We start from the raw sequence: 56,548 nt of genomic DNA, 5'->3' as shown, positions 1-56,548 counted from the left end.
GCGACCCGCCGACCGCCGAGACACTCGCCTTCGTCGCCCGGCGGCTGCGTCGGCTGCCGGTCGCCGTCCTGCTCACCGCGGCGACCGCGTCGCCCGGCGGGCTGCCCACCCACCGGCTTCCCCCGCTGGACGAGCGGGACAGCGCGGCCCTGCTCGCCGACCGGCTGCCGGAACCGCCCGCCCCTGCGGTGGCCTCGGCGCTCGCGACCGCGGCCGGGGGAAACCCGCAGGCCCTGGTCGACCTCGCCGGCACGCTCAGCCACGACCAGTGCCGGGGTGACGCGCCGCCGCCCGCCGCGCCACCGGCCGACGGCGCGCTGGGCCGCGCCTACCGGGCCCGGCTGGACCAACTACCCGGCGACACCCGCCGGGTGCTGCTGCTCGCCGCGCTGGACCCCGACGCAGACCCCGACACCCTGCTGCGGGCCGCCCGCGCCGGCGGGGCGGCGATCGCCGCGCTCGCGCCGGCCGAGGTGGCCGGCCTGGTGCGGGTCGAGGCGCACCGGATCACCTTCCCGCAGCCGGTCGTACGGGTCGTGGTCGCGGCCACCGCCCCGCTCGCCGAGCGACGGGCGGCACACCTGCTGCTGGCCGGTGTGCTGGACGACCCCGCGGACCGGCTGCGCCGGGCCCTGCACCACGCCGCCGCCGCGACCGGTCCCGACCCGGCGCTCGCCACCGAGCTGGAAGCCGCCGCGCTCGCCGACGGAAGCGACCCGGCCGACGCGTCCGGCGCCCTCGAACGGGCCGCCGAACTCACCGACGAGCCGGCCCGCGCCGCCGAGCGTCGGGTCGCCGCCGCCCGCCACGCCTGGCAGGCCGGATCCCCGCAGCGGGCCCGGCTGCTCCTGGCGGGCCTCGGCGTCGGCCCGCTGTCGCCGTCCGTCGCCGGCCGGGCCGAGCTGCTGCGCGGCGAGATGGCGCTGCGGTGCGGCCCGGTCCCGGCCGCGGCACCCGCGCTGCTGGTCGCGGCGGAGACGCTGGCCGACACCGACCGGACGCTGGCCCTCGTCGCGCTGGCACGGGCCGGCGAGCTCGCCTCCTACTCCGGCCAGCAGTACCGCTACGCCGATCTCGCCCGCCGCTCCCGCGCGCTGCTCCGCCCGGGCGACCCGCCGGTCACCGAGCTGACCAGCGCCTACCTGAACGGGGTGGGCGCGACGCTACGCGGCGACCACGAACACGGTGGCCCCGCGCTGCGCCGGGCCGTCGTGCTCGGCGGCCAGCTCTCCGGGCCGGCAGTCACCCCGGCCGCGCTGACCTGGGCCGCGGCGGCCGGGCTCCTGGTGGCGGTGGACGGCCCGGCGCACCGGCTCGCCGACCACGCCGTCGAGCTGGCCCGGAGCCGGGGTGAGCTGTCCGCGCTGCCCCGGGCCCTGGAGCTGCGGGCCGTCGCCGAGTACTGGCTGGGCCGCCACGAGGCGGCGGCCGAGACCTCCCGGGAGGGTCTGCGGCTGTCCCGCGCGACCGGGCAGATCGCCACGGCCGGCGTCCACCTGGGCATGCTCGCCGTGCTCGCCGCCGTCCGCGCCGATCGGCAGACGTGCCTGCGCCGGCTCCGGGAGATCGGCGAGGCACCCGGGCCGCACAGCCGCCCCCGGGCACTGGCCCAGTGGGCCGTCGCGGTACTCGACCTGACCGAGGGCCGGCACGCCGCCGCCGCGGCGCGACTGACCGGGCTGGCCCGCCCCGGCACCGGCCACGGGCAGGTGCTCGTCCAGGTGATGGCCACTCCGCACCTGGTGGAGGCCGCCGCTGCCGACCCGGCGCACCGGCCCGCGGCGAACGCCGCGCTGGCCGTCTTCGACCGCTGGGCGAGCAGCACGGCGAGCCCGTCCCGGCGGGCGCTGTCGGCCCGGTGTCACGCCCTGCTGGCCCGCAAGGGCAGCGGGCAGGCCGAGGAACACTTCCACGCCGCGCTGCGGCTGCACCCGGCGGACGCGGGCGCCTTCGAGCGGGCCCGTACCGCGCTGCTCTTCGGCCGGGAACTGCGCCGTGCCCGTCGCCCCCGCGACGCCCGGTCGCACCTGCACGACGCCTGGGCCGCGTTCACCGTGCTCGGCGCGGACGCGTGGGCCGAACAGGCCACCGCCGAGTTGCGGGCCGCCGGCGAGTCCGTCGGCGCCCCCGACCCGGCCGCCGCCCGGCTGCTGACCGGCCAGCAGCTGCGGATCGCCCAACTGGTCGCCGAGGGCGCCACCAACCGGGAGATCGCCGCCCGGATGTTCCTCTCGACGCGGACGGTCGACCACCACCTGCGCAACATCTTCCACCGGCTCGGCATCCGGTCCCGGACCGAACTCGCCCGGGCCCTCGGCTAGCCCGCGCGGCCCGCTCGTTCCTGGAGATCGCGCACCGACGTACGGGCCGTCGGGCTGCCTCGGCCGCGCCCGCTCAGGGCAGCACGAGGGTACGCGCGCCCTCGCCCCGGGCCATCCGGTCGAACGCCTCGGCGGCACCGTCCAGGGTGGTGCGGTCGGTGATCAGCGGGGCGAGGTCGAGGGTGCCGTCGAGCACCGCCCGGGCCAGCTCGGGCAGGTCCCGATCCGGGTCGGACGAGCCGTAGACGGAGGAGCGCAGCGTCCGGGCCGAGTGGAAGATCTCCAGCGCGCTGAGCGGGACGAGGTCGTCCTTGGCCCCCATGCCCACCACCGTCACCTGCCCGCCCCGCCGGACGGACCGCCAGGCGGTGCGGATCGTGCTGCCCCGCCCCACGCACTCGAACGCGTGATCCACGCCCCGGCCGTCGGTCCGCTCCCGCACCGCGCGGCTGAGCTTGTCGTCGGCGAGCAGGAAGTCGGTGGCACCGGCCGCGATCGCCAGGCCGGCCTTGGCCGGCGAGACGTCGACGGCCAGCACCGGGTCCGCGCCGGCCGCCCGGGCGGCACCGACCACCGACAGCCCCACCCCGCCGAGCCCGATCACGGCGACCGACTCGCCGGGCGCCACCGCCGCAGTGCGGCGGACCGCGCCGACCCCGGTGAGCACGGCGCAGCCGAGCAGCGCCGCCGCCTCGAACGGCAGCGCGGCGGGGACCGGGATCACCGCGTTCTCGGGCACCACCACCTCCTCGGCGAGGGCGCCGAGGCCGAGCGTGACGTGCAGCTGCTCGCCGGCAGCCGTCCGGCCTCGGGGCGTGGCGGGCGACCCGAGACCCGCGCACAGCCACGGCTCGCCGTGCCCGCAGTACCAGCAGTTCCGGCAGGGAGGCGCCCAGTTCAGCACCACATGCGCGCCGGCCGTCACCCGGGAGACGTCCGCGCCGACCTCGGTGACCACACCGGCCGCCTCGTGGCCGAGCGCCAGCGGATACGACGGCGCGAGCGTGCCGTTCACCATGGACAGATCGGAGTGGCAGACCCCGGCGGCCCGGATGCCGACCCGCACCTCACCCGGCCCGGGCGCGGGCAGCTCGATCTCCTCCACCCGCAGCGGCCCCCCGACCTCGCGGACGACCAGCGCCCTCATCGCTGGATGGCCTTGGTCTGGAGGAACTCGTCCAGCCCGTGCCGGCCCAGCTCGCGGCCGATGCCGGACTGCTTGTAGCCGCCGAACGGGGCGAACGGGTTGAAGGGCGCGCCGTTGATGTCCACCGCACCGGTGCGCATCCGCCGGGCCACCCGCACCGCGCGTTCCTCGTCGCCGGACCAGACCGCGCCGGCCAGCCCGTACCGCGAGTTGTTGGCGACCGCGACGGCGTGTTCGTCGTCGTCGACGGGGATCACCGCCAGCACCGGGCCGAAGACCTCCTCCTGGGCCAGCGCGCTTGCCGGGTCGACGTCGGCGATCACGGTGGGCGCGACGAAGAATCCCCGGTCGGGGACCGGGGCGTCCGGGCCGCCGGCGACCAGCCGGCCGCCGTCGGCCAGCCCGCGGGTCACGTGGCCCTGGACCCGCTCCCGCTGGGCGGCGGAGACGAGCGGACCCAGCCGGGTGGCCGGGTCGAACGGATCACCGAGCCGGTACCCCTCGGTGGCCTTGGCGGCCAGCGCCAGCGCCTCGTCGTAACGGGACCGGTGTACCAGCATCCGGGTCCACGCCGTGCAGGTCTGCCCGGAGTTGAGGAAGGCGTTGCCCACCCCGACCTTGACCGCGGTGACCAGGTCGGCGTCGTCGAGGATGACGTTCGCCGACTTGCCGCCGAGCTCCAGTGCGACCCGGGCGATCCGCTCCGCCGCCAGGTGGGCGATCCGGCGGCCGGTCGCGGTGGAGCCGGTGAAGGAGACCATGTCGACGTCCGGGTGCCCGGCGATGGCCTCGCCGACCACCGGGCCGGTGCCGGTGACCAGATTGACCACGCCCGGCGGGAAGCCGGCCTCGTGGATCGCGTCGAAGAGCAGGTACGACACCAGCGGGGTCAGCTCGCTCGGCTTGAGCACCACCGTGCAGCCGGCGGCGAGCGCGGGGGCCAGCTTCGCCACCACCTGGTGCAGCGGATAGTTCCACGGGGTGATCGCGCCGACCACGCCGACCGGCTCGCGGACCACCGTCGAGTTGCCCACCGTCTCGTCCGCCGGCGGGTGGGCGGCCAGCTCCACGTAGCTGTGCAGCACGGTGAGCGGCAGACCGGCCTGGACCCGGGTGGCCAGCTTCAGGGGGGTGCCCAGCTCCAGGGCGATGGTGCGGCCGATGTCGTCGGCGCGGGCGGAGAGGGCGGCGTGCAGCCGGTCCAGGTGCGCGGCCCGCTCGGACGGCGCGGTCGCGGCCCAGCCGTCGAAGGCGGCCCGGGCGGCGGCCACGGCGCGGTCGACGTCGGCCGCCGTGCCGGCCGGTACGGTCGCGACGACCTCCTCGGTCGCCGGATTCTCCACCGGCAGGGTCGCCTCGTCCGGCGCGGTGACCCAGTGGCCGTCGAGGTAGAGATTGGTCCGTGCGAGATCCATCGCGCCCCTCACGTAGGTCGCCCGAAACTAGCAGTGCAAGTTTGGACCCTAGTACGCCCCGGCGGACGGCGGGAGGGGCGGCAACGGGCCGACGTGCTGTTCGTAGGTGCGGGACAGCCCGTCGATGAGCGCGTCGAGGCCGAGCACGAACGCCCCCTCGTCGACCTGCTGCTGGTGCTCGGCGAGTCGGTGCGCGTGGGTCAGGTGCGGGTACTGCTCGGCGTAGAGCCCGGGATCCTCGACGAAGCCGCGTGCGAACGAGCCCAGCGCCGACCCGGCCACGAAGTAGCGCATCAGCGCTCCGATGTGGGTGGCCCGGGCGGGCGGCCAACCGGCGTCGACCAACCCGCCGTAGACCGCGTCCGCCATGGCCAGCGCGGCCGGCCGCCGTCCGGGGCCGCGGGCCAGGTACGGCACGATGTTCGGGTGCGCCGCGAGCGCCGCCCGGTAGGAGTGCCCCCACCGGCGCAGCGCCTCCCGCCAGTCGACCTGGCCGAAGAAGGACACGTCGACCTGCCCGGTGATGCTGTCCGCGACGGCGTCGAGGATGTCGTCCTTGGTGGCGAAGTGGTTGTACAGCGACGGCCCGCGCACCCCGAGCTCGGCGGCGAGCCGGCGGGTGGAGAAGCCCTCCAGTCCCTCGGCGTCGATCAGCGCCGCGGCGGCCTCGACGATCCGCTGCCGGCTGAGCAGCGCCTGTCGCGGCCGGGGCATCGCGTCCTCCTCTGCTCGTGCTCCGCCGGAGGTGTGCCGCTCCGCGGAAGTGCTGGCTCGCCGGAGGTCTCCGGGTCCGCGGGAAACTCTGCCACAGCCGGGTCTGGACGGACTTAAACTTGCACCGCTAGTTTAAGGGTCATGGATCTGCAGCTCTCCGCCGAGCAGGCCGCGGTCCGCCGGCTCGCCGCCGAGTTCGTCGACCGCGAGGTGCGGCCGCATGCGGCGGAGTGGGATCGGCGCGAGGCGGTCGACCCGGCCGTCGTCGGCGCGCTCGGCGAGCTGGGCTTTCTCGGCCTGACCATTCCCGAGGCCGACGGCGGCTCCGGCGGCGACCACCTCGCCTACTGCCTGGTCCTGGAGGAGCTGGGCCGCGGGGATTCCGCCATCCGTGGCATCGTCTCGGTCTCGCTCGGCCTGGTCGCCAAGGCGATCGCCGGCCACGGGTCCGCGGCGCAGCGGGCCGAGTGGCTGCCCCGGCTCTGCTCCGGTGCCGCTCTCGGCTGCTTCGCGCTCACCGAGCCGGACAGTGGCTCGGACGCCGCCGCGCTGCGCACCCGCGCCGAACGCGACGGCGACGACTGGCTGCTCACCGGGACGAAGACCTTCATCACCAACGGCACGACCGCCGACGTGGCGCTGGTCTTCGCCCGCACCGGCGGCCCCGGTCACCGCGGGATCACCGCCTTCCTGGTGCCGACCGGCAGCGCCGGGCTGACCCGGCGGGAGATCCACGGCAAGCTCGGCCTGCGCGCCCAGGCCACCGCCGAACTGCGGTTCGACGGCGTACGGGTGCCCGACGCGGCCCGCCTCGGCGACGAGGGCGCCGGCTTCCGGCTGGCGCTCGGCACCCTCGCCAAGGGACGCATGTCCGTCGCCGCCGGCTGCGTGGGCATCGCCCAGGGCTGCCTGGACGCCGCCGTCGCCTACGCCGGGCAGCGCACCCAGTTCGGTGGGCCCATCGCCGGCCACCAGCTGGTGCAGCAGCTGCTCGCCGGCATCGCGGTGGACACCGCCGCCGCCCGGCTGCTGGTGTGGCAGGTGGCTGACCTGATCGACCGGAGCCAGCCGTTCGCCACCGAGGCGTCGATGGCCAAGCTCTTCGCCAGCGAGGCGGCCGTGCGGGCGGCCAACAACGCGGTGCAGGTCTTCGGCGGCTACGGCTACATCGACGAGTACCCGGTCGGCAAATACCTGCGCGACGCCCGCGTCACCACCCTCTACGAGGGCACCAGCCAGATCCAGCAGCTCCTCATCGGACGCGCGCTCACCGGCGTCAACGCCTTCTAGCAGCATCCCCACCACCCGGAGGAACCATGGACTTCGCGCTATCCGACGAGCAGCGGGCCATCCGCGACACGGCCCGCGACTTCATCGCCCGGGAGGTGATGCCGCTGGAGCAGGAGCTGCTGCGGCGGGAGCGGGCGCACCAGCCCGGGCTGGACCGCAGTGAACTGCGTGAGCTGCAACTGAAGGCGCGCAAGTTCGGCTTCTGGGGACTGGCAACCGCCGAGGAGTACGGCGGCATGGACCTGCCCGCGGTCACCCAGTCCCTGATCTGGACCGAGATCGGCCGCTCGTTCGTGCCGTTCCGGTTCGGCGGCGAGGCCGACAACATCCTGTTCCGGGCCAACGAGGAGCAGCAGCGCGAGTACCTGCTGCCGACCATCGAGGGGGAGCGGCTCAGCTGCTTCGCGATCACCGAACCGGGCGCCGGGTCGGACGCGGCCAACATCAAGCTCAGCGCCCGCCGGGACGGCGGCGACTGGGTGCTCAACGGCGAGAAGACCTTCATCACCGGCGGCCACGAGGCCGACTTCGCCATCGTCATCGCGGTCACCGACCCGGAGAAGGGCGCCCGCCGTGGTGGCGCCACCGCGTTCCTGGTGGACCGGGCGATGGGCTGGCGGTCGGAGTTCATCCAGACCATGGGGGAGGGCGGCCCCGCGTCGCTCGTCTTCGACGACGTCCGGGTGCCCGAGCGCAACATCCTCGGCGAGATCGGTCAGGGCTTCACCCTCGGCATGGAGTGGATCGGCAAGGGGCGCTACATCATCCCCTCGCACGCGATCGGCATCGCCGAGCGGGCGCTGCGAATGGCGATCGACCAGGCCAACACCCGGGAGACGTTCGGCCGGCCGATCGGCGAGAACCAGGCGATCCAGTGGATGATCGCCGACTCGGAGACCGAGCTGGAGGCGGCCCGGTGGCTGGTGCTGCGGGCCGCCTGGACGGTCGACCAGGGCATGGACCCGCGGCACGCCTCCTCGATGTGCAAGCTCTACGCCGCCGGCATGGTCAACCGGGTGGTGGACCGGGTGATGCAGATCCACGGCGGCATGGGCTACACCCGCGAGCTGCCCATCGAGCGGTGGTACCGCCAGGTCCGCCTCTACCGGATCTTCGAGGGCACCGACGAGATGCAGCGGCTGATCATCTCCCGTGACCTGCTGCGCGGCTACACCCGGCTGGGCGGGCACCTGGCATGAGGACCTTCGCCTCCATCGACGAGCTGGCCGCGGCGGTCGGCGAGACCGTCGGCCCCGGGCCCTGGCAGACCGTCGACCAGAGCCGGGTCGACCTCTTCGCCGACGCCACCGACGACCACCAGTGGATCCACGTCGACCCGCGCCGTGCCGCGGCCGGCCCGTTCGGCGGCACCATCGCCCACGGCTACCTGACCCTGTCCCTGCTGCCGGCGCTGGTCGGTCGGCTCTACCGGGTCGAGGGGGTGGGGATGGGGGTCAACTACGGCCTGAACCGGGTGCGCTTCCCGGCCCCGGTGCGGGTCGGCAGCGCGGTGCGGGCCAGCGCGACCATCGCCGAGGTGTCCTCGGTGGACGGTGGGGTGCAGGTGGTCACCGCGGTCACCGTGGAGAGCGACGCGGGCGGCAAGCCGGCCTGCGTCGCCGAGACGGTCAGCCGCCTCTACCGGGGCGCCGCCCGATGACCGCCCTGTCGCTGGCCATGGTGCTGGCCGAGTCGGCGCGCCGGCACGCCGACACCGTCGCCGTGGTGGACGGGGAGATCCGGGTGACCTACGCCGAGCTGTGGCTGGAGGCCCGCAGCTACGCCGCCGGGCTGCGGGAGCTGGGCGTCGGACCCGGCGACCCGGTCGCCCTGCTCGCCCCGAACGTGGTCGACTTCCCCCGGGTCTACTACGGCGCCCTCGCCGCCGGCGCGGTGCTGGTCCCGGTGCACCTGCTGCTCACCCCGGACGAGGCCGGGCACGTGCTGCGCGACAGCGGCGCGAAGCTGCTGGTCTGCCACACCTCCCAGCTCGCCCTGGGCGCGGCGGCCGCGGAGTCCGCCGGCGTCGCGCTGGTCACGGTCGGCCCCGCCGCGACCGGCGTCGCGGCCCGTCGACTGGAGGACGTGAGCGAACCGCTGGCGCCGCTGCCGTCGTACGTCACCCGGGCCGCCGAGGACACCGCGGTGGTGCTCTACACCAGCGGCACCACCGGGGTGCCCAAGGGCGCCCTGCTCACCCACCTCAACCTGGTCATGAACGCCACCGTCAACGTCTTCGACGCCAACGACGCCCGGGAGACCGACGTGGTGCTCGGCTGTCTGCCGCTGTTCCACAGCTTCGGCCAGACGGTGGCGATGAACGGCACCTTCCGGATCGGCGCGACCCTGGTGCTGCTGAGCCGGTTCACCGGCCCGGAGGCGATCGACCTGATGCTGCGCGAGCGGGTGGACGTCTTCCACGGCGTGCCGACCATGTACGTGGCGCTGCTCGAAGCCGCCCGGGGGCGCACCGCCCTGCCCCGACTGCGGCTCTGCGTCTCCGGCGGGGCGTCGCTGCCGGTCGCCGTCCTGGAACGCTTCCACGCCGCCTTCGACACCACCGTCTTCGAGGGGTACGGGCTCTCCGAGACCTCGCCCACGGCGACCACCAACCAGCCGCACTTCGGCACCCGGGCGGGCACCATCGGGCATCCGGTCTGGGGCGTCGAGGTGGAGATCGCCCGCGCCGACCTGGACGAGCGGGTCGAGTTGCTGCCGGCCGGGGAGCTCGGCGAGATCGTCATCCGCGGGCACAACGTGTTCGCCGGCTACCACGGCCGGCCGGAGGCCACCGCCGAGGCCGTGGTCGACGGCTGGTTCCGCAGCGGCGACCTGGGCCGCAAGGACGCCGACGGGTTCATCAGCATCGTCGACCGGAAGAAGGACCTGATCATTCGCGGGGGCTTCAACGTCTATCCACGGGAGGTCGAGGAGGCCCTCGCCCGGCACCCGGCGGTCGGCCAGGTGGCGGTGATCGGCGTGCCCGACCCGCGGCACGGCGAGGAGGTGTGCGCGGTAGTGGTGCCCGACCCGGCCGGGCCCGCGCCGAGCGAGCAGGAGCTGATCGACTGGGCGCGCGAGCACCTGGGCCGACACAAGTACCCGCGTCAGGTCCGCTACGTCGACGCGCTGCCGATCGGCCCGAGCCACAAGGTGCTCAAGCGGGAGCTGCGCCGCACCCTCTCCACCTCGCCGATCGAGTGACCGCGGCGCACGGCGAGGGGTGCGGGACGCCGGTGGGGCTGGGTGCCGGGGCGCTTCGCCGTCAGGGCCGGTGGTCCTCGTCGGCCGGGATGATCGACTCTCGCTGTTCGAGGGCGTCGGCCGGGTTGGCGTCCTCCGGCAGCAGCGTGAGCGAGTCCGTTTCGCCGGCCGGCGAAGCGCTCTGCTCGGCCACGTCCGCCTCGCTGGCCTCCACCGGGGTGCTGGTCGCGGTGACGTCCTGCTCCGCATCGTCCACCACGGGCTGACGCTGCTCGATCGCGTCGGCCTCCGGTGGTTCGCGCAGCGGATCATCCGGGTTGACGGTCATCTCGCATCCTCTCGGCGGGCGGGCCACGGCACTGGTCGCACCCCTTAGTTCCCCGATGGCGGGCCGGAAACCCGGGCACCGGCGGGTAAACCGGGTGTTTTCCCGCAATGGCGCCGGGTACCCGCCGGGCATGCCCGAGGGCCACCTGATCCACCGGTACGCGCGAGAGCAGCACTCCGCGCTGGCCGGCAGCGTTCCGGCGCTGTCAAGCCCGCAGGGCCGATTCGACCCGCGCCCGTACGCCGGGCGGACGCTGCGGGCCGTCGAGGCGTACGGCAAGCATCTGCTCTACCACTTCGACGACAGCCCGGCCCTGCACGTGCACCTCGGCATGCGCGGGCTCTTCCTGCGCCACGACGACCCCGCCGTGCCACCCCGCGGGGGAGTGCGCCTGCGGCTCGTCGGCGAGCGCGTCGCGTACGACCTGATCGCGCCGAGCCGGTGCGAGCCGCTTCCGGTCGACGGTGAGCGCGCGTTGCGGGCCTCCCTGGGCCCGGATCCGTTGCGGGCCGATGCCGATCCGACCGAGGCGGTGCGGCGGATGTCCGCGACCGGTGGTGCGATCGGCGCGGCGGTGCTCGACCAGGCGACCTGGGCGGGCATCGGCAACGCCTGGCGTGCCGAGCTGCTCTTCCTCGCCGGCCTCGACCCGGACGCGCGCGGGATCGGGCCGGCGCCGGCGCGGCGGCTCTGGGAGCTCGCGGTTCGCTACCTGGCGCTGGGCCGCGACGCCGGACAGGTGGTCAGTGACCCGACCGCCCCCGACGAGCGCTGGGTGTACAAGCGCGACGAGTGCCGCCGCTGCGGTGCCCCGGTCCGCCGCTGGCAACTGGCCGCCCGCACCGCCTACGCCTGTCCCGTCGACCAGCCCGCCGCAGCGGTGACGCACGGTGGGAGGGCCGACTAGCTTGTTGCGCTACCTAGGTGGCGGCGCTATCGTCCCCACGTGATCTTTCGAGCGGCCCGCACCACCCGGTCCCGGTAGGGCCGGGATGGACCAGGAACGGCGGGCGCAGTGGTTGCGCGGGGTGCTCGACCTCTGCGTTCTCGCGCTGCTCAGCCGGGGGGAGTCCTACGGCTACCAGCTGTCCCAGGCGCTGCGCGCCCACGGGCTCGGCGCCGTGCAGGGCGGCACCCTCTACCCGGTGCTGCTGCGCCTGCAGCGCTCCGGACTGGTCAGCGCGCACTGGCGCGAAGGGGAGACCGGCCCGGCCCGCAAGTACTACCGGATCAGCCCGGCCGGCAGCGAGGCGCTGCGCACGGCCGGCACCGACTGGACCGCCTTCGCGGCGAGCGTGGGCGCGATACTGAGCGAGGAGCAGATGCGGTGAACCACCACGCCTGGCTCGCCGCCCTCACCGGCGAGCTGCGCCGGCACGGGGTGGGGCCCGACCTGACCGGCCACGTCGTCGCCGAGGCCGCCACCCACCTGCGGGAGAGCGGGGAGCCGCCGCTACGGGTCTTCGGGCCACCGGAGGCGTACGCCCGGGCGGTCGCCGACAGCCTCGGCGGGCCCGACCTGCGCCCGCCCCGCCGACAGCCGGGCCCGGTGCGGCTCGCCGCGCAGGGCGTCACCAAGCGCTACCGCGGGCGAACCGTCCTCGACCGGGTCGACCTGACCGTCCGCGCGGGGGAGATCGCCGCGGTGGTCGGCGCCAACGGGGCGGGCAAGAGCACCTTCCTGCGGATCTGCGCCGGCATGCTCAGCCCGGACGCCGGCACCGTGCGGGTGCACGGCACCCTCGGCTACTGCCCGCAGGACGGCGGCACCGCCGAGTTCCTCGACCCGGACGAGCACTTCGTGCTCGTCGGGGCGGGCCGCGGGCTGGACCGGGGCGCGGCCCGGCGGTCCGGCCGCGCCGGGGCCGCCGCGCTGGACTGGGCCCCGCCGGCCGGCACGCAGACGCGACACCTCTCCGGCGGCACCCGGCAGAAGCTGAACCTGGTGCTGGCCGGGCTGGGCGAACCCGACGTGCTGCTGCTCGACGAGCCCTACCAGGGCTTCGACCGGGGCACCTATCTCGACTTCTGGCACGAGGTGTGGCGGTGGCGCGACGCCGGCAAGGCCATCGTCGTCGTCACCCACCTGCTCAACCAGCTCGACCGCGTCGACATCGTGCTCGACCTGACCACCCCCGGGGAGCGCCGCGCATGACCAAGATCCTCGTGGTGGCCGAGTCCGCGCTGCGGGAACTGCTGCGCCGGCGTTCGGTGCTGCTGATCCTGCTGCTGTTGCCGCTCGCCTTCTACCTCAGCCGCCGCGGCGACTACCTCGGCCAGTCGATCCGCTTCGTCTGCCTGGGGCTGGGCTGGGCGCTGAGCACCGCGGCGCTCTTCGCCGGCAGCGCGGCGCGCGGGATGGAGCCCCGGCTGCGGCTGTCCGGCTACGGCAGCCTGCACCTGGTGCTCGGGCGGCTGCTCGCCCTCTGGACGGTGGGTGTGCTGCTCTCCGCGCCGTACTTCGTGCTCATCCTCGTCGACCAGCACGACGTCCGGTACGGCGCCATCGCCCTCATCATGGCGCTGACCGTGGCGGTGGCCGCCCCGTTCGGGCTGCTGCTGAGCGCGGTGCTGCCCCGCGAGCTGGAGGGGACGCTGGTGCTGCTGACCGTGGTCGGCCTGCAGATGGTGATGAACCCGGCGAACAACATCACCCGGGCGTTGCCCTTCTGGTTCAGCCGGGAGATCGGCACGTACGCCATCGACCACACCGACGGCGGCTACCTGAGCCGTGGCCTGACCCAGGGGGTGGCGGTCGCGGTCACGCTCACCGTCCTGGTCGCCGTGGCCGGCGCCGTACGGCTGCGTCAGCGCCGCCACCTGCGGTTCGCCTAGCGGTCGAGGGCCAGCTCGTCGGCCCGGTCGGTGAGCGCTCGACGTTCGGCCGGCGCGTCGCTCATCGCCGCGGCGGCCCGGAACAGCCGCACGGCGCGAGCCCGGTCGCCCTGGCGGGCGGTCAGCTCGGCCTCGGCGGCGAGCGCCGGCGGGTAGCCGTCCAGCGTGCCGCCGGCGCGCGCCCCGGCGAGCAGGGCCAACCCGCTCGCCGGCCCGTACGCGAAGCCGTGCGCCACGGCCCGGTTCAACTCCACCACCGGCGAGGCGGAGCGTCGCGCCAGGCGGTCGTACCAGCCGGCGATGGCCGGCCAGTCGGTCTCGGCGCTGCTGCGGGCGGTGGCGTGACAGGCGGCGATCCGCGCCTGGAGCGCGTACGGGCCGTCCTCGCCGGCCCGGCGCAGCACGTCGAGCCCCTCGGCGACGGCGGCGTGATCCCACCGGGACCGGTCCTGCCGGTCGAGCGTGAGCAGGTTGCCCGCGGCGTCGCGCCGGGCCGACCGGCGGGAGTGCTGGAACAGGAAGAGCGCGAGCAGCCCGGCGACCTCCGGCTGACCGGGCAGCAGTCTGTCGACCAGCCGGGCCAGGCGGATCGCCTCGTCCGCGAACGCCGGCTCACCGTCGGCGTCGTAGCCCCGGGTGAAGAGCAGGTAGAGCACGGCCAGCACGCCGGGCAGCCGCTCCGCCAGCGCCGGGCCGCTCGGCACCCGGTAGGGGATGCCGGCCTGGGCGATCTTCGCCTTGGCCCGGGTCAGCCGCCGGGTCATCGTCGACTCGCTGACCAGCAGGGCGCGCGCGATGTCGACGGTGGCCACCCCGCAGACGGTCCGCAGGGTGAGCGCCACCCGGGCCTCCATCGCCAGGGCCGGATGGCAGCAGGTGAAGATGAGCCGCAACCGGTCGTCCACCACGTCCTCCTCCCCGGCCCTCGGCGGCGCCACCTCCTGCTCGGTGAGCAGCGCCAACTCGCGCAGCTTGCGCCGCTCGGTGTCGGCCCGGCGCAGCACGTCGACGGCCCGGTTCCGGGCGACCGTCATCAGCCAGCCGCCCGGATTGCCGGGTACGCCGTCGCGGGGCCAGCGCTCCAGGGCGAGCGTCAGCGCCTCCTGGGCGCAGTCCTCGGCGAGCGTCCAGTCGCCGGTCACCCGGATCAGCGCCGCCACGATCCGCGGAAACGACTCCCGACCCGCGGCGGCCACCGCCCTGGACGCCTCCGTCACCGGATCAGGCGTCCAGGTCCATGAAGGGCCGCAGCTCGATCCGGCCCGCGTAGGCCATCGGGTGGCTGCGGGCCACCTCGATCGCCTCGTCGAGGTCGGCGCACTCCAGCAGGTCGAAGCCCACGATCACCTCCTTGGTCTCGGCGAACGGGCCGTCGCTGACCAGCAGCTCACCGGCCCGGACCCGGACCGTGGTGGCCGCGGCCGGCGGGGCGAGCGCGTCGCCCTGCAGGCGCTGGCCCCGGGCGTCGCGCTCGGCCACCCACTGGTGGATGTCCGGCGCCGCGCTCGGGTCGGCGTCCGGCTCGGTGTCGGTGCAGACGAACATCATGTACTTCATGTCGTACTCCTCGGTGTGTGACTCCACCAGGGTGACGATCGGGCTGCCCCGTTCCGGACAGCGACCCGGAGAGAAAATCTACCGGCGGCCTCGGCGCGGCTCCCGGCCCAGCGGCGGCTCACCGGGTCGGTCGGGCGGCGGCCGGGTTCACCGTCGGGCCGAACGCGGTGAGGAACCGGTCGCGGAACGCGTCCATGGGCCAGACCGGCGCGTCCGGGCCGGGCCGCAGGCCGTCCTGCCAGCCCCATCCGGCGATCCGGTCGAAGACCGCCGGATCCCGGGCGACGATGGTGATCGGCACGTCCCGGCTGGCATTCGGGCCGGTGACCACCGGGGCCGGCTGGTGGTCACCGAGGAAGACCAGCACCAGGTCGTCGTCGCCGTACGTCTCGACGTAGGAGATCAGGGTCTCCAGCGAGTACCCGATCGACAGCCGGTAGCCGGCGCGTACCTCGGCCGTCGAGCGGCGGACGGTGTCTCCCGGCCCCTCGGTGCTGGCGGCCGCGTGGGCGAAGACCGAGCCGTCGCCCACCTCGTCCCAGCCGACCAGCCGGGGCACCGCCGTCCACGGCGAATGGCTGGAGATCAGCGGGATCTCCGCCATCAGCGGCGGCCGGTCGGCGCGGGCGCGCTCGGTGCGCTGGAAGGTGGCCAGGGTGTACTGGTCCGGCATCGGGGCGTAGCTGAACTTCGGCCCGCGGTAGCCGAGCCGCTCGGCGTCGTAGTAGCCGTCGTAGCCGAAGAAGGTCCCCTCCGGCCAGGGCTGGGTGGCGGCCGGCATCACCCCGACCGTGCGCCAGTCGGCCCGCCGGAACGCGCCGTTGAGGGTGAGCCGGTCGCTGGCCAGCAGGCTGCGGTGGCGCTGCTCGTTGTCGATCCACAGCCCGGAGAGCAGCGTGTCGTGGGCCAGCCAGCTCCCACCGCCGGCCGTGGGGGAGGTGAGGAAGCCGCTGCGGGCGGCGTACCCGTCGGCGCGTAGCCGGCGGTTGCCGGCGTCGAGCAGCGCGCCGATCTCCGGGGCGAACTCCGGGTCCTCGACCGCGTCCCGCCCGTAGCTCTCCACGAACGCGAGGAGCACGTCCTTGCCGCGCAGCGCGGTCAGCAGCTGGTCGCCCGGGGTGTCCCGGAACGGGTCGGTGGCGATCTCGGCGGTGAACGTGGTGCGGTCCCGCAACCGGGCCTGCACCTGGGCGACGTGCGCGCCGACCAGGGCGCTCGCGCCGGTGTCCGCGACCGGCAGGCCCGGCGCGACCCGTACCCCGAACGCGGCGCAGGCCACCCAGGCGACGGTCAGCGCGGCAACCGCCCGGGTCGCGGCCCGGTCGTGCCGGACCACCAGCCGGGTCAGCCGGCGTACCGCGAGCGTCATGACCAGCAGCAGGCCGGCGGCGAGCAGCAGCGCGCCGGCCGCCGCGCCGACCGCGCCGGCCCGGCCCACCGAGTCGGTGACGAAGCCGAACGCGTCGTCCAGCAGCGCCCAGTCCAGGACCAGGTCGAACGGCCGGGCCAGCGCGGAGTCGAAGCCCAGGTCGGCGAGCTTCAGCACCGCCAGCAGGCCGAGCAGCGGGCCGGCCAGCGCGACCGCCACCCGCCGGCCGCGCCCGGGCAGCGCCAGCAGCAGGGCGAGGCCCAGCAACCCCTCCAGCGGGATACGCAGGAAGGCGCCGGGCGTCAACCGGTCCATCCGGTCCGGGCCGACCAGGGCGGCGAAGACCAACAGGCCGGCCAGCATGGTGAGCAGCCCGGCCGCGACCGACCGCGTCACCCGCCACCCGCCACCGGCGATCGGGGTACGCGACGCCGCCGCGTCGCCGACCGGCCGGTCCTCCGTGCGCTCGCCGGTGTCGGTGGACCGCTCTGCCTCGGCGCCCATCAACGTCCCCACTCGTCGGCGCGGGCGGCGCCGACGGCCAGCGCCGGCGGTCGGGCCGTCGCCCCGCCCGGCAGCACGCGCACCCGCTCCGCCACCAGCTGGACCGGAACCACCCCGGCGACGTGCCCGGTCGGGCGGGGGCGGGGTCGCAGGGGACGGTGCCGCCACAACCAGAACACGTCGCGCGCGAACGACTCGACGAGCAGCGCCAAACCACCGGCCACCAGCAGCGTGGCCCACCGGTGCGGCAGCACGCCGGCCAGCGCGACCGCCAGGACGATCCCCTGCGCCGCCGCGGCCACCTTGCGCCACTGCCGGGCGGGCAGCGTCGCGCGCAGCCACGGCAGCGCCCAGCCGGCGACGACGAAGGCGTACCGCATCCCGCCGATGGCGAGCACCCAACCGCCGGCGTCCGGCGCGACGTGCACGCTGAGCACCAGCAGGAGGAAGGCGTCGGCCTCCATGTCGAACCGGGCGCCCAGTGCGCTGGCGGTGCCGGTCCGGCGGGCGACCCGACCGTCGACCGCGTCCAGCAGCAGCGCGACCGCGGTGAGGGTGGCCAGCAGCCCGACCGGCGTGGGACGGCCGATCGCCGCGTCCACGACGAGCGCGGTCACCCCGCCGGCCAGGACGGCCCGGGTCAGCGTCACACGGTCCGCCGGTCCGAGGCGTACCGCGCCCGCGCGTCCCAGCCCTCGGCTGAGCGCGACACAGGTGACCAGGCCGTAGCCCGCGCCGACCAGCCAACCCGGGCCGGTCAGCCCGACCGTGGCGGCCAGCGCGCCGAGCAGGACGATCTGGGCGGCCAGCCCGATCAGCGGACCAGTTCGAACTGTGGGCACCGTGCCTCCGTGTTTATGATCGACGACCCTGACAGGGAACACGGATGACAGGGCCGTTCGGTTCGGTCAGGCCCGAGGTGAGGAGCAGCCGGTGACCCGTGAGGCGCACGCCTTCTGGCTTCGGACGCCTAGACAGGGGGAGATCCGGCCGGTCACGCTGCCGGCACCCGGGCCGGACGAGGTGCTGGTGCGGACCTGCTACTCCGGGGTCAGCCGGGGCACCGAGACGCTGGTCTTCGCCGGCCGGGTGCCCGCCGACCAGTACGCCGTGATGCGCGCGCCCTTTCAGGAGGGCGACTTCCCGGCCCCGGTGAAGTACGGCTACCTCAACGTCGGAACGGTCGAGCAGGGCCCGGCCGACCTGCTGGGCCGTACCGTCTTCTGCCTCTACCCGCACCAGACCGGGTACGTGGTCCCCGCCGAGGCGGTCGTACCGGTGCCGGACGGGGTGCCGCCGGCCCGGGCCGTGCTGGCCGGCACGGTCGAGACCGCGGTGAACGCCCTCTGGGACGCCGCGCCCCTGCTGGGCGACCGGGTGAGCGTGGTCGGCGCCGGCATGGTGGGCTGCTGCGTCGCGGCCCTGCTCGCCCGCTTTCCCGGTGTGCGCGTCGAGCTCGTCGACACCGACCCGAGCCGGGCCGGGATCGCCGGCGCGCTCGGCGTCGACTTCGCGTCGCCGGCCGACGCGGCCACCGGACGCGACCTGGTGGTGCACGCCAGCGCCAGCGCGGCCGGCCTGCAACGCTCGCTGGAGCTGCTGCGTCCGGAGGGCACCGTGGTCGAGCTGAGCTGGTACGGCGACCGCCCGGTCGAGTTGTCGCTGGGCGGAGTGTTCCACAGCGGACGGTTGAGCATCCGTGGCAGCCAGGTCGGCACGGTCGCGCCGGCCCGGCGGGGGAGTCGGAGCTTCACCGACCGGCTGGCGCTCGCCCTGGACCTGCTCGACGATCCCGCATTCGATGCCCTGATCACCGGCGCGTCCCGCTTCGCGGAGCTGCCGGACGTGCTCGGCCGCCTGACGTCGGGTGAACTGCCCGCGCTCTGCCACCTCATCACCTACGACGGGGAGTGATCCGTGTTCAGTGTGACCGTCCGTGACCACATGATGATCGCCCACAGCTTCCGCGGCGAGGTCTTCGGGCCCGCGCAGCGGCTGCACGGCGCGACGTTCGTGGTGGACGCCACGTTCCGCCGCGCCGACCTGGACGCGGACGGCATCGTGGTCGACATCGGCCTGGCCACCGAGCAGCTCAAGGCCGTCCTCGGTGAGCTGACGTACCGCAACCTCGACGACGAGCCGGCCTTCGCGGGAACCAACACCACCACCGAGGTGCTGGCCCGGACGGTCGCCGACCGGCTCGCCGAGCGGGTGCACGCCGGTCAGCTCGGCGAGGGCGCGCGCGGCCTGGCCGGCATCACCGTCACCCTGCACGAGTCGCATGTGGCGTGGGCCAGCTACGAGCGATCTCTGTGAGCGCGAGGAGTGAGCTTGCGAGCCCCGCAGTCGCGAACGAAGGCCGCACTGTGAGCGCGAGGAGTGAGCTTGCGAGCCCCGCGGTGAGGTTTGAGGCCGGGTCGGTCGGCGTCCGCGAGGTGCACGTGGTGCTGCCGAACGACATCGACGACCCGGCCACGCCGAGCGGCGGCAACCAGTACGACCGGCGGGTCTGCCGGGGGCTGGCCGAGCAGGGCTGGCGGGTGCACGAGCACGCCGTACCCGGTGACTGGCCGCAGCCGGACGCGACCGCCCGGGCCGCGCTAGCCGGGGTGCTCGCGGCGCTGCCGGACGGCGCGGCGGTCCTGCTCGACGGGCTGGTCGCCTCGCCGGCACCGGAGGTGCTGACCCCGCAGGCCGCCCGGCTGCGGTTGGTCGTCCTGGTGCACATGCCGCTCGGTGACGACGCCGAGCAGCGGACGTTGACCGCGGCGAGCGCGGTGGTCGTCACCAGTGACTGGACCCGCCGGCGGCTGCTCGACCGGTATCCGCTGCCCGCGCAGCGGGTGCACGTCGCCGCGCCCGGGGTGGACCCGGCACCCGTGGCGACCGGCACCGGCACCGGCACGTCGCTGCTCTGCGTGGCGGCGGTGACCCCGACCAAGGGGCACGACGTGCTGGCCGACGCGCTGGCGCTGGTCGCGGAGCTGCCCTGGAGCTGTGTCTGCGTCGGCGCGCTCACCCGCGATCCCGGTTTCGTAGCCGACCTGCGGGCCGGCCTGGGCCGCTCCGGGCTCGCCGACCGCGTCCGTCTGGCCGGACCGTGCACCGGGGCCGCGCTGGACGCCGCGTACGCCGCCGCCGACCTGCTGGTGCTCCCCTCGCGCGCCGAGACGTACGGCATGGTGGTCACCGAGGCGCTGGCCCGGGGAATTCCGGTGCTCGGCACGGCGGCGGGCGGGCTGCCGGAGGCGTTGGGCCGGGCGCCGGACGGCGAGCTGCCGGGGTTGCTGGTGCCCCCGGACGACCCGCCGGCGCTGGCCGCCGCGCTGCGCCGGTGGCTGGACGACGCCACGCTGCGCCGCCGGCTCGCCCGCGCGGCCCGGGCCCGCCGGGACACCCTCGCGGGCTGGCAGGTCACGGCGACGCGACTGGCGTCGGTGCTGAGCGGGGTGGGTGCGGCATGAGTACCGACGTACTGCTGTCGTTCGCGGCGTGGCTGCGACTGCGGGAGGCCGCCGACGCGGCGGCGCGCGCCGACGGACTGGTCGAGGTGGTCCGTCGCCGGTTGCCGGCCGCCGGCCCGATCGTGCTGCACGACCTGGGCAGCGGCACCGGGTCGATGCTGCGCTGGCTCGCCCCGCGCCTGCCCGGGCCGCAGCACTGGATCCTCTACGACCGGGATCCGGAGCTGCTCGCCCATGCCACGGCCGGAACGGTCACCTCGGCCGACGGAGCCCCGGTCAGCGTGGCGACCCGGTGCACCGACCTCACGCGGCTGACCGCCGCGGATTTCGCCGGCGCAGCTCTGGTCACCGCGTCCGCGCTGCTCGACATGTTCACCGCCGAGGAGGTCGAGCGGGTGGTGGCCGCCTGCGCCGCGGCCGACGCACCGACGCTGCTGATGATCTCGGTTACCGGCCGGGTGCGGCTCACCCCGGCCCATCCGCTGGACGCGCAGGTCGAGGCGGCGTTCAACGAGCACCAGCGCCGTACCGTCGACGGCCGGCGCCTGCTCGGCCCGGACGCGGTCGACGCCACCGTGGCGGCGTTCGCCCGGCACGGGGTCCCCGTGCAGACCTGGGCCAGCCCGTGGCGGTTGGGTGCCGCGCAGGGCGAGCTGGCGGCCGAGTGGTTCCGCGGCTGGCTGGCCGCGGCCTGCGAGCAGCGGCCGGAGCTGGCCGCCCCGGCGGCCGGGTACGCCCGTCGTCGGCTGGCGGACGCGGCGGCCGGCCGGCTCGGGGTGGTGGTCGAACACCTGGACCTGCTCGCCGGCGGATGAACCCTTTGGGCGTCGGGCACGTGCCTACCGGAGAGGGAACGATCTTTCGACGGGAGGGCCGGCGCGGATGTTCTGGGCCTGGGCGCGGGCGCTCGGCGGGATCGGGCTGCTCGGCGCGTTGCTGTGGCAGGTGGGCGGCGGGCCCTTCCTCGCCGGGCTGGCGCTGATCGACGGCGGGGCGCTCGCCGCGGCGCTGGCGATCGGGGTGCTCACCACGGTCTGTGGCGCCTGGCGGTGGACCCTGGTCGCCGGCGGGCTCGGGGTGCGGCTGCCGCTGGGCACCGCGGTAGCGCACTGCTACCGCGCGGTGTTCCTCAACGCGACGCTTCCCGGCGGGGTGCTCGGCGACGTGCACCGCGCGGTGCGGCACGGCCGCGACGCCGGTGACGTCGGCCGGGGCGTGCGGGCGGTGGTTTGGGAGCGGACCGCCGGCCAGGTCGTCCAGGTGGGCCTCGCGCTGGTCCTGCTCGTCGCCTTTCCGTCGCCGGTGCGGCCGTACCTGCCGGCCGCGGCGGCCCTGGTGGTGGCGGGCGGGCTCGGCGCGGTGCTGCTGGCCCGGGCGTTGCCCCGCGCCGGCGGGTCGCGCTGGGCGCGGACGCTGCGCACCGCGGTCACCGACGTGCGGGCGGGACTGCTCGCCCGCCGCACCTGGTTCGGGGTGCTGCTCGCCTCCGCGGTGATGGTGGCCGGCCACCTGGCCACCTTCCTGGTCGCCGCGCGTACCGCCGGCTCGACCGCGCCGCTGTCCCGGCTGCTGCCGTTGACCCTGCTCGCGCTGCTGGCGATGGGGCTGCCACTGAACGTCGCCGGCTTCGGCCCGCGCGAGGGGGTGGCCGCGTGGGCGTTCGGCGCCGCCGGCCTGACCGCCGCCGAGGGGGTCGCCACCGCCACGGTGTACGGGGCGCTGGTGCTGGTAGCCAGCCTGCCCGGCGCGGCCGTACTGCTCGCCCGCAGGCGCGGCGCCACCCGGCCGGCGGGTCCGGCTCGCGCCGACGCGCGGGAAGGAGCCTTGCGTGGTTGAGTGTTGACACAGTGGTGAGCGGTAAGCGCGGCCGATCCGGGCCGCGCCGGACGAAGGAGACCCATGCCCGAAGCACTTCCTGTCGCGACGATCCGTACCCAGGTCACCGTGCCGCTGCGCTTCCCGGATGGCTACGCCACCACCGCCCGCCTCTTCACCTTCAAAGGGCTCGTCGACGGTCGGGAGCATCTGGCGTTCGGCCTGGGGGACTGGACGGCGGCACTGGATCGGCACGCCGCGGGTGGTCCCGCGCCGCTGGTACGGCCGCACAGCGAGTGCCTGACGGGGGACGTGTTCGGCAGCCAGCGCTGTGACTGCGGCCCGCAGCTGCGTGAGGCGGTCGAGCGGATCGCCGAGGCCGGTGGCTTCCTGCTCTACCTGCGTCAGGAGGGGCGGGGCATCGGCCTGTACGCCAAGCTGGACGCGTACGCGTTGCAGGACGCGGGGCTCGACACCTACGAGGCGAACGTGGCGTTGGGGCACGGCGAGGACGAGCGGGACTACACCGTGGCGGCGCAGATGCTGGCCACTCTGGAGGTGCCGGCCATCGTGCTGCTCAGCAGCAACCCGGAGAAGGCGGTGCAGCTCGACCGGCTGGGGGTGACGGTGACCGAGCGGGTGCCCACCGGCCTGTACCTCTCCCCGGCGAACGCCGACTACCTGGCGGCCAAGGCCAGCCGGGCCGCCCGTACCTCCGACCTTCCCGCCGTCCGATGACCTCCGGGCCGGTGCGGGCGCGGCCGTACGTGCTGCTCAGCTGCGCCACCTCGATCGACGGCTACATCGACGACGCCACCGAGCAGCGACTGGTGCTCTCCAACGCCGACGACCTGGCCCGGATCGACGAGGTCCGGGCCAGCTGCGACGCGATCCTGGTCGGCGCGGGCACCGTCCGCGGCGACGACCCGCGGCTGCTGATCCGCTCGGCGTCGCACCGGGACGCGCGGGTCGCCCGCGGCCTGCCCGCCTCGCCCACGAAGGTGACCCTCACCGCCTGTGGCGACCTCGACCCGACGTCTCGGTTCTTCACCGCGGGCGAGGCGGAGCGGGTCGTGTACTGCGCGTCGGGCGCGCTGGAGAAGACCGGGGAACGGGTCGGCGGGCTGGCCACGGTGGTCGACGGCGGCGATCCGGTGGATCTCGGGTTCGTGCTGGGCGACCTCGCCGACCGGGGGGTGCGCCGGCTGATGGTGGAGGGCGGCGGGACGGTGCACGCGCAGTTCCTCGCCGCCGGGCTCGCCGACGAGCTGCACCTGGTGATCGCGCCGTTCTTCGTCGGCGACTGCCGGGCGCCGCGCTTCGTGGGCGACGGCCGTTACCCGTGGCATCCGGGGCGGCGGGCCACCGTGGCGGAGGTCCGCCAGATCGGCGACGTGGTCCTGGTCCGCTACGCCCTCTCCGACCGCTGCCTGGGCTGATCGACCGGCCGCACCCCGGGGCGAGATCGTCGGCACCGTCGGCGATGGACTGTTTCGCTTTGATCAACCCGTTGACACGGCCGTGTCCTGCCCGGAACTATCAGCGACGTCCGATGGCCCGCCCTCGTGGTTCACGTGTCTTCATGTGACAACGATGTCAGGTCATCCGCGTAGTCCCGCACCACGCTCCGCAGCAGCAACGGTCCACTCTGCCCACACGTTCGACGGACTCGACCCGGATCGAGTCGAAAGGCCCGGCCCCCATGGCGTACCCCTCAACCGCCCGCCCCTGGCACCGCAGCCTGTCCGCCGCGACAGCCGCGGTCCTGCTGCCGGCGGGACTGCTCATCGCCGCACCCCTGGCGAATGCCGCGCCCGCCTCGGCGCCGCCCGGCAACTTCACCTCCTCGTTCGAGTCGGCCGACCCGCGACCGGCGGCGAGCACCGTCGAGGTCGGCACGGACGGAAAGCCGGTCCAGGCGAACCTGAGCGGATCGGTCACCACCCTGCCCGGCAGCCTGCTCGGCACGGTCAGCGCGGTGACCGCGAGCGCCGAGTACCCGCCGGCGGAGATCGCCGCCAATCTCAAGGACGACAACCCGTCGACCAAGTGGCTGGCGTTCAACCCGACCGGCTGGGTGACCTACCGGCTGGCCGAGCCGTCGGTGGTGCGGCGGTACGCGCTCACCTCCGCGAACGACGCGCCGACCCGCGACCCCCGGGACTTCGTCGTGCAGGGGTCGAACGACGGCAGCACCTGGACCGACCTCGACCGGCGGACCGGCGAGAAGTTCGGTGGGCGCCTGGCCACCAACGTCTACAGCTTCACCAACAGCACCGCCTACGGCTACTACCGGCTGAACGTCACCGCGAACTCCGGTGACTCGATCCTGCAGCTCGGCGACTGGAACATCAGCGACGGTTCGAACGTCAGGCCGCCGGCCACCCCCATGGTCAGCGTCGTCGGCGCCGGCCCGGTCGGTGGTTACACCACCAAGCCGGAGGCCGGGTTCACCGGGACGGCCGCCCTGCGTTACGCGGGCGGCGCCGAGGCCGACGGCCGCTCGTACGCGACGAACAAGCTCTTCGACGTCGACATCCCGGTCGGACCGAAGACCCGGCTCTCCTACAAGATCTTTCCCGAGTTCACCGGTCAGGACGCCCAGTACCCGTCCACCTACGCCGCCGTGGACCTGCACTTCACCGACGGCAGCTACCTGAGCCGGCGTTCGCCCGTCGACCAGCACGGCTACCCGCTCCCGGCGGCCGGACAGGGCGCGTCGAAGGTGCTCTACGCCGACCAGTGGAACGCGGTGCAGACCGACGTGGGCGCGGTCGCACGGGGCAAGACCATCGACCGCATCCTGCTCGCCTACGACAACCCGCAGGCCACGGAGAAGACGCGGTTCCAGGGCTGGCTCGACGACATCGAGCTGACCGGCGAGCCGGCGGCGATCGACGGCTCGAGCCGGACCAACTACGTCGACACCCGGCGCGGGACCAACTCGACGGGCGGCTTCTCGCGCGGCAACAACCTGCCGATCACCGCGGTGCCGAACGGCTTCAACTTCTTCACCCCGGTCACCGATGCCACGTCCAACTCGTGGGAGTACCAGTACCACCGGAGCAACAACGCGGCCAACCTGCCCACGCTGCAGGGCCTCGCGATCTCACACGAGCCCAGCCCGTGGATGGGTGACCGCAACCAGATGTCGGTCATGCCGGTCGCCGGCGACGGACCGCTCACCGGGCCGCCCGCCGGCCGGGCGCTCGCCTTCAGCCACGCGGACGAGACGGCGCGGCCGGACCTCTACCGGGTGCGGCTGCAGAACGGCCTGACCGCCGAGATGTCGCCCACCGACCATGCCGGGATCATGCGGTTCACCTTCCCGTCCGGGCAGGCCACCGGCAGCCTCGTCTTCTACAACGGCACCTTCACCATCGGCGCGGACGGCGGCTTCACCGGCTGGGTCGACAACGGAAGCGGCCTGTCGGCCGGTCGCAGCCGGATGTTCGTCTCCGGCGCCTTCGACCGGGCGCCCAAGGCGTCCTCCGCGACCTCCGCGACCTTCGACGTCTCGGCGAACCAGCAGGTCACGATGCGCATCGCGACCTCGTTCCTCTCGGTCGAGCAGGCGCACCGGAACCTCGACCTGGAGGTCACCGGAAAGAGCTTCGACCAGATCCACGCCGCCGCCACCGCGGCCTGGCAGGACCGGCTCGCCCGGGTCGAGGTACGGGACGCGACCGAGACGCAGTTGGTGACGCTGTACTCGAACCTGTACCGGCTGAACCTGTATCCGAACTCGCAGTCGGAGAACACCGGCACCGCCGCCGCGCCGCGCTGGCAGTACGCGAGCCCGGTGTCGGCGCCGACCGGCACGTCGACCGCCACGCACACCGGGGCCAAGATCGTCGACGGGGAGATCTACGTCAACAACGGGTTCTGGGACACCTACCGCACCGTGTGGCCCGCCTACGCGCTGCTGTACCCGGACGTCGCGGCCAAGATCTCCGACGGCTTCGTGCAGCACTACCGCGACGGCGGATGGATCGCCCGCTGGTCGTCGCCCGGCTACGCCGACCTGATGACCGGCACCAGCGCGAACGTGGCCCTGGCGCAGGCGTACCTCACCGGGGTCAAGCTGCCCGACCCGCTCGCGGCGTACGACGCGGCGGTCAAGGACGCGACCGTCGCCTCCGGGCGCGGCGAGGTCGGCCGCAAGGGCATCGAGACCTCGCTGTTCCTCGGCTACACGCCCACCACCACCGGAGAGTCGGTGTCCTGGGCGCTGGAAGGCTTCATCAACGACTACGGCATCGGCAACATGGGCGCCGCCCTGGCCAAGGACCCCGCCACGCCGAAGTCGGAGCGCAACCGGCTCAAGGAGGAGTCGCAGTACTTCCTGCAGCGCGCCCGCAACTACGTGCACCTGTTCGACCCGGAGACGAAGCTCTTCCAGGGCCGCGACGCCGCCGGCACGTTCCTCGCCGGTGACCCGCTGGACTGGGGTGGCGTCTACACCGAGACCAACGGGTGGAACTTCGCGTTCACCGCGCAGCAGGACGGCAAGGGACTGGCCAACCTGTACGGCGGGCAGCAGGCGCTGCGCGACAAGCTCGACCAGTTCTTCGCCACCCCCGAGAACGCCGACCGTCCCGGCGGGTACGGCGGCATCATCCACGAGATGCTCGAAGCGCGGGCCGTGCGGATGGGTCAGCTCGGCATGAGCAACCAGCCGTCGCACCACATCCCGTACATGTACGACTACGCCGGCGCGCCGGCCAGGACGCAGTCGCTGGTGCGGGAGATCATGCAGCGCCTCTACGTCGGCAGCGAGATCGGTCAGGGCTACCTGGGCGACGAGGACAACGGCGAGATGTCGTCGTGGCACATCCTCAGCTCGCTGGGCATCTACCCGCTGCAGGCCGGGTCGTCGCACTGGGCCATCGGCTCGCCGCAGTTCACCCGGATGACCGTCCACCGCGAGAGCGGCGACATCGTCGTCAACGCGCCGAACAACAGCACGAAGAACGTCTACGTGCAGGGCGTAAAGGTCAACGGCAAGAAGCAGGGCACGCTCTCCGTCGACGTGTCCGTGCTGGCCAGGGGCGGCACGATCGACTTCCAGATGGGCCCCGACCCGTCGTCCTGGGGGACCGGTAAGAACGACGGTCCGCCGTCGTTGACCAAGGGCGACGCGGCGCCGAAGCCGCTGCAGGACACCACCGGCCCCGGTCTCGGCACCGCGACCGCGACCGGCGGGCAGGACGCGTCGAAGCTCTTCGACGACTCGTCGACCACGCAGCTGACCTTCGCCTCGGCGACGCCGCAGGTCAGCTGGGCCTACCGGGGCGGCAAGCAGACGCCGGCGTACTACAGCCTCACCTCCGGGGCCGGTGCGGGCGATCCGGCGGACTGGCGGTTGCAGGGCTCCAACGACGGCGTCACCTGGACCACCGTGGACTCCCGCGCGGGCGAGGTGTTCGCGTGGCGTAACCAGACCCGGCCGTTCGAGATCGACAGGCCAGGGCGGTTCGCGCAGTTCCGCCTCGTCGTGACGAAGAGCGTCGGCGCCGCCCAGACCAACCTCGCCGAGGTCGAGCTGCTCGCCGGCGGCGACCTCGACCTCGGTGGCGGGGCCATCACGGTGACCGCCGCGGACAGCGTGCACGCGACCTCCGGCGCATCCGTGTCGGTGCCGCTGGCGACCGTCACCGGCGGCACCGCCAGCGGTTACCAGGCCACGATCGACTGGGGTGACGGCTCGCCGACCACCCCGGGCACCCTGACGCTCAGCTCGCGGGCCGTCTACAGCGTCAGCGGCACGCACACCTACGCCACGCCCGGTTACCACCAGGCGAGCGTCACGGTGACCGACGGCTCCGGCCAGGGCTCCACGACGGTCGGCGTCGACGTGGCCTACACGCCGAGCTCCGGGCTCACCGCGGCGTTCGACACCGTCTGCATCGGTGACGAGGGCATCCGCGCGGCCAACTGCGACGCGAAGTCGTGGGCGTACTCCCGGGCCGCCCTGGCGGCGGCCGGGGTGACCCAGGGCCAGCGGCACCAGGTGCCGGGCACCGCGCGGCACTTCACGCTGCCGGCGATCCCGGCAGGGCAGCCGGACAACGCCGCCGGCAACGGGCAGACGATCGAGCTCGACCTCCCGGACGACGCCAGGAGCATCTCGTTCATCGGCGCCGGCACGCAGGGCAACCAGGACAGCACCGGCACGGCGACGTTCAGCGACGGCAGCACCGCCAGCATCCCGATCCAGATGAGTGACTGGACGCTGGGCGGCAACGCCAACGGCACCCCGTCGTACGGCAACACGGTCGTCGCCAAGGCGGCGTACCGGCTGAGCGGCACGAGCCGGGACGGCGCCCAGCCGTTCCTGTTCGCCACCACGCCGTACCAGATCCCGGCGGGCAAGACGCTCGTCTCGGTGACCCTGCCGGCGCAGACCGGTGACCCCGCCTCGGCGGGTCGGATCCACGTGTTCGCCATCGCCGACGACGGCACGCCGGCGCCCGCGCTGGCGACCGTCGCCCCGAAGGACCAGACGGCCACCGCCGGGCAGGTCCTCTCGGCGGACCTCGGCTCGGTCACCGGGGGCGTTCCCGACCCGGCGGGCTACCACGCGCGCGTCCAGTGGGGTGACGGCACGGTTCCGCAGGACGTCACCGTCGGCTCGTCCGGCGTGCTGAGCGGGCAGCACACCTACCCGCAGGCGGGCACGTACACGGTGCGGGTGACCGCGTGGGACACGCGGTCGAGCAGCACGGCGAGCTTCACCGTGACCGTGGCGGGTGGCGGGCGCCAGCCGACGATCGCACTGCCCGGGTCCGCCACCGTCGCCACCGGTGACGCGATCACCGTCAACGGCGGCGGGTTCGCCGCCGGCGAGCAGGTGACCGTGACGCTCGGCACCAGCCCGGCGCGGAGCATGAAGGTCGAGGCCTCCGCGGCGGGAGCCGTCCGCGCCTCCATCGCGACCTCGGGTGACGCGCAGCCCGGCCGCTACGCCGTCACCGTCACCGGCGCGTCGTCACGTACCCCGGCGACGGCCACCGTGCAGGTGACCGGGGAGCAGGACGTGCCGACGATCCGTGCGCAGGTGGGGCTCTCGACCACGGCGGGGCCGCGCGGCACGGCGATCACGCTCGACGGTTACGGATTCGCGCGGAACGAGGCGGTCACGATCACCTTCGGTGACGGTCTCGCGAAGAGCACGGTGCGCGCGAACGGCGACGGCGTCATCGCCGGTATGACGGTCAGCGTTCCCGGGGCGGCGCGGGTCGGCTCGACCAGCATCACGCTGGCGGGGGCCGACTCGAAGACGCGGGTGCAGTTGCCGTTCACGGTCACCGGTTCGAACTGAGCCGGAGACCACCCAGCCGCCCTGGGCGGGCCGTGCAGACGGCCCGCCCAGGGCGGAGCTGGTCCGCGGGGCGGCTCAGCGCAGCAGCACCGGCCCGGCGTCGATCGGAGTGCGGAACAGGGCGTACGGCTTGCGGCGCAGGTCCTGACCGCCCTGGTAGTCGGCCTGCCGGTGCAGCTGGTTGGCGGTCACGTAGAGATGCCGGTCGACGGCGACCGACATGGTGTCCGGCCAGAGCAGCCGCGGATCGTGCACCACCGTCTCGAACTGCCCGTCCGGCAACCGGCGCAGCACCGCATTCTGCTCGTACGCGGTGAGGTACAGCCGGCCCGCGTCGTCGCTCTCCAGCCCGTCCGAGCCGGAGCCCTTGTCGCCCTCGTCGATGACGGTGTCGGCGACCTCCTCCTCCGGCAGCGACGCGTCCGCCAAGGCGTCGGTGGAGACGCTGTGCCAGCGGCGCGACATCAGCGCGGAGTAGTACAGGCGGGACCCGTCGGCGGAGATGGCGATGCCGTCCGAGCCGAACGTCAGGGGCTTCGGCGGCCCGTCCGGTGGCCGCTGGAGGAACGGCCGCCCCTCGACCACCGGCAGGTATCCGTGCAGCGGATCGGCCTTCGTGGACGGGTGGTCGTGCAGCCGCCGCCAGGAGCGGCCGCTGTGCAGGTCGACCACGACGATGCCGTTCGGGCCGCTCATGGCGGAGTCGGTGAGGTAGGCGAGGCCGGCCGAGCCGCGGCGCAGATCGAAGCGGACGTCGTTGAGGTAGCTGGTGGGCAGCGCCACCTCGGGCGGGAACGTGATCACCTGGGCGACGGTGTCGGTCGTCAGGTCGACCCGGACCAGCTTCGGGCCGCCGGGTCGGGTCGGCCGCATCATCGGGCTGCCGGTGTCGACCACCCAGAGCCGGTCGGCCGGGTCGACCACCACCGACTGCACCGAGACGAAGGCCTGCGCGTCGTCGTCGCCCGAGGGCGAGTTCCACCGCTCGTCCGGGTACGCCACCTCCCGGCCGTCGCGCAGCTCGGCCACCGTGGCCGGGGGTTCGTCGCCCCACTGGGGGAAGTTCACGAAGATCCGTCCGGTGTGCGAGACGGTCACCCCGGTCGGCATCGGGCCGGTGAAGGCGTGCACCAGCTCCAGCTCACCGACCGGCTCGACGCCCACCGGCCCGCTCACGCCGCGCCCCCGGCGCGCCATCGGAGGGTGGCGGATCTGACGCGGCTACCCATGGACGTACCCCCCTCGGTGGTGGCGCGACCCGTTGGCCGCACCGAACCGACCCGTGCTTCCCACCCCACCCCACCTGAAACCGAACCCCGCCCGCCCCTTGCCGCCGTCGATCATGCAGTCGTGGTGCCAACCTGATCCCGTTGTGCACCTTTCGTCACCCACCACAACTGCATGATCCACCGGGGCGGGGCGGGCGGGGCGGGGCGGGGCGGGGCGGGGCGGGCACTGGGTCAGGGGGTGGGGTTAGGGGGTCGGGGTGGGCGGGGGCGGCGGAGGGCGTAGAGGGCGGCGCTGATTAGGAAGAGGGCTGCGGTGATCGTCAGCCAGCGGGTCAGGAGCGGTACGCGCTGCTGGGCGGTGGCGGCCCGGTAGGTCTCGTCGCCCCAGCCCAGCAGCCCGGGCAGGTAGACCAGGAAGAGCAGCCCGGCGCCGAGCGCCGGCACCCGGATGTGGTTGAGCAGGGCCAGCCGGCCCGGCCCGGCGGGTCGCCGCCCGACGCCGAGCGCCCCGCGTAGCGCCCGGTCGAGCGTCGCGTAGACCGGGAAGAGCACCAGGTCGTGGGCGATCACCGCGCCGACGAACCAGAGCAGCATCCGGCCGGCCGTCGCCTCCCCGGCGATCCGCTGCGCGACCCAGCCGGTCAGCGCGAAGCAGGCCAGCAGGACGAGCAGGTGCCGGGGGCCGGCGCCGTACCCGGCCCGCAGCCGGGCGGTCCGGTCAGCCATCGGAGCGGGCCCGGAACTCGATGTCGGTCACCCACTTGGTGCAGTGCACCCCGGGCAGCGCCGGCACGATGATCCGCGCCGGGAATCCGTGGTCGAGGGAGAGGTCGACACCGTTGACCCGCAGCGCCAGCAGCGAGTCGGCGTCGAGCACCTGATTGGCCTGGAGGGTGGCCTGCCGGAACAGCCCGGCCCGCTCCAGCGAGCGGACGTGCGCCGCGGCCGGGTCGGGCAGCCCGGCGAGGGCGGCGAGGTCGCGCAGCCGTACGCCGGTCCAGGTCTGCTGGGTGGACCACCCCTCGACGCAGGCGATCGGCAGGCTGGCGGTGTGCTGGGCCATCGCCAGCAGGCCGGCCCGGTCGAGCGTGACGGTACGACCGGCCCCGCGCAGGGTCAGCCGCCAGCCCGACCCGGTGTCGGCGGCCTGGATGCCCGCCGCCGCGGCGCTCCGGTTGACCGGGAACCCGTTGGGCCCGCCGCCCGGGTCGCGGCCCCGCGGCAGCAGCAGGGCGGTGCGGCGCAGCGGCCCGTCCAGGCTCTGCCCGAAGGTCAGCGCGGCCAGCAGCAGCGAACCGCCGCCGACCAGCGCGATCGCGCCGCGGCGGCTGACCGTGGCCGGGCCGGGCCGGGGTGGCACCAGGCGGTCCGGGTCGGGCGGTTCGGGCCGGGTCCGCGCGCGCGGGGTACGCAGTTCGGCCCGCGCCGGGCGGGACCGCAGCGCGGTGACCAGTCGGGGCAGTTTCAGCACCACGTGTACGACCAACGCGGCGGTGAAGACCCAGGCCCCGAAGTAGTGCGCGGTGTAGAAGTCGAAGCCGAAGAGGTACGAGTACTGGATGTTGAGCAGGCCGGTGGCGATCTGGAAGAGGATCCCGCCGACGAGCAGCAGCAGCGACAACCGCTCCAGCAGCTGCGCCACCGAGCGGGCCGGCGGCCAGTCGAAGAGCTTCGGGATCACCGACCAGAGCTTGCCCAGCACCAACGGGATCAGCACGATGCCGAGCCCCACGTGCAGGCCCTGGGTGAGCCGGAACAGCCAGGACGGCCGGGTCGGCCAGTCGAACGGCGGCAGCCGCAGCCAGCCCACGTCGGTCGGGAACGCCTGACCGAACTGCGGGCTGTAGGCGGCGTAGTCGAGCAGCCCGGTGACGATCACCAGGGGCAGGGTGACGAGCAGCGCCAGGCCGTACACCGAGGTCAGCCACGGGCCGCGCAGCGGGCTGCGCCAACCGTGGGTGACCGCGTCCGTGCCGGGCGGCCGGCGTCGGTCGAGCGCTCGCCAGAACCGCCGGGGCGCGCCGTACCCGTCGGTCGGGTCGTCCACCGCCGGGCCGGGACGGTCCGCGCCCGACGGTCCGGGGTCGCTCGTGGGCACCGGTCCTCCTTCCTGTTTCGCGGCCGGCCGACGGTCCGTGCGGCCGGTCCTTCCGGCGCCCGGCGCGCCGGGGTCCGTCGTCTTCCGCAGGCTATGCGCGGGTACGGCGGCCCGGTCGGGTTTGCCGCATTACCGAAGCCTTACCGCCAAGTCCCCGGCCGGGGACGACCTGTTGCGAACTCCTTACGGGATCGCCGAGCCGGCCCGCCGACGACCCGGTTGACCTACCGTCACCAGACATGCGGGTACTGGTCACCGGCGCGGCCGGGTTCATCGGATCGCACGTCGCGGACCTGCTCGTCGACGAGGGGCACGAGGTCGTCGCGCTGGACGCGCTGCTGCCCCAGGCGCACGGCGACGCGGCACCCGCATGGGCCCGCCGGCACGACCTGGTGGCCGGGGACGTGCGGGACGCCTCACTGCTGGACCGGCTGCTGCCCGAGGTCGACGCGGTCTGCCACCAGGCGGCGATGGTCGGGCACGGGCTCGACCCGTCCGACGCCCCGGAGTACGCCAGCCACAACGACCTCGGCACCGCGGTGCTGCTCGCCGGGATGTACCGGGCCGGCGTGTCCCGGCTGGTACTGGCCAGCTCGATGGTGGTCTACGGCGAGGGCCGGTACGTCTGCGCCGGCCACGGGACGGTCCGCCCGTCGCCGCGCCGGCCCGAGGACGTGGCCGCCGGCCGCTACGACCCGGCCTGCCCCCGGTGCGGCGAGCCGCTCAGCCCGGCCCTGGTGCCCGAGGACGCGCCGCTGGAGCCGCGCAGCACGTACGCGGCCAGCAAGCTCGCCCAGGAGCACCTGGCGGCGGCGTGGGCGCGGCAGACCGGCGGCGGGGTCTGGGCGCTGCGTTACCACAACGTCTACGGCCCGCGGATGCCCCGCGACACCCCGTACGCCGGGGTGGCCTCGATCTTCCGGTCGGCGCTGGCCGCCGGGCGGGCTCCCCGGGTGCTGGAGGACGGCCGGCAGCGCCGCGACTTCGTACACGTCAGCGACGTGGCCCGGGCCAATCTGCTCGCCCTCACCGCGCCGACGCCGGAGGGTCTGGTGCCGGTCAACGTCTGCTCCGGCGAGCCGCACACGGTCGGCGAGCTGGCGCGGACACTGGCCGCCGCGATGGGCGGGCCGGCCCCGGTGGTGGCCGGCGGCGCGCGGGCGGCCGACGTGCGGCACGTGGTCGCCGATCCCCGGCGCGCCGCTGACCTGCTCGGCTACACCGCCCGGGTGAGCTTCGCCGAGGGGGTGGCCGGCTTCGCCACCGACCCGCTGCGCGAACCGGCGGCGCTCCCCGCCTGACTCCCGCCGACCCGCGCCGGCGGTGGCCTGTCCCGGCGGCGGCCCCGCCGGCGGCGGCCTGTCCCGGTGAGCGTGATACCTCTCAGGCATCAATATGCCGGTGAGGTATCAGCCTCGCGCGGACATCTGCCGCCCAGGCGCGGGCGCGGTGGCCGTGCGCGGGGAGGTACGAACGGCGGTCAGGAGACCGTCCAGAGCAGGTGGTTGACGGCCAGCGCGGTCACCACCTGCCCGGCCAGCCACCAGCGGCGGCCACCGGCCGGCAGCAGCGCGGTGGCCGCCAGCAGCCAGACCGCGAACGGTAGCCAGATCCGCTCCACCTCGGCCTTGCTCAGCCCGGACAGGTCCGCGCCGGCGACCGCCACGGAGGCGGCCAGCGGGAGAACGACGCTCGGCCCCGCTCCGCGTACCGCCGCGACCAGGGCCGCGACCCGACCGCCGCGCCGGGCCGCGCGGGCCGCGATCGGCGCGCCGGGTCGGCCCCAGCCGGCGCGCGCCGCGGCGCCGGCCGCCACCACCGCCCGGCGCAACGCCGGCCCGAGCACCAGGCCGGCGCAGAGCAGCAGCGCCGCCAGGTTCGCCCAGACCCAGTAGCCGTACGGCCGTTCAGCGGCCCAGCCCTGGTAGTAGCGCTCGACGACCAGCCGGTACCCCTGCCACCAATGGAAGCCGGCGAGGGTGAACGCCAGCGTCACCGCGGCGACCCCGACGCCGGCGGCGAGCAGCGAGCGGAGCCGGGCCGCCGGGCGCAGCGCCAGCACCGCCAGCGCCAGCACGCCGACCAGCACGAAGCCGTACGAGAGGAACAGCGCGAAGCCGAGCAGCGCGCCGCCGAGCGCGGCGGCGCCCGGGCCGCGTACCGCCAGCAGGGCGAGGCCGGCGGCGACCACGCCGGCGAAGATGCCGTCGGCCGACGCCCCCACCCAGACCGCGCCGGGCAGCAGCACCAGGAACGGCAGCACCGCCCGCGCCGCCTCGGCCGCGCCGAGCGCCCGCAGCGCGACCGGCACCGACACCGCCACCGACGCCCCGACCAGCACGCAGGCGAGCCCGGCCGCCGCGCCCCCGCCCAGGCCCACCCGGTCCAGCCAGACGAAGACCAGCAGCGCGCCCGGCGGATGACCGGCCGTGTGGGTGGACCACGAGTCCGGCTGGAAGTCGAGGATCCGCCCGGTGAAGCCGGCCAACATCGCCGGGATGTCGGTCACCCCCGGCACCTCGTGCAGGTACTCCGCCTGCGCGGTGAGTCGGCGGGCGAGCCCCGCCGACCAGCCGTCGACCAGGGCCAGGGAGAGCGTCCAGGCGACCGCCGTCAACCAGCCGGAGGCAAGCAGGACCCCCCATCGGGCGTGCTGCGCCCAGCGCATCCCCCAGCCGAGCACGGCGACGGCGACCAGCACCGTCGCAGGGGTGCCCCAGCCCAGGTGCGGTCGCCAGGTGGCGTAGAGCGGCGCGGCGTCGGCGTACAGCCCCGCTCCGCGCGCGTTGAGCAGTAGACCCACCAGGACCGCGGCGGCGAGCAGCGCCGCCTCCACGGCGAGCACCACCGCGTCGGCGCCGCCGCGCCGGACCGGGGTCCGCGCGGGGGCGGTGGTGAGCGTGGGAGTCGAGGCCATGACGATCGGACGGTACGGCCGGCGGGCGCCGCCCGGGGGCGGAACCGCCGGGACGTCACCGCACGGTAAGAATCGCCCGCGCGGTAAGCGTTCGGTAAGGACGTTCCCACCCCGGACGCCCTGGTCGCGCCCTAGCGTCGGCGATATGCCTGCCCCGATCGACAGTGCCCCGCCGACCGTCATCGACGTGGTGCTGCCCTGCCTGGACGAGGCCGCCGCGTTGCCCGGCGTGCTCGCCGCCCTGCCACCCGGATACCGGGCCGTCGTGGTGGACAACGGCTCCCGGGACGGCTCACCGGAGGTCGCCGCCCGGCACGGCGCCCGGGTGGTCCACGAGCCGCGCCGGGGCTACGGCGCCGCCGTGCACACCGGGGTGGAGGCGGCCGGTACCGAGCTGGTGTGCGTGCTCGACGCCGACGGCTCGTTCGACCCGGCCGACCTGCCGGCGCTGGTGGCCCCGGTGGCGGCTGGCACGGCGGATCTCGCGGTCGGTCGCCGCCGGCCGGTCGGCGCCGGCGTCTGGCCGTGGCACGCCCGGGCCGGTACGGCGCTGGTCGCCGCGCTGCTGCGTCGCCGGGGCGTGCCGCTGCGCGACCTCAGCCCGATCCGGGTGGCCCGCCGCGACGCGCTGCTCGCCCTCGGCGTCACCGACCGGGCCTTCGGCTACCCCCTCGAACTGCTGATCCGGGCGGCCGCCGCCGGCTGGCGGATCCGGGAACTCGACGTCCCGTACGCGCCCCGGACCGCCGGCACCCGGTCGAAGGTCTCCGGCTCGGTCCGGGGCACCCTGCGCGCGACCCGCGACTTCGCGGGCGTGCTGCGCACCGTCGGCGGTCCCCGGTGACCATCCTGCTGGTGGTCGCGAAGGCGCCGGTGCCGGGCGCGGTGAAGACCCGGCTCTGCCCGCCGGCCAGCCCCGCCCAGGCGGCCCGGATCGCCGCCGCCGCGCTGCGGGACACGCTGGACACGGTGCGGGCCACCCCCGGGGTGACCCCCGTGCTGGCCTGGACCGGCCGGTTGGACGACGCCGTCGACGGGGCGGCGCTGGCCGAGACGCTCACCGGCTGGACGATGCTGGAGCAGCGCGGCGCCGACCTGGGTGAGCGGCTCGCCAACGCGTACGCCGAGGTCGCCGCCGCGTATCCGGGCCGGCCGGTGCTCCAGATCGGGATGGACACCCCGCAGCTGACGCCGGCCCGGCTGGCCGCCGCGGTGCGTCGGCTGGACAGCGTGGAGGCGGTGCTCGGCGCGGCGCTCGACGGCGGCTGGTGGTCGCTGGGCCTGCGCGATCCGCGGCACGCGACGCTGCTGCGTACGGTGCCGATGTCCACCCCGGAGACCGGCCGGGGCACCTGGTCGGCGCTGGGGGAGCGGGGCCTGCGCACGGCCGCGCTGCCGGTGCTGCGCGACGTCGACGAGTGGCCGGACGCGCTGGCGGTCGCCGCGAGCGTGCCGAGCGGCCGGTTCGCCCGGCAGGTCGGCGCGGTCCGCCGCGACCTGGTCCCGTGGGGGCGCGGATGAGCTCCGACGGGTTCGGCACCGCACTGCGCGACCGGGCGGACGGCCACTGGCTGGTGCACGGCGACGGGCGGCGCAGCCGCCTGCCGGTGCGCCGCTGGCACGGCCCGGCCGAGCCCGCCGCGACCGAGGTGGTGGCGCGCTGCGCCGGCCCGACGCTCGACCTGGGATGCGGTCCCGGTCGGCTCACGGTGGCGCTGGCCCGGGCCGGGATCACGGCGGTCGGCGTCGACGTCTGCGGGTACGCGGTCGCCGCCGCCCGGGCCCGGGGCGCGGTGGCGATCCACGGTGACCTGTTCGACCCGCTGCCGGGCGAGGGGCGCTGGGCGCACGTCGTACTGCTCGACGGCAACATCGGCATCGGCGGTGACCCGGTCGCCCTGTTGCGCCGCTGCCGGGCGCTGCTCGACCCCGCCGGCACCGTGCTGGTCGAGCTGGAACCGCCCGGGGCCGGGCTCTGGCAGGGGCAGGCCCGGGTGGCCTCGCCGCGCCGGCCCGGCCAGCCCGCCCTCGGTCCGGCGTTCCGCTGGGCCCGCCTCGACACCCGGGCGGTGCACCAGGTCGCCAGCCGGGTCGGCCTCTCGGTGCGCGAGGTGTTCCGCCGCGACGGACGCTGGTTCGGCGAGCTGACGGTGCCGCCGGCCGCCGGGTGACCATCGCGGCGGGTGATTGCCCGCGCTGATGCGGCCCTGGGGCTGCTGTGCCGGCCCGGCTAGGTGGCCGCGGCGGGCAGCCGGACGACGAACCGGCAGCCGCCGGTCACGTTCTGCACGTCCACCCGCCCGCCGTGTGCCTCGACCAGCCCCCGGACGATGGCCAGGCCCAACCCGCCGGAGCCCTCCCCGTTGGAGCGGGGGGTGCGGGCGGGCTCGCCGCGGAACGCCACGTCGAAGAGGCGGGGCAGGTCGTTCTCGGGGATCCCGCCGCAGGTGTCCGCGACGGCCAGCCAGGCGTCGTCCCGCCCTCGGCCGCCGTCGACGTGGACGGTGCCGTCCTCCGGGGTGTAGCGCACCGCGTTGAGCAGCAGGTTGCCGACCACCCGGGCCAGCTCGGGCTCGCTGGCCAACACGGTCGGCCAGCCCGACTCGGCGGCGACCAGCCGGATCCGCCGGGCGGCGGCGAGCGGCGCGGCGCCGGCGAGCGCGTCGGAGACCACCTCGCCGAGCGGTACCGCGCTCAGCGACAGCCGCAGCGCGCCGGCGTTGATCCGGGACAGTTCGAAGAGGTCGTCCACCAGCCGGGTCATCCGGTCGGTCTGGACCCGGATCCGCCGGTGGTACTCGGCCACCGTCGCCGGGTCGTCGACAACCCGGTCCTCCAGCGCCTCGGCCATCGCGCGCAGCCCGGCCAGCGGGGTGCGCAGGTCGTGGGAGACCCAGGCGACCAGGTCCCGGCGGCCCTTCTCGATCCGGCGTTCCCGCTCCCGCGCCTGGTCGGCCCAGACCGCGGCGACGGCGAGCCGCCGGCCGAAGGACCAACCGATCGCGAGGCTCACCGCCGCCGCGGCGGCCACGGTGAGCAGCACCACCTGCAGGTCGTGCGGGGACAGGAACATCGCCTGGGCGACCACCACCACGCCGGCAACCACCGCCGCCACGGTCACCGCCAGCAGTACGCAGACGTGCACGGTGATCGACCGGTGCCGCAGCAGGCGCAGCGCGAGCGCGCCGACCAGGCCGACGCCGAGCGCCGCCGCCAGCGCCATGAGGAAGATCAGCGCGAGGTCACGCATCGGCGGGTTGGTATCGGTAGCCGACGCCCCAGACGGTGACGATGCGGCGCGGCTCGGCCGGGTCGTCCTCGATCTTCTCCCGCAAGCGTCGCACGTGCACGGTCACCGTCGACTGGTCGCCGAAGTTCCAGCCCCAGACCCGCTCCAGCAGCTCCGCGCGGCGGAACGCCCGCGCCGGATGGCGCATCAGGTGGGCCAGCAGGTCGAACTCGCGCAGCGTCAGGGTCAGCTCCCGGCCGTGCAGGGTGGCCAACCGTGGTCCGGTCGCCACCTCGAGGCCGGCGTCGGCGAAGACCTCGGCCGCCGGGGGAGCGGGCTCGCCGGCCCGGCGCAGCACCGAGGTGACCCGCAGCACCAGCTCTCGTGGCGAGAACGGCTTGCCCAGGTAGTCGTCCGCGCCCAGTTGCAGGCCGAGCACCCGGTCCGCCTCGTCGCCGCGGGCGGTGAGCATGATGATGGGTACGCCGTCCGGCCGCTCGCGCAGCCGCCGGCACACCTGCAACCCGTCCAGTCCGGGCAGCATCAGGTCGAGCACCACCAGGTGCGGCCGGCGCTCGTGCACCGCGTCGAGCGCGGCGAGGCCGTCCCCGACGTGGCTCACCTCGTAGCCGGCGTGCTCCAGGTAGCGGCAGACCACGTCGCTGACCGTCCGGTCGTCGTCGACCACCAGCACCCGCTGCCCCACGCGCACCTCCCGGCCGCCAGCCTAACCAGGCCGTCCGCCGGGCCGAGGCGACGAGATGTTGCGGCTTCCTTACGGCGGCCGGCGCTGACCGGCACCTCAGTAGCTCGGCGGTGGCTGCGTACGATGCGGGGTCGGCATCCCTCGTCGCGGCGGAGGTATCGGTAGATGGCAGGCCAGCACGAGGGCTTCGCCCTCGGTGTCGACCTCGGCACGTCCAACACGGTCGCCGTGCTGCGCTGGCCGGACGGGCGGACCCGTGCGTTGCTGGTGGACGGTCAGCCGATCATGCCCTCGGCCGTGTACGCGGACTCCGACGGAAGGCTCCACGCCGGTCTGGACGCCCGGCGGCTGGCGCAGGAGGACCCGGCCCGGTTCGAGCCGAACCCGAAGCGCCGGATCGCCGAGCCGGCCGTCCCGCTCGGCGACCGCGAGTTCGCCCCCGCCGAGCTGCTCGGCGCGGTGCTGCACGCGGTCGGCCGATCCGCGGTGGCGACGGTCGGCTTCCTACCCCCGGCCGTGCTCACCTGCCCGGCGGCCTGGGACGCCCCGCGCCGGCACGTGCTCAATGACGCGCTGCTGCGCGCCGGCTGGCCGCAGGCGGCCGAACACACCCTGGCCGGCCCCACGCCCCCCGGAACGCGGCTGCTGCGCGAGCCGGTGGCCGCCGCCCGCTACTACACCGAGGTGCTGCGTCGTCCGGTGCCGGTCGGCGAGGCGATCGCGGTCTTCGACTTCGGCGGCGGCACCCTGGACGTCGCCGTGGTCCGCAACGACGGCGCCGATCCGTGGGGTGACTCCGGCTTCACGGTGATCTCCTGCGGCGGCCTGCCCGACCTCGGCGGGCTGGACGTCGACCTCGCGCTCGTCGAACGCGTCGGCGAGCTGGTCGCCGGGCGGCACCCGGAGCAGTGGGCGCGGCTGACCGAACCACGCGACGCCACCGGGCGGCGCGATCGCGTCCAGCTCTGGGACGAGGTACGCGGCGCGAAGGAGATGCTCTCCCGCGGCACCACCGCGCCGGTGGCGGTGCCCGGGATCGCCGAGGCGGTGCGTCTGACCCGCGACGACGTGGAGCGCGCCGCCACGCCGCTGCTGCGCCGCGCGGTGGCCGCCGCCCGTGCGGTGATCGCCGAGGCCGGCCTGACTCCCGAGCAGCTGGCCGGGCTCTTCCTGGTCGGTGGCTCGTCCCGGATGCCACTGGTGGCCCGGATGCTCCATGCCGACCTCGGGATCGCGCCGACCGTGCTGGAGCAGCCGGAGCTGCCGGTGGCCGAGGGCGCGCTCACCGACCTGCCGCTGCGCCGCCCGGCCGGACGCCCGCCCCAGCCGATGCCCGCCCCCGCCGCGCCGGCTGCCGCGCCCGCCGTACCCGCGCAGGCCGCCCCGCCGCCCGCCGTACCCGGACAGGCCGCCCCGCCGGCCGCTGTCACGGCACCGACCGTGCCCGCCGCGTCGCCCGGGCCGGCGGCGGACGACCCGACCCGGCCGGCCTCCGGTCCGGGTACGACGGTGCCGGCCGGTGCCCCGGCGGTGCCGGCGACCCTGGCGGCGACGATGCCGGCCGGTGTCGGCCTCGGACCCACCCTCGCCGACCTGGCCGAGCACCCGACGGCGCTGCCGGAGCCCGGAGGCCCGGTCTCCGCGCCCCCTCTCGGCGGCCCACCGCCCCTGCCGCCCTACGGCAGTCCGGCCTCGCCCTCGCCCGGTGGCCCGTCCGCCCCGGCGTTCGGTAGGCCGACATCCCCGGCGTTCGGCGGTCCGTCCGGTCCGGCGTTCGGCGGGCCGCCCGGGCCACCGTTCGGCGCCGCCGCGTCCGGCCCGCCGGGCGGCGGGCCGGTGTCGCCGGCTCGGCCCGGTGGGCGGGCCGGTCGCCGGCGGCGGGTCTGGTGGATCGCGCTGGGCGCGGTCCTCGCGCTCGCCGGGGTGGGCGCCGCGGCGGCGCTCTACCTGACCCGGGACCGCTACCCGGGGCTGGAGTGGCAGGAGGCGCTGACCGAGGTGGCCCGGCCGAAGGCCGGCGACGAGCGGCCCACCGGGATGTGGACCGCGGTGCTCGGCGACCGCGCCTACCTGGCGTACCAGCGGGCCGACAACCAGCTCGAGGTGGTCGCGGTCGACGCTGGCACCGGTGACGAGCTGTGGCGCAAGCAGACCGGCTTCGTCGCGGACGACTGGGAGCGGCTGGTCGCCGTCCCGGGCGCGGTGGCGATCTTCGCCGACGCGCCCGGCGACAGCACCCCGCGCGAGCTGGTGATCCTGGACGGTGCGACCGGCGAGCGGCGCTGGAACCGCCCGGTGCGCGGCGACGACGAGGTCTTCTTCACCGAGCGGACGGCGGTGCTGGTCGACCGGACCGAGCACCGGCTGGTCGGCCTGTGGATGGATCACGGCCGGGAGCGGTGGAGCCAGCCCAACCCGAAGGAGCAGTACGGCAGCACCCGGACCGAGGTCCTGCCGGTGGGCACCGACGCGGGAGCCGGCGGGCCGGCGTACCTGGACGGCGGGTCCCGTGACCCGTGGGAGGACGGGCAGACGCGGCGGCTGGTGCAGGTCGGCGCGGACCGGTCGGTGCGACTGGTCGACATGGACAGTGGCGGGATCGTCCGCGAGTGGGGCGCGGTCGCCGACCTCGACGACCTGCTGGCGGCCCACGAGGACCGGCTCTACGTGGCGAACAACGACAGCGGCTATCAGCTGCTCGCCTACGACCTGAACTCGTCGGCGAAGCCGGTGCTGCTCTACCGCTCCCCGGACGACCGGCGCCGGCCGAAGGCGCTGGTGGCCTGCGGCGAGCGGCGCGCCTGCCTGCTGGAGGTGCCGGATTCCGAGGCCGCGCGGACCGAGGTGGTGGCGGTCAACGAGAAGGGCCGGGTCAACTGGCCGGCCCCGAACGCCTCGACGCTGGTGCCGCTCGGCGAGCGCCTGCTCGTGCAGCGCAGCGACCCGGCCACGACGAGCACCATCTTCGACGCCGAGGGCAAGGCGGTGCTGCGTGACCGTGACGGTGTCGGGGTGCGGGTCGACGCCGGCAACGTGCTCGTCTTCGCCAAGCCGCCGAGCACGGTGCAGGACGACCGCAGCATGGCCGGGGTGTGGGCGGGCACCGGGGAGGTGGCCGAGCTGGGCCAGCTCAAGGACGTACGCAGCGCCACCTGCTCGTGGAACACCCGGGTCATCGCCTGCGGAGCGGAGAAGGACTTCGTGCTCTACCGCTTCGCCTCCGACTGACCCGGGTGGTCACGCGTGGCCGATCAGTCGAGGCAGAACTCGTTGCCCTCCGGGTCGGCCATGATGATGTGACCGGCGCCGAGCGGGGGAGCGGGCTCGTGGCGGCTGAGCCGGGTGGCGCCACGGGAGACGAGCCGTTCGGCCTCCGTCTCCAGGGCGGCCATCCGCGCGTCTCCCTCGAGCCCCGGGGCGGCCCGTACGTCGAGGTGCACCCGGTTCTTGACCTGCTTGGGCTCCGGCACCCGCTGGAAGAACAATCGCGGCCCCGCGCCCTCGGGGTCGAGCAACGCCGAGGCGTCGTTGCGGCGCTCGGGCGGCACGCCCATCGCCTCCAGCGCCTGCTCCCACGACTCGAAGCCCGGGGGCGGGTCCTGTAGCCGGTAGCCGAGGGTGTCGGCCCAGAACGCCGCCAGCCCGGCCGGGTCGGCGCAGTCGAAAGTGATCTGTACGTCGCGGGCCATCTCAGCTCGCCTCCCGTCGGGTCTGCTGGTCGGTGTGCAGGTGGAGGTCGCGAAGCAGGCAGACCTCGGCCAGATGGTGGATCAGCTCACGGTTGATGTGCAGCACCAGCGCCGCCATCGGGTGCTCGGCGTACGGCCCCTCCGCCTCCCCGCACGGGCGGGCGAGACCGGCTTCGCCGAGCGACTCGACCCCGGCCTGCCAGGTGGCGTACTCCGTGTCGAGCTGGGCCAGCGCCGCCTTCGCGGTCGCAGCGTACTCGAACGACTGGTAGTCGGTGGGCGCGCGAGAGAAGTGCGCGGCGTTTCGCACCGCGAGCACCCCGACGATCACGTGCCCGAGCCGCCAGGCGATCGTCGTGAACGGTGGCGGGTCGGGCTGCGACATCGCGAAGTCGATGGTCATCGCGCCGGAGCCGGCCTGCACCGGCGCCGTGCCGGTGCCGCGGGGGCGCACGCTCCAGGAGCCGGGCGAGGGCTCCCAGAAGTACTCGTCGTCGGTGAGCCCGTCGAGGCGATCGCGTAACTGGTGGGTCCAGTGCCAGGCGAGCTGGTCCCGTAGCAGGGAGTTCCAGGTCGGGTCGGTCATGGGTGCAGCCTGCCGCAGATTGCGGACAGGATCGTTCCGTGATCTGTGGAACGATCGACGCGTGACCGTCGAGGCGACGACCGAGCGGGTGTTGCGGTTGCTGGCGCTGCTGCAGCGCCGGCCGTCCTGGACCGCCGTCGAGCTCGCCGTCGAGCTGGGGGTCACCGACCGCTCGGTGCGCCGCGACGTCGAGCGGCTGCGCGCGCTCGGCTACCCCGTGCACGCGACGCCGGGCGTCGGTGGCGGCTACCAGCTCGGCGCCGGCACCCGGCTGCCGCCGCTGCTGCTCGACGACGAGGAGGCGATCGCGACCGCGGTTTCCCTGCGGCTGGCGTCGGGCGGCACGGTCGCCGGAGCGGGCGAGGCGGCGCTGCGAGCCCTCGCCAAGCTCGACCAGGTGATGCCGTCCCGGCTGCGCGCCGAGGTGCGGGCGGTCTACGGCGCCACCGAGACGCTGGTCGGCCCCGGGGTCGAGATCGACGCGGAGCTGCTGGTCACCCTCGCGCGGGCCTGTCGCGACGCCGTGCGGGTCCGGTTCCGCTACCCCGGCCGCGACGGCGGGGAGGGCGAGCGCACGGTCGAGCCGGTGCGGATGGTGACCACCGGCCGCCGCTGGTACCTGATGGCCTGGGACGTCGACCGCGACGACTGGCGCACCTTCCGGCTGGACCGGATGCGCGGGTTAAAGACGACGACCTGGCGCTTCCGGCCGAGGGAGCATCCGGACCCGGTCGCCTACGTGCAGCGCTCCGTGACCGAGTCGCCGTACCGCTATCTCGCCCGGGTGCGGGTGCACGCCCCGCCCGACCGGGTGCGGCAGCTGGTGCCGCCCCAGGTCGGGCGGGTCGAGGACGATCGCGACGGGTGGTGCGTGCTCGTCGTGGGCGGGGACGACCTGCACTGGCTCGCCGCGCACGTGGCCCGGCTGGGCTTCGAGGCGGAGGTGCTGGAGCCGCCGGAGCTGCGGGAGGCCGCCGCCCTGCTCGCGCGCCGCCTCGCGGCCATCGCCGGGACCGGCTAGTCGCGGTGCAGGACGACCAGGTCGGCGTCGTGGCTCGGGGTCCACTGCACCGGCAGGCCGACCGCGCCCAGGTGGCTGCCGGAGTAGCGCTGCTCGCCGTGCCGATACCGCGCGTCCGGGTCGAGGCCGCGCAGCGGCAGCCGCACCGGGCGCGACGGCAGCAGCCCGACGCCGTCCGACCGGCCGGTGTGCCAGGCCAGCACGACGACCGTCCGCCGGTCGGGCGAGGTGTACTGCACCGCGCAGCGGGCCTGGTCCGGCCCCCCGATCAGGTGCACCTCGCCCTGCGTGACCACCTCCCGGATCTCCTTGTACCGGGCGATCCAGCCGGCTGCCTCGGCCCGCTGCTCCGGGGTCCAGTGCCGGATGTCCGCGCCGATGCCGAGCACTCCGGCCATCGCCAGCACGAACCGGAACGCCAGCGACCGGGGCCGCGGGTCGAAGATCCCGGGCGCGTCGGTCACCCACGAACTGAGCAGGTGCGGGGCGTTGGCGTGCAGGAAGCCGTGCTGGATGGCCAGCCGGTCCATCGGGGCGGTGTTGTCGCTGGGCCAGAAGATGTCGGCCCGGGCGGCCATCGCCAGGTCGGTGCGGGCGCCACCGCCCGCGCACGATTCGATGAGCACGTCCGGGTGGTCCTTGCGCAACCGGTCGTAGACGCGGTGCAGGGCGGCCACGTGCGCGCCGTCCAGGTCGACCGCGCCGTGGGCGCCGGCCCGGCCCGGTTCGGTCCGCGGCCGGTTGAAGTCCCACTTCAGGTACGCGATGTCGTAGCGGCGCAGCAGGTCGTCGAGGGTGCCGTGGACGAACTCGGCGACCTCCGGGCGGCCCAGGTCGAGCAGGTACTGGTTGCGGATCGGAGTGAGCGGCCGACCGTCGACGCGGTACACCCAGTCGGGGTGCTCGGCGTAGAGCCGGGACTTGGGGCTGACGCACTCCGGCTCCACCCAGAGCCCGAACCGCAGCCCCAGCGCGCGCACCTCGGCGATGAACGCCTCGAAGCCGTCCGGGAAGCTGGCCGGGTCGGGTGACCAGTCGCCGAGGCCGGTGGTGTCGTCGGTGCGGCCGAGGAACCAGCCGTCGTCCACCACGAAGGTCTCCACGCCGAGGTCGGCGGCGATCCGGGCGAGCGCGAGCTGGCTCTTGGCGTCGACCGAGAAGTAGGTCGCCTCCCACGAGTTGTAGAGCACCGGCCGGGGGGTCAGCCGGTCCCCGGCGAGTAGCCGCTGATAGCGGTGCCAGACCCGGGCCAGCCCGTCCAGCCCGTCGGCGCTGTACGCCCCGGCGACCTCGGGCAGGGTCAGCTCGGCGCCGGCCGGCAGCTCCAGTGGCCCGTCGGCCAGTTGGCGGCCGGCCCGTACCCGGGTCAGCCCGCCGGTGTCGCGCTCGGCGGTGATCTCCCAGGAGCCGGTCCAGGCCACCGCGACGCCCCAGGTGGGGCCGTCCGGTGCGGCCCGGTCGCGCACGGCCAGCCACGGTACGTGCAGGTGGCCGGGGACGCCCTGGCTGCTGCCGATGGTGAACCCGCCGTGGCCGAGGTCGACGTGGTCGAGTTGGAACTCCTGCGCCCACTGGCCCCACTGGTGGCTGAGCACCGCCCCGTGCGGGGTCGGCACGCAGAACCCGGCCGAGCCGGCCCGGACCAGCCGCAGCGGTTCGGCGCCGGTGTTGGTCAGCTCCACCCAGCGTCGTACCACGTCGGTGCCGGTGGGCACGGCGTAGCGCAGCACGGCGCGCAGCCCGGTGACCGGGTCGGCGAAGTTGACCGCGAGCGTGCCGGCGGCCGCGTCGTGCGCCGCCTCGGCGAAGCCGAACGCCACCCGCCGGTGCCCGCTGGTGGTCTCCACCACCAGGTCCGCGCCGGTGAACGGCCGATCGGCGTCGGTGGCGTACTCGACCGGGGCGGCGTCCCCGGCGGTGAGGAACGGCACCGGCCCGTCGTACGCGACGGGCGAGGGCCCGTCGCTCACCCCGTGCGGGCCCCACGCGGAGAGCTCCAACCAGCGCCCGTGCGCCGGCAGCGTCACGGTGTACTCGGTCCGCGCGCCGCGCAGCGTCCACCGCTGCGCCACGCCCTGCCCTGCCCCGCTCACTTGACCTCCTTGGTTCGCGACTGCGGGGCTCGCAAGAGCGGCTCACTCCTCGCGCTCACTTGACCGCTCCGATCGCCAGGCCCGAGACGAAGTGCCGCTGGAACCGCAGGAAGACCGCCACGGTCGGGACCGCGGCGATGACCGTGCCGGCGGCGATGACGCTCCACGACGAGACGAACTGACCCTGGAGCGCGAGCAGCGCCGGGGTGACCGGCATCCGGTCGTCGGTACGCAGCACGGTGATCGCCCAGAGCAGGTCGTTGAAGATCCAGGTGAAGGAGAGCGCGCCGAGCGCGGCCAGCGCCGGCCGGGTCAGCGGCAGCATCACCCGGGCGAAGATCTGCCACGGGCCGGCCCCGTCGATGGTCGCCGCCTCCTGGATCTCACCGGGCAGGTCGCGCATGAAACCGTGCAGCACGAACGTGTAGAACCCGAGCCCGAACCCGACCTGCACCGCGATCAGCGCCCAGAGCGTGTCGTACAGGCCGGTCAGTTCGCTGAACTTCTGCACCGGGATCAGCAGGATCTGCGGCGGCAGCAGGTTGCCGGCGAGCATCAGCAGCAGGATGGTGCGCCGCCCGGGGATCCGGTAGCGGCTCAACGCGAACGCCCCGACCGCGGCCAACGCCAGGCTCAGCGCCACCGACGGGATGGTCACCAGCATGCTGTTGATCAGCGCCTGGAGCTCGCCGCCGTCGGTCCACGCCTGGCGGTACGTGTCGAGGGTGAACGAGTGGGGCAGGCTGCCCACGCCGTGGGCGGCGATGTCGTCGAAGGTGCGGGTGGACATCACGACCACCCAGAGCACCGGGGCGAGCCAGAGCAGCGAGAGCAGGATCATGCCGCTGTGGAAGGCCCCGGTGCGGAACTTCTGGATCACGCTTCCTCCCGGAACGCACGCACGAGGTAGCCGAGGATGACCGCGAGTGCGAGCACGAAGATCACCACGGCGATCGCCGAGGCGTACCCGAGCCGCAGGCTCTGGAAGGCCGCCGAGTACATGTAGGTGCTGAGCAGCTCGGAGGAGTGGTACGGCCCGCCGCGGGTCAGCGACCAGACGATGTCGAACGAGCGCAGCGAGTCGATCACGATGACCGACAGCACGACGGCGTTGACCCCCTTGAGCTGGGGCACGGTGACGTGCCAGAGCCGCTGCCACGCGTTCGCCCCGTCCATCCGGGCGGCCTCGTGCAGCGCCGGGTCGATCGCCTTGAGACCGGCGAGGAAGAGCACCATCACGTAGCCGATCTGCCGCCAGAGCGCCGGCAGGATCACCGCGTAGAGCGCGGTCTCCGGGTCGGCGAGCCATGGCCGGATGAGATGCTCCAACCCGATCGCGCGCAGGATCGAGTCGGCCACCCCGTCGGGTTGGTAGAAGACCCGCCAGACCAGCGCCGTCACCACCAGGGAGAAGACCACCGGGGTGAAGAGGGCGGCCCGGTAGAAGCCGACGCCCCGGCGGTCCCGTTGCAGCAGCAGCGCCATCCCGAAGCCGCCGACGACGGAGAGCCCGCCGAAGAGCACCAGCCAGATGACCGTGTTGATGAGGGCGCCGCGGAAGGTGGCGTCGCCGACCAGTTCGACGTAGTTGTCGACGCCGATGAACTGCGGCGGGGTCTGGCCGTCCCAGCGGGTCAGCGAGAACCAGAAGCCTTGCAGCGCCGGCCAGAACACCCAGATGCTCTCGACGGCGAAGGGCACCAGCACGAACGCCGCCAGCAGCGGCGACAGTCGAGCCGACCGTCGCCGCCGCCGCGGTGTGCCGGCCACATCGGACGCCGTCGTCCGGGGTGTGTCGGCCTTGGTGGACACGTCTGTCACGTCAGCCCTTGAAGACCTTCTCGGCGCCGGCCTGCCACTCCCGCAGGATCGCGTCGATCTGGTCCGGCTTGTCGATGAACTTGGTCAGCGCGGTGTCCGCCGTCGGCTGGAGCGCGTCGCTGGAATCGCGGTTGAAGAACTGGGTCAGCTCCGCGGCGCTCTCCAGCATCGCCTTGCCCTTGCTCACCAGCGGGGAGTCGGCGGCCTTGGCCTTCGGGTGCGCCGGCAGCACGATCCCGGAGCTGGACCGGACGTACTCCTCCTGGGCCTCGACCGAGGCCAGGTAGCTCAGCAGCGCCTTGGTGCCGGTCGCGTTGCCGGTCTTGGCGCTGGCGAAGAAGCCGTCGGTCGGCGCCTCCTCGGCCACCGGCACCGCCGGGTCGATGATCGGGAATCGGAAGAAGTCCAGGTCACCCAGGGCGTCCTTGGGCGCGGCGTCGGCGAAGAAGGTGCCGATCAGGAACATCCCGGTCTTACCGGCGAGCAGCGCGGTGGTCGCCTCCTGGAACGGGTACGCCTTGCCCTTCGGGTCGAAGTAGGGCAGGGCCTCGCGCCAGCGCAGGAAGACCGCCTTGACCTTCGGGTCGTCGAAGCGCTGCTTGCCGGCGAGCAGCTCGCGGTGGAACTGCGCGCCGTTGATCCGGATGTTGAGGTAGTCGAACCAGGCCGAGGCGACCCAGGGGGTGTCGCCGAGGCCGATGCCGATCGGCGGGACTCCCTTGCTCTGGATGGTCTGGCAGACCGACAGGAACTCGGCCCAGGTCTTCGGCTCCTGCACGCCCCACTTGGCGAAGTTGCTCTTGCGGTAGAAGAAGCCCCACCAGTAGTTGGTCATCGGCACGAAGACCTGCTTGCCGCTGGCGTCGGTGGAGAGCGTGCGCAGCGACTGCGGGTACTCGCCCAGCCCCTGCCAGACGTCCGAGACGTCGAGCAGCAGCCCCTTGCTGGCGTAGTCGTTGGCCACCGAGCCCGCGTACCAGGTGTAGAGGTCCGGCGGGTTCGCGGAGGTGAGGTAGGTCGGCAGCTGGGTGCGGAAGGTCTCCGAGGCGATCGTGTTGACCGACGCGGTGCCCTTGCCCTGCTTGTTGAAGCTGTCGATCAGCTTCTCGATCGCCGTCTTGGCCTGCGGCGACGAGAGGTTGGACTGGAGGGTCACGGCCTTGGAGCCGCCACCGCCGCTCGCGGGCCCGCTGGCGGAGCTGGCGCAGGCGGTGAGCAACGGGCCGGCGCCGAGCACGCCCAGGCCGGCGAGCCCGAGGTGGCCGAGGAGCCGGCGGCGGCCGGGGTCGAAGTCGGTCACGCGGTGTCCCTTCCTCATCGACACGCTGCGTCACTCGCTTGTGTGTCGGTGGTGTGAACGATGTGACCAGAAGGTTGCATCCGAGCCGGCTGACTGTCAAGATGTATTCGTAATTAATGGTTAAACGGCTCGGTGTGGGGTGTCGATGAGTCCGGACGCGCGTCGGTTGGACGGTAGAACAGCGCTGGTCACAGGCGCGTTCGGGGGCATCGGTGCGGCGACGGCTCGACGCCTGGCCGCCGAGGGTGCCCGGGTCGCCCTGCTCGACGTCCGCGACTGCACACCGCTGGTCGAGGAGTTGACCGCCGCCGGCGGGCAGGCACTGTCCGTGCTGGCCGACGTCGCCGACGAGGCATCCTGGACGGCTGCGGTCGACCGGGTGCGCGCCGGGCTCGGCCCGGTCGACATCCTGGTCAGCAACGCCTACGCGGTCGAGGTCGCGCCCGCGCACCAGACCAGCCGGGCGTCCTGGGACCGGCAGCTCGGGGTCAGCCTCACCGGCGCGTTCCTCGGCGTCCGGGCCTGCCTCGACGACCTGGTCGCCCGCTCCGGCGCGGTGGTGCTGGTGTCGTCGGTGCACGCGCTGGTGGGCCTCCCCGGCCGACCGGCGTACGCCGCGGCCAAGGGCGCCCTGGTGTCCCTCGGGCGCCAGCTCGCCGTCGAGTACGGGCCCCAGGTCCGGGTCAACAGCGTGCTCCCCGGCCCGATCCTCACCGGCGCCTGGGACGGCATCGACGAGGAGGACCGCCGCCGCAGCGTCGCCCAGACGGTGGCGCAGCGCTTCGGCACACCCGACGAGGTGGCGGCGGTGGTGGCGTTCCTCGCCTCGCCGGACGCCGCCTACGTCACCGGCGCGAGCCTGGTGGTGGACGGCGGTTGGACCGCGGTGAAAGCCTCGGCCTGAGAGATCGAAACCGACGAGCGAAAAGGCGCGAATAGATTGGCACAGTACGCGGGCCGCGGCGTCCACGGGCAGACCGTCGAGGTGATCGCCCGCCGCATCCTCAGCGGCGAGATCGCCGAGGGCGCCACCCTGAACATCGCCGCGTTGCAGGAAGAGTTGGACGTCAGCCTCACCGCGCTGCGGGAGGCGCTCAAGGTCCTCACCGCCAAGGGCATCGTGGACGCCCGGCAGAAGCGCGGCACGTTCGTCCGGCCCCGGGCCGACTGGAACCTGCTCGACGGCGACGTGATCCGTTGGCAGTTCGCCGACGGCGCAGACCCGCGGCTGCTGGACAAGCTCCAGGAGGTCCGCGCCATCATCGAACCGGCCGCGGCGCGGCTGGCCGCCGCCCGGTCCACTCCGGAGGACGTGCTGGCCCTCGACGCCGCGCTCGCGGAGATGACCGAGGCGCACGGCGACCCGAGCGCCGCCGTGGCCGCCGACCTCACGTTCCACCGCGCGCTGCTCGCCGCCACCCACAACGAGCTGCTGGTCCGGATGGAGGTGGTGATGGAGACCGGGCTCGCCGAGCGCGACCGGCTGGTGCACGGCCGCGACAGCGACGACGACCCGGTCCCGAGCCACCGCGCGGTGGTCGACGCGATCCGGGCGGGCGACGAGAGCGCGGCCGAGACGGCCATGCGCGACCTGCTGGCGAAGGCGGTGCGGGACGTGGAAAAGGTCCGCGGACAGAAGGGCAACCAGTGAGGATCGAACGGATCGAGACCTTCCTGGTGCCCCCGCGCTGGCTCTTCTGCCGGGTGGAGACCGACACCGGGCTGGTCGGCTGGGGTGAGCCGGTGGTGGAGGGGCGGGCCGAGGTGGTCCGCACCGCGGTCGAGGTGCTCGCCGAGTACCTCCTCGGGGAGGATCCGCTGCGCATCGAGCAGCACTGGCAGGTGCTCACCAAGGGCGGGTTCTACCGGGGCGGCCCGGTGCTCTCCAGCGCGGTGGCCGGGCTGGACCAGGCGCTCTGGGACATCGCCGGGCAGGCGTACGGGGTGCCGGTGCACGCCCTGCTCGGCGGGGCGGTCCGGGACCGGGTGCGGATCTACTCCTGGATCGGCGGGGACGAGCCCGGCGAGATCGCCGACGCCGCCGCCGCGCAGGTCGCCGCCGGACTGACCGGGGTGAAGATGAACGCCTCCGGGCAGCTCTCGCCCATCCCCACGTCGGCTGAGATCGACGCGGTGCTCGGCCGGGTCGTCGCCGCCCGGGAGGTGCTCGGCGACGACCGGGACATCGCGCTCGACTTCCACGGTCGGGCCGGGTTCGCCGCGGTCCGGCGCATCCTGCCCGAGCTGGCGCCGCTGCGGCCGTTCTTCGTGGAGGAGCCGGTCCTGCCCGACCAGGCCCACCACCTGCGCGACATCGTCGCCTGCTCACCGGTGCCGGTGGCCACCGGCGAGCGGCTCTACGGGCGCGCGGAGTTCCTCACCCCGTTGCAGGCCGGGGTGGCGGTGGTCCAGCCCGACCTGTCACACGCCGGCGGCATCTCCGAGGTACGGCGGATCGCGGCGCTCGCCGAGACGTACGGCGCGCTGCTCGCCCCGCACTGCCCGCTCGGCCCGATCGCGCTCGCGGCGAGCCTTCAGGTGGCTCTCGCGACGCCGAACTTCCTCATCCAGGAGCAGAGCATCGGCATCCACTACAACGCCGATTCGGAACTGCTGGACTACGTCGTCGACCCGGAGCCGTTCCGGTTCGTCGACGGGCACATCGTCAAGTTCGACGGGCCCGGCCTGGGCGTCACCGTCGACGAGGCCGCGGTCCGCAAGGCCGCGAAGAGCCCGCACGCCTGGCGCAACCCGGTCTGGCGGCACCCCGACGGCTCGTTCGCCGAATGGTGACCCCGACCGACCCGCCGCCCCACCTGCCCCGCCCCGCCCGGCCGACCGGCGCCGACGGCAACCCCGACGGTGACCAGGAGCCGGCCGTCCACCCGGCGGCCGACGTCGAGCGGCCGGTGCCGCTGCGCGTCGGTGTCGACCTCGCACTCGGCGGACGCTGGACCAGCCTCGCCGGCGGCGGCCGGGAGTGGCTCTGGCGGGGGCCGCAGCCCGGCCGGGCCGCGGTGCGCCCCGGGGCGGCGTTCGTGGACGCCGGCGGGCTGGAGGAGTGCCTGCCCACCGTGCGCGGCCGGCCCGACCACGGCGACGTCTGGTCCCGGCCGTGGCGCGCGACCGGGCCCGACACCGCCGTCGTCGAGAACCCGGACTTCACCCTCACCCGGCGGCTGGCCGAACGGTCCGGCGCGGTCGTCGCCGACTACCGGCTCGCCGCCGAGCCCGGGTACCGCTTCGTGTGGGCCGCCCACGCCCTGCTCGACCTCTCGCCGGCGGCCCGACTCCAGGCCCCGGCCGGCACCCCGACCCGGCTGCACCCGGAGGCCGCCGAGCTATTGCCGGGCGACTGGCCCACCGGCCGGCCCTGGCTGACCGGCGAGTGGCCCGCCCCGGCCGGATTGACGCTGGACGCGCTCGGCCCGGACGACGGCACCGCCGTCGGTGCGGTGCTGGTCGACTGCCCCCGGGTCCAGGTGGTGGACGGATCGGACCTGTTGACGCTGGAGCTGGAGTGCGCCGACCAGCCCCGGTCCACCGCGCTCTGGCGCAACCTGCGCGGCTGGCCGGCCGACCGGCCGTACCGCAGCGTCGGGGTGGAGCCGATGCTCGGCGCCGCCTTCGACCTGGCCGACGCCGGGCCCCGGGACGCGGCGGTGGTCCCGCCCGCCGGCGAGGTCACCTGGCGACTGACCGTCTCCGCCCACCGAAGGGGAGGACCCCGATGAACCTGACCGACGCCCTGCGTACCCATCGACTGCTCGCCATCGTGCGCGGCCCGGACCCGGACGCGGCGCTGGCCGCGGTGCTGACCCTGGCCGAGAGCGGGGTGGCGCTGATCGAGGTGTCGCTGACCGGCGCGGGCGCGCTCGGCACGATTCGCCGGGCCCGGGCCGCGCTCGGCCCGGAGTTCCACCTCGGCGCGGGCACCGTGCTCACCGTCGACGACGCCCGGGCCGCCGCCGACGCGGGCGCGACCTTCCTGGTCACCCCGGCGATCGCCGACAGCCTGGACGAGGCGCCCCGGCTGGGGTTGCCGGTGCTCGCCGGCGCGCTCACCCCGAGCGAGGTGGTCCGCGCACGGGCCGCCGGCGCCGCCGCGGTCAAGCTCTTCCCCGCCTCGTTCGGCGGCCCGGACTACCTCGCCGCGCTGCGCGACCCGTTCCCGGACACCCCGCTCGTGCCGGTCGGTGGCGTCGACGCCGAGGGCGCCCGGCGCTACCTGGAGCGCGGCGCGATCGCCGTGGGCGTCGGATCCCCGCTGCTCGGCGACGCCGTCCGCGGCGGCGACCCGGCCGCCCTGCGGCAGCGGGCGGCGGCCTTCCTGGCGGCGGTACGCGCGTGAGCGACGTGCTCACCCTCGGCGAGACGATGGCCGCCTTCCGGGCCACCGGCGCGCTGCGCCTCGGCGGCACCGCCGGCATCTCCATCGCCGGCGCCGAGTCCACCGTGGCGATCGGGCTGGCCCGGCTCGGCCACACCGTCGGCTGGGTCGGGGTCACCGGCGCCGACGAGCCGGGCGCCCTGGTCCGCCGCACGCTGCGCGCCGAGGGCGTCGACCTGACCTGGTCGCGGGTCGACCCGGACGCGCCCACCGGCCTGATCCTCTTCGAACCCCGGGTGGCCGACCTCAACCGGGTCACCTACCACCGAGCCGGGTCGGCCGGTTCCCGTCTGACGCCGGCCGACGTCGACCGCGCGTTCGACGCGGCGTCACCCCGGGTGCTGCACGTCACCGGGATCACCTGTGCCCTCGGCCCCGGCCCGTACGCGGCGGTGCGCACCGCCGTCGAGCGGGCCCGCGCCGCCGGCGCGCTGGTCTGCCTCGACGTCAACCACCGAAACCGGCTCTGGTCCGTGGCCGAGGCCGCGGCGGCGCTGCGGCCGCTGCTGCCCTGGGTCGACCTGGTGGTCGCCTCCGCCGACGAGCTGCCCGTGCTCACCGACGCGGACGACCCCGCCGCCGCGCTGCGCGCCGGGGGCGTACGCGAGGTGGTGGTCAAGCTCGGCGCCGACGGGGCGACCAGCCACCACGAGAGCGGCACCGCGCACCGCCCGGCCCGCCGGGTGCCGGTGGTGGAGACGATCGGCGCCGGGGACGCCTTCGTCGCCGGGCTGCTCTCCGCGCTGCTCGACGGCGCGGACGTGGCCGGCCGGCTGTATCGCGCGGTGACCACCGCCGCCTTCGCCGTCGCCACCCGTGGCGACTGGGAGGGCCTGCCCGAGCGGGCCGAGCTGGCGCTGCTCGACCACGAACCGGGTACCGCGCTGCGCTGACCGCCGTCGCGACCGCACCGGGCCCGCGCCGCGTTGTCGTTGGAGGAGGAGAGATGGAGCTGACCGAGCCCACCGCCTGGAGCGCGGATCGCCTCGAGCTGGGCGAGGGCGCCCGATGGGTGGACGACCGGCTGGTCCTGGTCGACCTGCTCGCCGGCCGGCTGCTGAGCACCGGTGGGGACGGCCCGGGACCACTGCGCGAGCTGACCCGGCTGGACGTGCCGCTGGGCGCGGTGGCGCCGGTGGTGGGGCAGCCGGGGGAGTGGCTGGCCGTGGCCGGCACCGGGATCGCCCGGCTCGCCGCCGACGGTGGGAACCGGTCGGTCGCCGACCTGGAGGGCGGCCGGTCCGAGCCGGCCCGGATGAACGACGCGGTGGCCGACCCGCACGGCCGGTTCTGGGCCGGCAGCATGACCTACGCCGGGGTGCCCGGCGGCGGCTCCCTCTACCGACTGGACCCGGGCGGCGTACCGGTCGCGGTGGTGACCGGGCTGACGATCGCCAACGGGCCCGCCTTCGACGGCGCCGGCACCACCATGTACCTGGCCGACACCCCGCGCGGGCACGTCGACCGGTTCACCGTGGACACCCGCAGCGGCGAGCTCGGCGCCCGGGAGCCGTTCCTGCGCCTCGACCCGGCCGAGGGCGCCCCGGACGGGATGACGGTGGACGCGGCCGACCACCTCTGGGTGGCGCTCTGGGGCGGCTCGGCGGTACGCCGCTACCGGCCGGACGGCACGCTGGAGCGGGAGGTCCGGCTGCCGGCGGCGCAGCCGACCAGCGTCTGTCTCGGCGGGCCGGGGCTGAGCCGGCTCTTCGTGACCACCGCCCGGTACGGGCTCCCCGATCCCGGGCCGCTCGACGGGGCGCTGCTCGCGGTGGACGTACCGGCCGCCGGCCGGCCCGCCCAAGCGGCCCGTACGATTCGCGGGTGATTCTTTCCGGTGACATCCGGCCCGACGTCCCGCTGGTCGTGCTGGCCGTCGAGGAGGAGGCCGCGTACCTCGATTCCGGGCTGCCGGTGCTGCTCACCGGCATGGGCAAGGTCAACGCGGCGGCCGCGCTGGCGACGGTGCTGGCCGCCGGCCCGAAGCCGAGCCTGGTGCTCAACCTCGGCACCGCCGGGGCGCTGCGCCCGGGCTGGGCGGGCATCCACGAGATCGGCACGGTGCTCCAGCACGATCTCGACACCGACCTGCTGCGGACCCTCACCGGGCAGACCTACGGCGCGCCGCTGACCCTGGGCAGCCGGACCGCGGTGCTGGCCACCGGCGACGCGTTCATCGCCG

At 74.8% G+C, this 56,548-nt stretch carries 51 protein-coding genes (2 of these 51 cut by a window edge); 31 read left to right on the top strand and 20 right to left on the bottom strand.

Annotated elements, in window-relative coordinates; translation table 11 throughout:
- Positions 1-2,321 carry the 3' portion of an AAA family ATPase gene (locus tag ACIP9D_RS02595; protein ID WP_350870221.1) on the top strand. The gene continues 433 nt to the left of window position 1, outside the view, so only the last 2,321 of its 2,754 coding nucleotides appear in the window; its start codon lies beyond the left edge, outside the window; its stop codon occupies positions 2,319-2,321.
- Positions 2,322-2,394: 73 nt separating this feature from the next.
- On the opposite strand, the gene ACIP9D_RS02590 is transcribed toward ACIP9D_RS02595, so the two are convergent.
- Genes ACIP9D_RS02590 through ACIP9D_RS02580 form a run of 3 tightly spaced genes read right to left on the bottom strand, consistent with a single transcriptional unit; the run spans position 2,395 to position 5,597 of the window.
- Positions 2,395-3,468 carry an alcohol dehydrogenase catalytic domain-containing protein gene (locus ACIP9D_RS02590; protein ID WP_350870219.1) on the bottom strand — a complete coding sequence of 358 codons (1,074 nt, stop codon included), beginning with the start codon at positions 3,466-3,468 and terminating at the stop codon, positions 2,395-2,397.
- On the bottom strand, positions 3,465-4,883 hold the full coding sequence (locus ACIP9D_RS02585) for an aldehyde dehydrogenase family protein (protein WP_350870217.1): 1,419 nt from the start codon (positions 4,881-4,883) through the stop codon (positions 3,465-3,467). Before ACIP9D_RS02585 ends, ACIP9D_RS02590 begins: the two co-directional genes overlap by 4 nt.
- A gap of 48 nt (positions 4,884-4,931) precedes the next feature.
- Entirely contained in the window at positions 4,932-5,597 is a 666-nt protein-coding gene (locus ACIP9D_RS02580) for a TetR/AcrR family transcriptional regulator C-terminal domain-containing protein (protein WP_350870216.1), read from the bottom strand.
- Between the two features lie 141 nt (positions 5,598-5,738).
- Between ACIP9D_RS02580 and ACIP9D_RS02575 the strand changes: the two genes are divergently transcribed.
- Genes ACIP9D_RS02575 through ACIP9D_RS02560 form a run of 4 tightly spaced genes read left to right on the top strand, consistent with a single transcriptional unit; the run spans position 5,739 to position 10,091 of the window.
- Complete coding sequence (locus ACIP9D_RS02575) at positions 5,739-6,887, top strand: acyl-CoA dehydrogenase family protein (RefSeq protein ID WP_350870214.1); 1,149 nt, start codon at positions 5,739-5,741, stop codon at positions 6,885-6,887.
- A gap of 26 nt (positions 6,888-6,913) precedes the next feature.
- Positions 6,914-8,086: an acyl-CoA dehydrogenase family protein gene (locus ACIP9D_RS02570; protein ID WP_350870212.1), complete on the top strand. Its 1,173-nt coding sequence runs from the start codon at positions 6,914-6,916 to the stop codon at positions 8,084-8,086.
- Positions 8,083-8,547: a MaoC family dehydratase gene (locus ACIP9D_RS02565; RefSeq protein ID WP_350870210.1), complete on the top strand. Its 465-nt coding sequence runs from the start codon at positions 8,083-8,085 to the stop codon at positions 8,545-8,547. The genes ACIP9D_RS02570 and ACIP9D_RS02565 overlap by 4 nt, the downstream gene beginning before the upstream one ends.
- Positions 8,544-10,091, top strand: coding sequence for a long-chain fatty acid--CoA ligase (locus tag ACIP9D_RS02560; protein WP_350870208.1), 1,548 nt, complete (start codon positions 8,544-8,546; stop codon positions 10,089-10,091). Before ACIP9D_RS02565 ends, ACIP9D_RS02560 begins: the two co-directional genes overlap by 4 nt.
- A 61-nt stretch (positions 10,092-10,152) precedes the next feature.
- Here ACIP9D_RS02560 and ACIP9D_RS02555 read toward each other — a convergent pair whose 3' ends face one another.
- On the bottom strand, positions 10,153-10,419 hold the full coding sequence (locus ACIP9D_RS02555) for a hypothetical protein (RefSeq protein ID WP_350870206.1): 267 nt from the start codon (positions 10,417-10,419) through the stop codon (positions 10,153-10,155).
- A 130-nt stretch (positions 10,420-10,549) separates the two neighbouring features.
- Here ACIP9D_RS02555 and ACIP9D_RS02550 point away from each other — a divergent pair, with 130 nt between their 5' ends.
- The 4 genes from ACIP9D_RS02550 (at position 10,550) to ACIP9D_RS02535 (ending at position 13,254) form a co-directional block, all read left to right on the top strand.
- Positions 10,550-11,326: a DNA-formamidopyrimidine glycosylase family protein gene (locus ACIP9D_RS02550; RefSeq protein WP_350870205.1), complete on the top strand. Its 777-nt coding sequence runs from the start codon at positions 10,550-10,552 to the stop codon at positions 11,324-11,326.
- An 85-nt stretch (positions 11,327-11,411) separates the two neighbouring features.
- A complete protein-coding gene (locus ACIP9D_RS02545) occupies positions 11,412-11,750 on the top strand; it encodes a PadR family transcriptional regulator (RefSeq protein ID WP_350870203.1) in 339 nt (112 codons plus the stop codon).
- Positions 11,747-12,574 carry an ATP-binding cassette domain-containing protein gene (locus ACIP9D_RS02540; protein ID WP_350870202.1) on the top strand — a complete coding sequence of 276 codons (828 nt, stop codon included), beginning with the start codon at positions 11,747-11,749 and terminating at the stop codon, positions 12,572-12,574. The genes ACIP9D_RS02545 and ACIP9D_RS02540 overlap by 4 nt, the downstream gene beginning before the upstream one ends.
- A complete protein-coding gene (locus ACIP9D_RS02535) occupies positions 12,571-13,254 on the top strand; it encodes a hypothetical protein (RefSeq protein WP_350870200.1) in 684 nt (227 codons plus the stop codon). Before ACIP9D_RS02540 ends, ACIP9D_RS02535 begins: the two co-directional genes overlap by 4 nt.
- Here the strand turns inward: ACIP9D_RS02535 and ACIP9D_RS02530 are convergent.
- The 4 genes from ACIP9D_RS02530 to ACIP9D_RS02515 all read right to left on the bottom strand — a co-directional run bounded on the left by ACIP9D_RS02530 (position 13,251) and on the right by ACIP9D_RS02515 (position 17,526).
- Positions 13,251-14,471, bottom strand: a complete 1,221-nt coding sequence (locus ACIP9D_RS02530; protein ID WP_350870198.1) for a sigma-70 family RNA polymerase sigma factor — start codon at positions 14,469-14,471, stop codon at positions 13,251-13,253. The two genes, ACIP9D_RS02535 and ACIP9D_RS02530, sit on opposite strands and share 4 nt — an antisense overlap.
- 4 nt (positions 14,472-14,475) lie before the next feature.
- Complete coding sequence (locus tag ACIP9D_RS02525; protein ID WP_357057601.1) at positions 14,476-14,811, bottom strand: YciI family protein; 336 nt, start codon at positions 14,809-14,811, stop codon at positions 14,476-14,478.
- Positions 14,812-14,929: 118 nt separating this feature from the next.
- On the bottom strand, positions 14,930-16,684 hold the full coding sequence (locus ACIP9D_RS02520; RefSeq protein WP_350870194.1) for a sulfatase: 1,755 nt from the start codon (positions 16,682-16,684) through the stop codon (positions 14,930-14,932).
- The gene (locus ACIP9D_RS02515) at positions 16,684-17,526 is read right to left on the bottom strand and encodes a CDP-alcohol phosphatidyltransferase family protein (protein ID WP_400449191.1); all 843 of its coding nucleotides are present in this window, start codon (positions 17,524-17,526) and stop codon (positions 16,684-16,686) included. The genes ACIP9D_RS02520 and ACIP9D_RS02515 overlap by 1 nt, the downstream gene beginning before the upstream one ends.
- Positions 17,527-17,617: 91 nt before the next feature.
- Here ACIP9D_RS02515 and ACIP9D_RS02510 point away from each other — a divergent pair, with 91 nt between their 5' ends.
- The 8 genes from ACIP9D_RS02510 to ACIP9D_RS02475 all read left to right on the top strand — a co-directional run bounded on the left by ACIP9D_RS02510 (position 17,618) and on the right by ACIP9D_RS02475 (position 29,287).
- Entirely contained in the window at positions 17,618-18,598 is a 981-nt protein-coding gene (locus tag ACIP9D_RS02510) for a zinc-binding alcohol dehydrogenase (protein ID WP_350870193.1), read from the top strand.
- Between the two features lie 3 nt (positions 18,599-18,601).
- Positions 18,602-19,000 carry a 6-carboxytetrahydropterin synthase gene (locus tag ACIP9D_RS02505; protein ID WP_350870191.1) on the top strand — a complete coding sequence of 133 codons (399 nt, stop codon included), beginning with the start codon at positions 18,602-18,604 and terminating at the stop codon, positions 18,998-19,000.
- Between the two features lie 83 nt (positions 19,001-19,083).
- Positions 19,084-20,148, top strand: coding sequence for a glycosyltransferase family 4 protein (locus ACIP9D_RS02500; RefSeq protein WP_350870189.1), 1,065 nt, complete (start codon positions 19,084-19,086; stop codon positions 20,146-20,148).
- Complete coding sequence (locus tag ACIP9D_RS02495; RefSeq protein WP_350870188.1) at positions 20,145-20,963, top strand: class I SAM-dependent methyltransferase; 819 nt, start codon at positions 20,145-20,147, stop codon at positions 20,961-20,963. The genes ACIP9D_RS02500 and ACIP9D_RS02495 overlap by 4 nt, the downstream gene beginning before the upstream one ends.
- A gap of 67 nt (positions 20,964-21,030) precedes the next feature.
- Positions 21,031-21,984, top strand: a complete 954-nt coding sequence (locus tag ACIP9D_RS02490; protein WP_350870186.1) for a lysylphosphatidylglycerol synthase transmembrane domain-containing protein — start codon at positions 21,031-21,033, stop codon at positions 21,982-21,984.
- A 63-nt stretch (positions 21,985-22,047) separates the two neighbouring features.
- A complete protein-coding gene (ribA, locus tag ACIP9D_RS02485; protein WP_350870184.1) occupies positions 22,048-22,701 on the top strand; it encodes a GTP cyclohydrolase II in 654 nt (217 codons plus the stop codon).
- A gap of 11 nt (positions 22,702-22,712) precedes the next feature.
- Positions 22,713-23,402 carry a dihydrofolate reductase family protein gene (locus tag ACIP9D_RS02480; protein WP_350871115.1) on the top strand — a complete coding sequence of 230 codons (690 nt, stop codon included), beginning with the start codon at positions 22,713-22,715 and terminating at the stop codon, positions 23,400-23,402.
- A 263-nt stretch (positions 23,403-23,665) separates the two neighbouring features.
- A complete protein-coding gene (locus tag ACIP9D_RS02475; RefSeq protein WP_350870182.1) occupies positions 23,666-29,287 on the top strand; it encodes a GH92 family glycosyl hydrolase in 5,622 nt (1,873 codons plus the stop codon).
- A 75-nt stretch (positions 29,288-29,362) separates the two neighbouring features.
- Here the strand turns inward: ACIP9D_RS02475 and ACIP9D_RS02470 are convergent, their stop codons facing one another.
- The 3 genes from ACIP9D_RS02470 to ACIP9D_RS02460 form a co-directional block, all read right to left on the bottom strand.
- Positions 29,363-30,463, bottom strand: a complete 1,101-nt coding sequence (locus ACIP9D_RS02470) for an L-dopachrome tautomerase-related protein (RefSeq protein ID WP_350870180.1) — start codon at positions 30,461-30,463, stop codon at positions 29,363-29,365.
- A 284-nt stretch (positions 30,464-30,747) separates the two neighbouring features.
- On the bottom strand, positions 30,748-31,242 hold the full coding sequence (locus ACIP9D_RS02465; RefSeq protein ID WP_350870178.1) for a hypothetical protein: 495 nt from the start codon (positions 31,240-31,242) through the stop codon (positions 30,748-30,750).
- Entirely contained in the window at positions 31,235-32,563 is a 1,329-nt protein-coding gene (locus ACIP9D_RS02460; RefSeq protein ID WP_350871113.1) for a molybdopterin-dependent oxidoreductase, read from the bottom strand. The genes ACIP9D_RS02465 and ACIP9D_RS02460 overlap by 8 nt, the downstream gene beginning before the upstream one ends.
- 290 nt (positions 32,564-32,853) lie before the next feature.
- On the opposite strand from ACIP9D_RS02460, the gene ACIP9D_RS02455 reads away from it, so the two are divergent.
- Positions 32,854-33,915, top strand: coding sequence for an NAD-dependent epimerase/dehydratase family protein (locus ACIP9D_RS02455; RefSeq protein WP_350870176.1), 1,062 nt, complete (start codon positions 32,854-32,856; stop codon positions 33,913-33,915).
- A gap of 179 nt (positions 33,916-34,094) precedes the next feature.
- Here ACIP9D_RS02455 and ACIP9D_RS02450 read toward each other — a convergent pair whose 3' ends face one another.
- Positions 34,095-35,531, bottom strand: coding sequence for a hypothetical protein (locus ACIP9D_RS02450; RefSeq protein ID WP_350870174.1), 1,437 nt, complete (start codon positions 35,529-35,531; stop codon positions 34,095-34,097).
- Between the two features lie 145 nt (positions 35,532-35,676).
- Between ACIP9D_RS02450 and ACIP9D_RS02445 the strand changes: the two genes are divergently transcribed.
- The 3 genes from ACIP9D_RS02445 to ACIP9D_RS02435 are packed head-to-tail and all read left to right on the top strand — an operon-like array spanning position 35,677 to position 37,702.
- A complete protein-coding gene (locus ACIP9D_RS02445) occupies positions 35,677-36,375 on the top strand; it encodes a glycosyltransferase family 2 protein (protein WP_350870172.1) in 699 nt (232 codons plus the stop codon).
- Complete coding sequence (locus ACIP9D_RS02440; RefSeq protein ID WP_350870170.1) at positions 36,372-37,052, top strand: TIGR04282 family arsenosugar biosynthesis glycosyltransferase; 681 nt, start codon at positions 36,372-36,374, stop codon at positions 37,050-37,052. Before ACIP9D_RS02445 ends, ACIP9D_RS02440 begins: the two co-directional genes overlap by 4 nt.
- Entirely contained in the window at positions 37,049-37,702 is a 654-nt protein-coding gene (locus tag ACIP9D_RS02435; RefSeq protein WP_350870168.1) for a class I SAM-dependent methyltransferase, read from the top strand. The genes ACIP9D_RS02440 and ACIP9D_RS02435 overlap by 4 nt, the downstream gene beginning before the upstream one ends.
- 59 nt (positions 37,703-37,761) lie before the next feature.
- On the opposite strand, the gene ACIP9D_RS02430 is transcribed toward ACIP9D_RS02435, so the two are convergent.
- Positions 37,762-38,781 (bottom strand): ATP-binding protein, encoded by a 1,020-nt coding sequence (locus ACIP9D_RS02430; RefSeq protein WP_350870166.1) that lies wholly within the window; start codon positions 38,779-38,781, stop codon positions 37,762-37,764.
- The gene (locus ACIP9D_RS02425) at positions 38,774-39,466 is read right to left on the bottom strand and encodes a response regulator transcription factor (protein ID WP_350870164.1); all 693 of its coding nucleotides are present in this window, start codon (positions 39,464-39,466) and stop codon (positions 38,774-38,776) included. Before ACIP9D_RS02425 ends, ACIP9D_RS02430 begins: the two co-directional genes overlap by 8 nt.
- A gap of 165 nt (positions 39,467-39,631) precedes the next feature.
- Between ACIP9D_RS02425 and ACIP9D_RS02420 the strand changes: the two genes are divergently transcribed.
- Positions 39,632-42,694 (top strand): hsp70 family protein, encoded by a 3,063-nt coding sequence (locus ACIP9D_RS02420; RefSeq protein WP_350870162.1) that lies wholly within the window; start codon positions 39,632-39,634, stop codon positions 42,692-42,694.
- 23 nt (positions 42,695-42,717) lie between these two features.
- On the opposite strand, the gene ACIP9D_RS02415 is transcribed toward ACIP9D_RS02420, so the two are convergent.
- A complete protein-coding gene (locus ACIP9D_RS02415; RefSeq protein ID WP_350870159.1) occupies positions 42,718-43,155 on the bottom strand; it encodes a VOC family protein in 438 nt (145 codons plus the stop codon).
- A gap of 1 nt (position 43,156) precedes the next feature.
- Positions 43,157-43,741 (bottom strand): DinB family protein, encoded by a 585-nt coding sequence (locus tag ACIP9D_RS02410; protein ID WP_350870157.1) that lies wholly within the window; start codon positions 43,739-43,741, stop codon positions 43,157-43,159.
- A 61-nt stretch (positions 43,742-43,802) separates the two neighbouring features.
- Between ACIP9D_RS02410 and ACIP9D_RS02405 the strand changes: the two genes are divergently transcribed.
- Positions 43,803-44,762 (top strand): YafY family protein, encoded by a 960-nt coding sequence (locus ACIP9D_RS02405; protein WP_350870156.1) that lies wholly within the window; start codon positions 43,803-43,805, stop codon positions 44,760-44,762.
- Here the strand turns inward: ACIP9D_RS02405 and ACIP9D_RS02400 are convergent.
- Genes ACIP9D_RS02400 through ACIP9D_RS02385 form a run of 4 tightly spaced genes read right to left on the bottom strand, consistent with a single transcriptional unit; the run spans position 44,759 to position 49,976 of the window.
- Positions 44,759-46,855, bottom strand: a complete 2,097-nt coding sequence (locus tag ACIP9D_RS02400; protein WP_350870154.1) for an alpha-galactosidase — start codon at positions 46,853-46,855, stop codon at positions 44,759-44,761. The genes ACIP9D_RS02405 and ACIP9D_RS02400 overlap by 4 nt on opposite strands.
- Positions 46,856-46,910: 55 nt before the next feature.
- On the bottom strand, positions 46,911-47,735 hold the full coding sequence (locus ACIP9D_RS02395) for a carbohydrate ABC transporter permease (protein WP_350870152.1): 825 nt from the start codon (positions 47,733-47,735) through the stop codon (positions 46,911-46,913).
- Positions 47,732-48,667 (bottom strand): sugar ABC transporter permease, encoded by a 936-nt coding sequence (locus ACIP9D_RS02390; protein WP_350870150.1) that lies wholly within the window; start codon positions 48,665-48,667, stop codon positions 47,732-47,734. Before ACIP9D_RS02390 ends, ACIP9D_RS02395 begins: the two co-directional genes overlap by 4 nt.
- 10 nt (positions 48,668-48,677) lie before the next feature.
- Complete coding sequence (locus tag ACIP9D_RS02385) at positions 48,678-49,976, bottom strand: extracellular solute-binding protein (RefSeq protein WP_350870148.1); 1,299 nt, start codon at positions 49,974-49,976, stop codon at positions 48,678-48,680.
- Between the two features lie 145 nt (positions 49,977-50,121).
- Between ACIP9D_RS02385 and ACIP9D_RS02380 the strand changes: the two genes are divergently transcribed.
- The 8 genes in view from ACIP9D_RS02380 to ACIP9D_RS02345 are tightly spaced (at most 53 nt apart) and all read left to right on the top strand, a layout consistent with a single transcriptional unit that may run on beyond the window.
- Complete coding sequence (locus ACIP9D_RS02380; RefSeq protein ID WP_400449183.1) at positions 50,122-50,880, top strand: SDR family NAD(P)-dependent oxidoreductase; 759 nt, start codon at positions 50,122-50,124, stop codon at positions 50,878-50,880.
- A 36-nt stretch (positions 50,881-50,916) separates the two neighbouring features.
- Positions 50,917-51,627: a FadR/GntR family transcriptional regulator gene (locus ACIP9D_RS02375; RefSeq protein WP_350870145.1), complete on the top strand. Its 711-nt coding sequence runs from the start codon at positions 50,917-50,919 to the stop codon at positions 51,625-51,627.
- Positions 51,624-52,769 (top strand): galactonate dehydratase, encoded by a 1,146-nt coding sequence (dgoD, locus tag ACIP9D_RS02370; RefSeq protein WP_350870143.1) that lies wholly within the window; start codon positions 51,624-51,626, stop codon positions 52,767-52,769. Before ACIP9D_RS02375 ends, dgoD begins: the two co-directional genes overlap by 4 nt.
- Positions 52,763-53,710, top strand: coding sequence for a hypothetical protein (locus tag ACIP9D_RS02365; protein ID WP_350870140.1), 948 nt, complete (start codon positions 52,763-52,765; stop codon positions 53,708-53,710). The genes dgoD and ACIP9D_RS02365 overlap by 7 nt, the downstream gene beginning before the upstream one ends.
- The gene (locus ACIP9D_RS02360) at positions 53,707-54,327 is read left to right on the top strand and encodes a bifunctional 4-hydroxy-2-oxoglutarate aldolase/2-dehydro-3-deoxy-phosphogluconate aldolase (protein WP_350870139.1); all 621 of its coding nucleotides are present in this window, start codon (positions 53,707-53,709) and stop codon (positions 54,325-54,327) included. Before ACIP9D_RS02365 ends, ACIP9D_RS02360 begins: the two co-directional genes overlap by 4 nt.
- Complete coding sequence (locus ACIP9D_RS02355) at positions 54,324-55,259, top strand: sugar kinase (protein ID WP_350870137.1); 936 nt, start codon at positions 54,324-54,326, stop codon at positions 55,257-55,259. Before ACIP9D_RS02360 ends, ACIP9D_RS02355 begins: the two co-directional genes overlap by 4 nt.
- Before the next feature lie 53 nt (positions 55,260-55,312).
- On the top strand, positions 55,313-56,194 hold the full coding sequence (locus ACIP9D_RS02350) for an SMP-30/gluconolactonase/LRE family protein (RefSeq protein WP_350870135.1): 882 nt from the start codon (positions 55,313-55,315) through the stop codon (positions 56,192-56,194).
- Positions 56,191-56,548, top strand: the 5' portion of a protein-coding gene (locus ACIP9D_RS02345; protein ID WP_350870134.1) for a nucleosidase. The gene runs 215 nt beyond the window's last position; only the first 358 of its 573 coding nucleotides appear in the window; it begins with the start codon at positions 56,191-56,193; its stop codon lies off the right edge, out of view. The genes ACIP9D_RS02350 and ACIP9D_RS02345 overlap by 4 nt, the downstream gene beginning before the upstream one ends.

The organism is Micromonospora sp. NPDC093243 (genome assembly GCF_044753725.1).
GTDB lineage: Bacteria > Actinomycetota > Actinomycetes > Mycobacteriales > Micromonosporaceae > Micromonospora.
This window is presented reverse-complemented; position numbering and strand designations above follow the sequence as displayed.

Bases quoted from the DNA above. Each gene is read 5' to 3' on its own strand.
- ACIP9D_RS02550 (WP_350870205.1), top strand. From the start codon at position 10,550: ATGCCCGAGGGCCACCTGATCCACCGGTACGCGCGAGAGCAGCACTCC.
- ACIP9D_RS02450 (WP_350870174.1), bottom strand. From the start codon at position 35,531: ATGGCCTCGACTCCCACGCTCACCACCGCCCCCGCGCGGACCCCGGTC.
- ACIP9D_RS02565 (WP_350870210.1), top strand. From the start codon at position 8,083: ATGAGGACCTTCGCCTCCATCGACGAGCTGGCCGCGGCGGTCGGCGAG.
- ACIP9D_RS02580 (WP_350870216.1), bottom strand. From the start codon at position 5,597: ATGCCCCGGCCGCGACAGGCGCTGCTCAGCCGGCAGCGGATCGTCGAG.
- ribA (WP_350870184.1), top strand. From the start codon at position 22,048: ATGCCCGAAGCACTTCCTGTCGCGACGATCCGTACCCAGGTCACCGTG.
- ACIP9D_RS02475 (WP_350870182.1), top strand. From the start codon at position 23,666: ATGGCGTACCCCTCAACCGCCCGCCCCTGGCACCGCAGCCTGTCCGCC.
- ACIP9D_RS02445 (WP_350870172.1), top strand. From the start codon at position 35,677: ATGCCTGCCCCGATCGACAGTGCCCCGCCGACCGTCATCGACGTGGTG.
- ACIP9D_RS02525 (WP_357057601.1), bottom strand. From the start codon at position 14,811: ATGAAGTACATGATGTTCGTCTGCACCGACACCGAGCCGGACGCCGAC.
- ACIP9D_RS02490 (WP_350870186.1), top strand. From the start codon at position 21,031: ATGTTCTGGGCCTGGGCGCGGGCGCTCGGCGGGATCGGGCTGCTCGGC.
- ACIP9D_RS02570 (WP_350870212.1), top strand. From the start codon at position 6,914: ATGGACTTCGCGCTATCCGACGAGCAGCGGGCCATCCGCGACACGGCC.
- ACIP9D_RS02380 (WP_400449183.1), top strand. From the start codon at position 50,122: ATGAGTCCGGACGCGCGTCGGTTGGACGGTAGAACAGCGCTGGTCACA.
- ACIP9D_RS02350 (WP_350870135.1), top strand. From the start codon at position 55,313: ATGGAGCTGACCGAGCCCACCGCCTGGAGCGCGGATCGCCTCGAGCTG.
- ACIP9D_RS02495 (WP_350870188.1), top strand. From the start codon at position 20,145: ATGAGTACCGACGTACTGCTGTCGTTCGCGGCGTGGCTGCGACTGCGG.
- ACIP9D_RS02585 (WP_350870217.1), bottom strand. From the start codon at position 4,883: ATGGATCTCGCACGGACCAATCTCTACCTCGACGGCCACTGGGTCACC.
- ACIP9D_RS02420 (WP_350870162.1), top strand. From the start codon at position 39,632: ATGGCAGGCCAGCACGAGGGCTTCGCCCTCGGTGTCGACCTCGGCACG.
- ACIP9D_RS02415 (WP_350870159.1), bottom strand. From the start codon at position 43,155: ATGGCCCGCGACGTACAGATCACTTTCGACTGCGCCGACCCGGCCGGG.
- ACIP9D_RS02575 (WP_350870214.1), top strand. From the start codon at position 5,739: ATGGATCTGCAGCTCTCCGCCGAGCAGGCCGCGGTCCGCCGGCTCGCC.
- ACIP9D_RS02365 (WP_350870140.1), top strand. From the start codon at position 52,763: ATGGTGACCCCGACCGACCCGCCGCCCCACCTGCCCCGCCCCGCCCGG.
- ACIP9D_RS02560 (WP_350870208.1), top strand. From the start codon at position 8,544: ATGACCGCCCTGTCGCTGGCCATGGTGCTGGCCGAGTCGGCGCGCCGG.
- ACIP9D_RS02410 (WP_350870157.1), bottom strand. From the start codon at position 43,741: ATGACCGACCCGACCTGGAACTCCCTGCTACGGGACCAGCTCGCCTGG.
- ACIP9D_RS02455 (WP_350870176.1), top strand. From the start codon at position 32,854: ATGCGGGTACTGGTCACCGGCGCGGCCGGGTTCATCGGATCGCACGTC.
- ACIP9D_RS02360 (WP_350870139.1), top strand. From the start codon at position 53,707: ATGAACCTGACCGACGCCCTGCGTACCCATCGACTGCTCGCCATCGTG.
- ACIP9D_RS02430 (WP_350870166.1), bottom strand. From the start codon at position 38,781: ATGCGTGACCTCGCGCTGATCTTCCTCATGGCGCTGGCGGCGGCGCTC.
- ACIP9D_RS02465 (WP_350870178.1), bottom strand. From the start codon at position 31,242: ATGGCTGACCGGACCGCCCGGCTGCGGGCCGGGTACGGCGCCGGCCCC.
- ACIP9D_RS02435 (WP_350870168.1), top strand. From the start codon at position 37,049: ATGAGCTCCGACGGGTTCGGCACCGCACTGCGCGACCGGGCGGACGGC.
- ACIP9D_RS02555 (WP_350870206.1), bottom strand. From the start codon at position 10,419: ATGACCGTCAACCCGGATGATCCGCTGCGCGAACCACCGGAGGCCGAC.
- ACIP9D_RS02520 (WP_350870194.1), bottom strand. From the start codon at position 16,684: ATGGGCGCCGAGGCAGAGCGGTCCACCGACACCGGCGAGCGCACGGAG.
- ACIP9D_RS02535 (WP_350870200.1), top strand. From the start codon at position 12,571: ATGACCAAGATCCTCGTGGTGGCCGAGTCCGCGCTGCGGGAACTGCTG.
- ACIP9D_RS02590 (WP_350870219.1), bottom strand. From the start codon at position 3,468: ATGAGGGCGCTGGTCGTCCGCGAGGTCGGGGGGCCGCTGCGGGTGGAG.
- ACIP9D_RS02545 (WP_350870203.1), top strand. From the start codon at position 11,412: ATGGACCAGGAACGGCGGGCGCAGTGGTTGCGCGGGGTGCTCGACCTC.